Origin of the sequence: Pseudoalteromonas sp. McH1-42 (assembly GCF_022347845.1) — a bacterium.
GTDB lineage: Bacteria > Pseudomonadota > Gammaproteobacteria > Enterobacterales > Alteromonadaceae > Pseudoalteromonas > Pseudoalteromonas rubra_D.
Window position 1 is genome coordinate 115,344 of record NZ_JAKRFU010000012.1, and the last position, 56,399, is coordinate 171,742.

58 protein-coding genes, 3 tRNA genes and 1 pseudogene (2 of these 62 cut by a window edge) are annotated in these 56,399 nt (G+C 46.3%); 30 read left to right on the forward strand and 32 right to left on the reverse strand.

All coding sequences use genetic code 11. The features are described 5' to 3' along the window. Both MHN31_RS12140 and MHN31_RS12145 read right to left on the reverse strand, forming a co-directional pair. On the reverse strand, positions 1-848 hold the 5' portion of the coding sequence (locus MHN31_RS12140; RefSeq protein ID WP_239444369.1) for a HAMP domain-containing sensor histidine kinase. 535 nt of this gene lie to the left of the window's left edge; 848 of the gene's 1,383 nt are visible here — the first part of the coding sequence; it begins with the start codon at positions 846-848; its stop codon lies beyond the left edge, outside the window. Then, positions 841-1,524: a response regulator transcription factor gene (locus MHN31_RS12145; RefSeq protein WP_125561754.1), complete on the reverse strand. Its 684-nt coding sequence runs from the start codon at positions 1,522-1,524 to the stop codon at positions 841-843. The genes MHN31_RS12140 and MHN31_RS12145 overlap by 8 nt, the downstream gene beginning before the upstream one ends. Before the next feature lie 136 nt (positions 1,525-1,660). Here MHN31_RS12145 and MHN31_RS12150 point away from each other — a divergent pair, with 136 nt between their 5' ends. Continuing rightward, positions 1,661-1,855 carry a hypothetical protein gene (locus MHN31_RS12150; protein ID WP_239444370.1) on the forward strand — a complete coding sequence of 65 codons (195 nt, stop codon included), beginning with the start codon at positions 1,661-1,663 and terminating at the stop codon, positions 1,853-1,855. Positions 1,856-1,886: 31 nt separating this feature from the next. Here MHN31_RS12150 and MHN31_RS12155 read toward each other — a convergent pair whose 3' ends face one another. Further along, positions 1,887-2,393 carry a lactoylglutathione lyase family protein gene (locus tag MHN31_RS12155; protein ID WP_239444371.1) on the reverse strand — a complete coding sequence of 169 codons (507 nt, stop codon included), beginning with the start codon at positions 2,391-2,393 and terminating at the stop codon, positions 1,887-1,889. A 93-nt stretch (positions 2,394-2,486) separates the two neighbouring features. On the opposite strand from MHN31_RS12155, the gene MHN31_RS12160 reads away from it, so the two are divergent. The 3 genes from MHN31_RS12160 to MHN31_RS12170 all read left to right on the forward strand — a co-directional run bounded on the left by MHN31_RS12160 (position 2,487) and on the right by MHN31_RS12170 (position 4,519). Beyond that, positions 2,487-3,356 (forward strand): LysR family transcriptional regulator, encoded by an 870-nt coding sequence (locus MHN31_RS12160; protein WP_239444372.1) that lies wholly within the window; start codon positions 2,487-2,489, stop codon positions 3,354-3,356. 116 nt (positions 3,357-3,472) lie between these two features. Then, a complete protein-coding gene (locus MHN31_RS12165; protein WP_010381971.1) occupies positions 3,473-3,808 on the forward strand; it encodes a zinc ribbon domain-containing protein YjdM in 336 nt (111 codons plus the stop codon). Between the two features lie 198 nt (positions 3,809-4,006). Further along, complete coding sequence (locus MHN31_RS12170) at positions 4,007-4,519, forward strand: lipocalin family protein (protein WP_138537763.1); 513 nt, start codon at positions 4,007-4,009, stop codon at positions 4,517-4,519. An 11-nt stretch (positions 4,520-4,530) separates the two neighbouring features. Here MHN31_RS12170 and MHN31_RS12175 read toward each other — a convergent pair whose 3' ends face one another. The 5 genes from MHN31_RS12175 to MHN31_RS12195 are packed head-to-tail and all read right to left on the reverse strand — an operon-like array spanning position 4,531 to position 11,597. Beyond that, a complete protein-coding gene (locus MHN31_RS12175) occupies positions 4,531-5,820 on the reverse strand; it encodes an ATP-binding protein (protein WP_239444373.1) in 1,290 nt (429 codons plus the stop codon). A gap of 2 nt (positions 5,821-5,822) precedes the next feature. Then, on the reverse strand, positions 5,823-7,229 hold the full coding sequence (locus tag MHN31_RS12180) for a sigma-54 dependent transcriptional regulator (protein ID WP_239444374.1): 1,407 nt from the start codon (positions 7,227-7,229) through the stop codon (positions 5,823-5,825). An 18-nt stretch (positions 7,230-7,247) separates the two neighbouring features. Further along, positions 7,248-9,635, reverse strand: coding sequence for an FtsX-like permease family protein (locus MHN31_RS12185; protein WP_239444375.1), 2,388 nt, complete (start codon positions 9,633-9,635; stop codon positions 7,248-7,250). Then, positions 9,632-10,339 carry an ABC transporter ATP-binding protein gene (locus MHN31_RS12190; RefSeq protein WP_194868249.1) on the reverse strand — a complete coding sequence of 236 codons (708 nt, stop codon included), beginning with the start codon at positions 10,337-10,339 and terminating at the stop codon, positions 9,632-9,634. The genes MHN31_RS12185 and MHN31_RS12190 overlap by 4 nt, the downstream gene beginning before the upstream one ends. Positions 10,340-10,349: 10 nt before the next feature. Further along, the gene (locus MHN31_RS12195) at positions 10,350-11,597 is read right to left on the reverse strand and encodes an HlyD family efflux transporter periplasmic adaptor subunit (RefSeq protein WP_239444376.1); all 1,248 of its coding nucleotides are present in this window, start codon (positions 11,595-11,597) and stop codon (positions 10,350-10,352) included. Positions 11,598-11,979: 382 nt separating this feature from the next. Here MHN31_RS12195 and MHN31_RS12200 point away from each other — a divergent pair, with 382 nt between their 5' ends. From MHN31_RS12200 to MHN31_RS12220, 5 genes are all read left to right on the forward strand, one after another. After that, on the forward strand, positions 11,980-12,540 hold the full coding sequence (locus MHN31_RS12200; RefSeq protein ID WP_194868252.1) for a hypothetical protein: 561 nt from the start codon (positions 11,980-11,982) through the stop codon (positions 12,538-12,540). A gap of 103 nt (positions 12,541-12,643) precedes the next feature. Then, positions 12,644-13,132 carry a GNAT family N-acetyltransferase gene (locus MHN31_RS12205; protein ID WP_125561726.1) on the forward strand — a complete coding sequence of 163 codons (489 nt, stop codon included), beginning with the start codon at positions 12,644-12,646 and terminating at the stop codon, positions 13,130-13,132. A 78-nt stretch (positions 13,133-13,210) separates the two neighbouring features. Next, positions 13,211-13,621, forward strand: coding sequence for a hypothetical protein (locus MHN31_RS12210; RefSeq protein ID WP_239444377.1), 411 nt, complete (start codon positions 13,211-13,213; stop codon positions 13,619-13,621). A 443-nt stretch (positions 13,622-14,064) separates the two neighbouring features. Further along, positions 14,065-14,820 (forward strand): type 1 glutamine amidotransferase domain-containing protein, encoded by a 756-nt coding sequence (locus MHN31_RS12215; RefSeq protein ID WP_239444378.1) that lies wholly within the window; start codon positions 14,065-14,067, stop codon positions 14,818-14,820. Positions 14,821-14,909: 89 nt separating this feature from the next. Next, on the forward strand, positions 14,910-15,290 hold the full coding sequence (locus MHN31_RS12220) for a hypothetical protein (protein ID WP_239444379.1): 381 nt from the start codon (positions 14,910-14,912) through the stop codon (positions 15,288-15,290). Positions 15,291-15,565: 275 nt separating this feature from the next. On the opposite strand, the pseudogene MHN31_RS12225 reads toward MHN31_RS12220, so the two are convergent. Beyond that, positions 15,566-15,814, reverse strand: a pseudogene (locus MHN31_RS12225) (IS4 family transposase); the annotation flags it as partial. Between the two features lie 286 nt (positions 15,815-16,100). On the opposite strand from MHN31_RS12225, the gene MHN31_RS12230 reads away from it, so the two are divergent. The 10 genes from MHN31_RS12230 (at position 16,101) to MHN31_RS12275 (ending at position 23,017) form a co-directional block, all read left to right on the forward strand. Continuing rightward, positions 16,101-16,475, forward strand: coding sequence for a hypothetical protein (locus MHN31_RS12230; protein ID WP_138537775.1), 375 nt, complete (start codon positions 16,101-16,103; stop codon positions 16,473-16,475). Between the two features lie 112 nt (positions 16,476-16,587). Beyond that, on the forward strand, positions 16,588-17,118 hold the full coding sequence (locus tag MHN31_RS12235; RefSeq protein ID WP_138537776.1) for a hypothetical protein: 531 nt from the start codon (positions 16,588-16,590) through the stop codon (positions 17,116-17,118). Between the two features lie 186 nt (positions 17,119-17,304). Further along, on the forward strand, positions 17,305-17,760 hold the full coding sequence (locus tag MHN31_RS12240) for a GNAT family N-acetyltransferase (protein ID WP_125561720.1): 456 nt from the start codon (positions 17,305-17,307) through the stop codon (positions 17,758-17,760). Between the two features lie 263 nt (positions 17,761-18,023). Continuing rightward, positions 18,024-18,641 carry a LysE family translocator gene (locus MHN31_RS12245; RefSeq protein ID WP_239444380.1) on the forward strand — a complete coding sequence of 206 codons (618 nt, stop codon included), beginning with the start codon at positions 18,024-18,026 and terminating at the stop codon, positions 18,639-18,641. Between the two features lie 132 nt (positions 18,642-18,773). Continuing rightward, the gene (locus MHN31_RS12250; RefSeq protein WP_239444381.1) at positions 18,774-19,133 is read left to right on the forward strand and encodes a hypothetical protein; all 360 of its coding nucleotides are present in this window, start codon (positions 18,774-18,776) and stop codon (positions 19,131-19,133) included. Between the two features lie 219 nt (positions 19,134-19,352). Then, on the forward strand, positions 19,353-19,670 hold the full coding sequence (locus MHN31_RS12255; protein ID WP_125561714.1) for an antibiotic biosynthesis monooxygenase: 318 nt from the start codon (positions 19,353-19,355) through the stop codon (positions 19,668-19,670). A 770-nt stretch (positions 19,671-20,440) separates the two neighbouring features. After that, positions 20,441-20,935, forward strand: a complete 495-nt coding sequence (locus tag MHN31_RS12260) for an ATP-binding protein (protein ID WP_239444382.1) — start codon at positions 20,441-20,443, stop codon at positions 20,933-20,935. Between the two features lie 61 nt (positions 20,936-20,996). Then, complete coding sequence (locus MHN31_RS12265) at positions 20,997-21,506, forward strand: type II secretion system protein GspG (protein WP_239444383.1); 510 nt, start codon at positions 20,997-20,999, stop codon at positions 21,504-21,506. Positions 21,507-21,859: 353 nt separating this feature from the next. Next, positions 21,860-22,186, forward strand: coding sequence for a DUF5992 family protein (locus MHN31_RS12270; protein ID WP_125561706.1), 327 nt, complete (start codon positions 21,860-21,862; stop codon positions 22,184-22,186). 519 nt (positions 22,187-22,705) lie between these two features. Beyond that, positions 22,706-23,017 carry a hypothetical protein gene (locus MHN31_RS12275; RefSeq protein WP_125561704.1) on the forward strand — a complete coding sequence of 104 codons (312 nt, stop codon included), beginning with the start codon at positions 22,706-22,708 and terminating at the stop codon, positions 23,015-23,017. Positions 23,018-23,109: 92 nt separating this feature from the next. Here MHN31_RS12275 and MHN31_RS12280 read toward each other — a convergent pair whose 3' ends face one another. After that, the gene (locus tag MHN31_RS12280) at positions 23,110-25,512 is read right to left on the reverse strand and encodes a hypothetical protein (RefSeq protein WP_239444384.1); all 2,403 of its coding nucleotides are present in this window, start codon (positions 25,510-25,512) and stop codon (positions 23,110-23,112) included. Positions 25,513-25,578: 66 nt separating this feature from the next. On the opposite strand from MHN31_RS12280, the gene MHN31_RS12285 reads away from it, so the two are divergent. Together MHN31_RS12285 and MHN31_RS12290 are read left to right on the forward strand one after the other, a co-directional pair. Further along, a complete protein-coding gene (locus tag MHN31_RS12285; RefSeq protein WP_239444385.1) occupies positions 25,579-27,354 on the forward strand; it encodes an MFS transporter in 1,776 nt (591 codons plus the stop codon). Between the two features lie 118 nt (positions 27,355-27,472). Beyond that, entirely contained in the window at positions 27,473-28,750 is a 1,278-nt protein-coding gene (locus MHN31_RS12290) for an amidohydrolase family protein (protein WP_125561699.1), read from the forward strand. 67 nt (positions 28,751-28,817) lie between these two features. Here MHN31_RS12290 and MHN31_RS12295 read toward each other — a convergent pair whose 3' ends face one another. Continuing rightward, positions 28,818-30,614 carry a serine hydrolase domain-containing protein gene (locus tag MHN31_RS12295; protein ID WP_239444386.1) on the reverse strand — a complete coding sequence of 599 codons (1,797 nt, stop codon included), beginning with the start codon at positions 30,612-30,614 and terminating at the stop codon, positions 28,818-28,820. Between the two features lie 369 nt (positions 30,615-30,983). On the opposite strand from MHN31_RS12295, the gene MHN31_RS12300 reads away from it, so the two are divergent. Further along, the gene (locus MHN31_RS12300) at positions 30,984-32,120 is read left to right on the forward strand and encodes a helix-turn-helix transcriptional regulator (protein ID WP_239444387.1); all 1,137 of its coding nucleotides are present in this window, start codon (positions 30,984-30,986) and stop codon (positions 32,118-32,120) included. Positions 32,121-32,260: 140 nt separating this feature from the next. Continuing rightward, on the forward strand, positions 32,261-32,947 hold the full coding sequence (locus MHN31_RS12305) for a DUF4386 domain-containing protein (RefSeq protein ID WP_239444388.1): 687 nt from the start codon (positions 32,261-32,263) through the stop codon (positions 32,945-32,947). 168 nt (positions 32,948-33,115) lie between these two features. On the opposite strand, the gene MHN31_RS12310 is transcribed toward MHN31_RS12305, so the two are convergent. The 9 genes from MHN31_RS12310 to MHN31_RS12350 all read right to left on the reverse strand — a co-directional run bounded on the left by MHN31_RS12310 (position 33,116) and on the right by MHN31_RS12350 (position 39,216). Beyond that, the gene (locus MHN31_RS12310; RefSeq protein ID WP_239444389.1) at positions 33,116-33,829 is read right to left on the reverse strand and encodes a hypothetical protein; all 714 of its coding nucleotides are present in this window, start codon (positions 33,827-33,829) and stop codon (positions 33,116-33,118) included. A gap of 4 nt (positions 33,830-33,833) precedes the next feature. Beyond that, complete coding sequence (locus tag MHN31_RS12315; RefSeq protein ID WP_239444390.1) at positions 33,834-34,826, reverse strand: S66 peptidase family protein; 993 nt, start codon at positions 34,824-34,826, stop codon at positions 33,834-33,836. 9 nt (positions 34,827-34,835) lie between these two features. Next, on the reverse strand, positions 34,836-35,624 hold the full coding sequence (locus tag MHN31_RS12320; protein ID WP_239444391.1) for an alpha/beta hydrolase: 789 nt from the start codon (positions 35,622-35,624) through the stop codon (positions 34,836-34,838). Between the two features lie 55 nt (positions 35,625-35,679). After that, positions 35,680-35,976 carry an antibiotic biosynthesis monooxygenase gene (locus MHN31_RS12325; RefSeq protein WP_239444392.1) on the reverse strand — a complete coding sequence of 99 codons (297 nt, stop codon included), beginning with the start codon at positions 35,974-35,976 and terminating at the stop codon, positions 35,680-35,682. 182 nt (positions 35,977-36,158) lie between these two features. After that, positions 36,159-36,530 (reverse strand): VOC family protein, encoded by a 372-nt coding sequence (locus MHN31_RS12330; RefSeq protein ID WP_049866046.1) that lies wholly within the window; start codon positions 36,528-36,530, stop codon positions 36,159-36,161. Positions 36,531-36,851: 321 nt separating this feature from the next. After that, complete coding sequence (locus tag MHN31_RS12335) at positions 36,852-37,283, reverse strand: GNAT family N-acetyltransferase (protein ID WP_239444393.1); 432 nt, start codon at positions 37,281-37,283, stop codon at positions 36,852-36,854. Positions 37,284-37,320: 37 nt separating this feature from the next. Continuing rightward, positions 37,321-37,698, reverse strand: a complete 378-nt coding sequence (locus MHN31_RS12340) for a hypothetical protein (RefSeq protein WP_239444394.1) — start codon at positions 37,696-37,698, stop codon at positions 37,321-37,323. A gap of 115 nt (positions 37,699-37,813) precedes the next feature. Further along, the gene (locus MHN31_RS12345) at positions 37,814-38,440 is read right to left on the reverse strand and encodes a hypothetical protein (protein ID WP_239444395.1); all 627 of its coding nucleotides are present in this window, start codon (positions 38,438-38,440) and stop codon (positions 37,814-37,816) included. Between the two features lie 173 nt (positions 38,441-38,613). After that, complete coding sequence (locus tag MHN31_RS12350; protein ID WP_239444396.1) at positions 38,614-39,216, reverse strand: hypothetical protein; 603 nt, start codon at positions 39,214-39,216, stop codon at positions 38,614-38,616. A gap of 516 nt (positions 39,217-39,732) precedes the next feature. Between MHN31_RS12350 and MHN31_RS12355 the strand changes: the two genes are divergently transcribed. Then, complete coding sequence (locus MHN31_RS12355; protein WP_125561672.1) at positions 39,733-41,592, forward strand: S8 family serine peptidase; 1,860 nt, start codon at positions 39,733-39,735, stop codon at positions 41,590-41,592. A 66-nt stretch (positions 41,593-41,658) separates the two neighbouring features. On the opposite strand, the gene MHN31_RS12360 is transcribed toward MHN31_RS12355, so the two are convergent. Beyond that, complete coding sequence (locus MHN31_RS12360; RefSeq protein WP_239444397.1) at positions 41,659-42,849, reverse strand: class I SAM-dependent methyltransferase; 1,191 nt, start codon at positions 42,847-42,849, stop codon at positions 41,659-41,661. A gap of 83 nt (positions 42,850-42,932) precedes the next feature. Between MHN31_RS12360 and MHN31_RS12365 the strand changes: the two genes are divergently transcribed. Continuing rightward, complete coding sequence (locus MHN31_RS12365) at positions 42,933-43,580, forward strand: HD domain-containing protein (protein WP_125561668.1); 648 nt, start codon at positions 42,933-42,935, stop codon at positions 43,578-43,580. Here MHN31_RS12365 and MHN31_RS12370 read toward each other — a convergent pair. Continuing rightward, entirely contained in the window at positions 43,577-44,557 is a 981-nt protein-coding gene (locus tag MHN31_RS12370; protein WP_125561666.1) for an ion channel, read from the reverse strand. The two genes, MHN31_RS12365 and MHN31_RS12370, sit on opposite strands and share 4 nt — an antisense overlap. 72 nt (positions 44,558-44,629) lie before the next feature. On the opposite strand from MHN31_RS12370, the gene MHN31_RS12375 reads away from it, so the two are divergent. Further along, positions 44,630-45,310, forward strand: a complete 681-nt coding sequence (locus tag MHN31_RS12375) for a YgjP-like metallopeptidase domain-containing protein (RefSeq protein WP_239444398.1) — start codon at positions 44,630-44,632, stop codon at positions 45,308-45,310. 181 nt (positions 45,311-45,491) lie between these two features. Here the strand turns inward: MHN31_RS12375 and MHN31_RS12380 are convergent. The 3 genes from MHN31_RS12380 to MHN31_RS12390 all read right to left on the reverse strand — a co-directional run bounded on the left by MHN31_RS12380 (position 45,492) and on the right by MHN31_RS12390 (position 45,791). Further along, positions 45,492-45,576 (reverse strand) — tRNA-Tyr (locus tag MHN31_RS12380). Positions 45,577-45,599: 23 nt separating this feature from the next. Then, a tRNA-Tyr gene (locus MHN31_RS12385) sits at positions 45,600-45,684 on the reverse strand. 22 nt (positions 45,685-45,706) lie between these two features. After that, positions 45,707-45,791, reverse strand: a tRNA-Tyr gene (locus MHN31_RS12390). A gap of 112 nt (positions 45,792-45,903) precedes the next feature. Here MHN31_RS12390 and MHN31_RS12395 point away from each other — a divergent pair. Continuing rightward, a complete protein-coding gene (locus MHN31_RS12395) occupies positions 45,904-46,425 on the forward strand; it encodes a VC2046/SO_2500 family protein (RefSeq protein WP_239444399.1) in 522 nt (173 codons plus the stop codon). A gap of 338 nt (positions 46,426-46,763) precedes the next feature. Here MHN31_RS12395 and MHN31_RS12400 read toward each other — a convergent pair whose 3' ends face one another. The 3 genes from MHN31_RS12400 to MHN31_RS12410 all read right to left on the reverse strand — a co-directional run bounded on the left by MHN31_RS12400 (position 46,764) and on the right by MHN31_RS12410 (position 48,244). After that, entirely contained in the window at positions 46,764-47,219 is a 456-nt protein-coding gene (locus MHN31_RS12400) for a YchJ family protein (RefSeq protein WP_125561660.1), read from the reverse strand. Positions 47,220-47,235: 16 nt separating this feature from the next. After that, on the reverse strand, positions 47,236-47,661 hold the full coding sequence (locus tag MHN31_RS12405; protein WP_138539614.1) for a SulA-like leucine-rich domain-containing protein: 426 nt from the start codon (positions 47,659-47,661) through the stop codon (positions 47,236-47,238). 118 nt (positions 47,662-47,779) lie between these two features. After that, positions 47,780-48,244: an SEL1-like repeat protein gene (locus tag MHN31_RS12410; protein ID WP_125561656.1), complete on the reverse strand. Its 465-nt coding sequence runs from the start codon at positions 48,242-48,244 to the stop codon at positions 47,780-47,782. Positions 48,245-48,362: 118 nt separating this feature from the next. Between MHN31_RS12410 and MHN31_RS12415 the strand changes: the two genes are divergently transcribed. Continuing rightward, entirely contained in the window at positions 48,363-49,652 is a 1,290-nt protein-coding gene (locus MHN31_RS12415; protein WP_125561654.1) for an NCS2 family permease, read from the forward strand. Positions 49,653-49,658: 6 nt separating this feature from the next. Here MHN31_RS12415 and MHN31_RS12420 read toward each other — a convergent pair whose 3' ends face one another. Continuing rightward, positions 49,659-50,420, reverse strand: a complete 762-nt coding sequence (locus tag MHN31_RS12420) for a hypothetical protein (protein WP_125561652.1) — start codon at positions 50,418-50,420, stop codon at positions 49,659-49,661. 278 nt (positions 50,421-50,698) lie between these two features. Here MHN31_RS12420 and cysB point away from each other — a divergent pair, with 278 nt between their 5' ends. Continuing rightward, positions 50,699-51,676: an HTH-type transcriptional regulator CysB gene (gene cysB, locus MHN31_RS12425; RefSeq protein ID WP_049866017.1), complete on the forward strand. Its 978-nt coding sequence runs from the start codon at positions 50,699-50,701 to the stop codon at positions 51,674-51,676. Positions 51,677-51,763: 87 nt separating this feature from the next. On the opposite strand, the gene MHN31_RS12430 is transcribed toward cysB, so the two are convergent. The 3 genes from MHN31_RS12430 to pabB all read right to left on the reverse strand — a co-directional run bounded on the left by MHN31_RS12430 (position 51,764) and on the right by pabB (position 55,233). Continuing rightward, on the reverse strand, positions 51,764-53,140 hold the full coding sequence (locus MHN31_RS12430; RefSeq protein WP_239444401.1) for an L-serine ammonia-lyase: 1,377 nt from the start codon (positions 53,138-53,140) through the stop codon (positions 51,764-51,766). 195 nt (positions 53,141-53,335) lie between these two features. Beyond that, positions 53,336-53,893 carry a CoA pyrophosphatase gene (locus MHN31_RS12435; protein WP_125561648.1) on the reverse strand — a complete coding sequence of 186 codons (558 nt, stop codon included), beginning with the start codon at positions 53,891-53,893 and terminating at the stop codon, positions 53,336-53,338. Beyond that, complete coding sequence (gene pabB / locus MHN31_RS12440) at positions 53,890-55,233, reverse strand: aminodeoxychorismate synthase component I (protein WP_239444402.1); 1,344 nt, start codon at positions 55,231-55,233, stop codon at positions 53,890-53,892. Before pabB ends, MHN31_RS12435 begins: the two co-directional genes overlap by 4 nt. 225 nt (positions 55,234-55,458) lie before the next feature. Here pabB and MHN31_RS12445 point away from each other — a divergent pair, with 225 nt between their 5' ends. Beyond that, positions 55,459-56,399: the 5' portion of a fumarate hydratase gene (locus tag MHN31_RS12445; protein WP_125561644.1), read on the forward strand. The gene runs 586 nt beyond the window's last position; 941 of the gene's 1,527 nt are visible here — the first part of the coding sequence; it begins with the start codon at positions 55,459-55,461; its stop codon lies off the right edge, out of view.

Genomic DNA, 56,399 nt, shown 5'->3' on the forward strand with positions numbered 1-56,399 from the left:
AGTTCGTTGCTTGCTTTGTCTATGTGCCCTTCCAGTATTGCCGGGTCATCGAGATCCTGATACATACTCTGCAAGCGGTTAGAAATGCGGGACAAAGGGGTTTTCAGATCATGGGCGATGCCCACCGACATGGTTTTCAGATTGCCATGCAGGCGGGATATTTCATCAAGCATGCGGTTAATTGCAACGCTCAGGGTAATGATGTCTGAATTGGATGTCGTCACTTCGGTACGCTTGGAATCCGGAGAGTGTGCAACCTGGGCCAGTTGTTCTGATAATGCTTGCAGGGTGCGGCTATGCTTAACCTGAGAACAGGTGATTGCCGCCACCATCAAGGGCAGGCTTAGCAGGGCAAACCAGTACACCAGTTGTGCATAGAACTCGCTTTTATGGGCGTGCAGCTCGTCCCGTTTTTGCCAGTAATGAATACGCAAGCCATCAGGTAAGTTTACTGTCGCAGTCAAAAGTTCAGCATTGCCTTCCTCACCAAGCGATACGGTTTGCCACTGGGGAGTGGGCGACGTCATCAGATGAGTATCAGCGCCCAAAAGCAGTTTATCTTGCTCAAACACGGCAATCAGCCAGCCTTCATCAGCCAGGTGTGCGTGTGCCTCATGCTCTGGCCAGATAACCTCGTCTTCGAGCTCGAACTCCTGCAACACGTGCTCAAAGCCATGCTCTTCAAGCATACTTTCGATGTCGCCAAGAAACTCACTAAACTCGTGTTGCTGTATTTGTTTATCCTGCCACACCAATAGTTGTGCCAAGAGCCATAACAGCAATAGCATGGAGGCCCAGAGCGCGCCGCTTGAAAGCAAAGCTCGCTTCAAATGATAACGACTAACCATCAGTGGCGCCTGTTAGCAGGTAGCCACTGCCGCGAATGGTTTTGATCATGTCAAACGTAAAAGGCTTATCCAGTTTATTGCGCAATCTGCTGACATGGGTTTGCACTAAGCTGGTTTTGGGATCGAAACTAAAGCCCCAGACCTGCTCCAGTAACATGGTTTTGGTGATTAACTGCTCGGGGTTTTGCATCATATATTCCAGGATCTGATACTCCTTGGGCATCAGCTCAATTTCCTGTCCTGCTCTTAGCACTTGACGGGATGTGCGGTTGAGTCGCAGCTCGCCGATCACCAGCTCCAGCGTGTCAGCTCTGAGGGGCTGACGTCTGGCTAGGGCTTTTAAACGCGCATACAGCTCGGCAAAAGCAAAAGGCTTAACTAAGTAGTCGTCGGCACCGGCTTCAAGTCCGGCGACCCGATCGGCGGTATCACTCAGTGCGGTAAGCATAATAATTGGGGTGGTGACTTTACTGGCGCGTAAAATTCGCACCGCGTCGAGGCCATCCATATTGGGTAACAGGCGGTCGAAAATGATGACATCAAATGCGTGGGCAGAGGCGCTTAGCATGGCGCGCTCTGCGTTGTCACAATGCTGTACTTGCGCATTGTGTTGGGCAAGCCCGGCGCAGATAAATTCAGCCGTGTCCGGGTCGTCTTCAACTAATAAAATATGCATACAAACCTGAGGTTGTCGTCACTCAATTAAAGCATATCGTATTTTTGCAAGAGATAGGCATACAATTTTGTATTGTGCTTTGTCTGCGTCTGTGTATAAATTTAAGCCTATCTAGTATGAAGATAAGGAAATCCCCATGTCAGATAAGCAAGCACAAGGTGGGCCTAACCCGGGCCTGTATATTGGGATTGGTGCAGGTATTGGCACCGCGGTTGGCATAACTGCTGGGGTAGCATTTGATATTCTGGCTTTTTCTATTGCTCCATGTGCCGGAGCCGGCATAGCGCTGGGTGTTGCCCTGTGGGGGGCTAATAAGCAAGCTGGTAAATGAGCAGGGCCGATATGTTCAGCCCTGCCAGATATTACTCCTGATATGCACCGGCACTGTATATCAGTTCGTAACTGTGGCTGTAAATTTCCACGATATTACCGAACGGATCTTCCATATAAATCATGCGATAGGGCTTTTCTCCAGGGTAATAATAGCGTGGTTCTGCCATACGTCGTTTACCCCCTGCGGCCACTATTTTGTCTGCCAGGCCTTCAACATCTGGGTCTTGTACACAAAAATGGAAAATACCAGTTTTCCAGTATTCAAAGTTGTTTTCCGGGCTGGTTTGGTTATCAAACTGGAACAGCTCTACGCCAATACGGTCGCCAGTGGATAGATGTGCTATCCGAAAACGTTTCCAGCCAGGACCAAATACATCATTGCACATTTCACCAATGGCGCTGTCGTCTTCAACGATCTCGGTGGGGGCCATGATCACATACCACCCCATGACCTGAGTGTAAAATTCAACGGCTTTTTCAAGGTCGGGCACTGAGATACCGATATGTGAAAAGGTACGTGGGTAAACCTGGTTCATAAATACGCTCCTGTGTTTGAATAGTGAGCAGGTTACAAACGTCAGGTCATAATGTAAAATTATTAAAAATTATCAAAATAAGTATTTTTTGTAATGATTAATAACAGCTGGCTCCGCACATTTTGTACCCTGGCGGATATAGGGCACTTTACCCGCACGGCTGAGCACTTGCATATGACTCAGTCGGGTGTGAGCCAGCATGTACAAAAGCTAGAGTTGCACTTTGGTGTGGCCTTGTTGCTGCGTGATGGCAAACAGGTGGTACTGACAGAAGCGGGTAAACGGTTGCGTATTCAGGCATTAAAGATATTGCAAGATTTGTCGGAACTGGAATTCAGCATCGGGGAGGATCCGCCTTTTGAAGGAGAAGTTAAGGTGATGTCGCCGGGGAGCCTCGGGCTCAGGCTCTATCCGCAGTTGTTGACGTTGCAAAGCCGTCATCCCGGGCTGGTCATTGATCACAGATTTGCGCCAAATCAGGCCATTGAAAAGGCCATAGCCGATGGCAGTGCTGAGCTAGGCTTCACTACTGTAGCGGCCAGGTCAGCGGAGGTAATGAGCGAGGCGATAGCGACGGAACCCTTGTTGCTGGTTACGCCGGCTGAGGTGGCTGAACCGAGCTGGGAGAACTTGCAGTCACTGGGGTTTATTGACCACCCCGATGGCGCACACCATAGTGAATTGCTACTCAGCGCGAACTTTGCACAGTTTCGGCATTGCACACAGTTTGCCCGCAGAGGGTTTTCTAATCAGATAAGCCTGATCCTTGAACCAGTCAGTCGGGGCATTGGGTTTAGTGTTTTACCTGCCTTTGCGGTTGAGGCCTTTGCCCGGCAAAAACTAATACGGGTACATTCACTGAGCCAACCCGTGAGCGAGACAATTTATCTGTGCACAGCGCGACGTGCCGTCTTGCCTGCCAGAGTACGGACTGTGATTGAGCATGCAAAAAGCAGTTTATAGTACCGACCAGTATATTCTTGTCTGCACTAAATCAATAAATATTGGCTTAGCACTGGCACATCCGCGTGCGAGCCATTACTATGCAGGCCAAATGAATCAAAATGTAGTAAGTCAGCATGTCTTTACCTCCTTGCCCGAAATGTAATTCTGAATACGTCTATCAGGATCAAAGCAATCTAGTGTGCCCGGAGTGCGCCTATGAATGGAACCCAAATGAAGTCAACGAAGACGATGTAATCACAGTGAAAGATGCCAACGGGGCATTGCTTGCCGACGGTGACAAAGTGACTGTGATCAAAGATTTGAAAATCAAAGGCAGTTCTCAGGTGATCAAAATTGGCACTAAAGCTCTGGTTCGTCGTGTTCTGGATAAAAAAGACCACGAACTGGATTGCAAGGTCGATGGTGTAGGCGAAATGATGGTCACCGCGAAATTTGTGAAAAAGGCCTAAACGGGTAATTTACTCAAGCCACCCAGGGCACTCAGCTTGTTATCCCGTGTTCTAACACGGGATCTTCCAACCAAGACACCACCATCACTGCTAAACTCTGTCTCACTGGCACCTCATGTCGTGAAATGCCCGCAAACCTGTGAACCGACTTCTTTGTTATGTCGTACTACCCAAGATTAACTATACAAGGAGCAGACATTGAAAACAGTCTTAATTATCATGATGACGCTTGTCCTCAGTAGTTGTCTGGGCATGCCACAGGGCGTGCAGCCTGTGGGGAATTTTGAGCTCAATCGCTACCTGGGCAAGTGGTACGAGATTGCCCGCCTGGATCACTCTTTTGAGCGCGGCCTGACCCGGGTGACGGCGCAATATAGTATGCGCGAAGACGGCGGCGTGAAGGTCATTAATCGCGGCTTCAACGCAGCAGAAAATCAGTGGCGCGAAGCTGAAGGTAAAGCATTTTTTGTCAACCAGGACGATGAAGCCTACCTGAAAGTGTCGTTCTTTGGTCCGTTTTATGGGGCTTATGTTGTGTTTGAGCTCGACCACGATAACTATCAATATGCGTTTGTGTCTGGTCCGGACACGGAGTACTTATGGCTACTCTCTCGAACCCCACAAGTCGATCAGGCGATCATCGATAAGTTTGTCAGCATGGCGGCTGATCGAGGCTTTGATACCGACGCGCTGATCTTTGTTGAGCAGTGATCTGGTTTTGCTCATGCCAGCTCTAGCGGTAACTGAACTCTGGCTCTGGCACCTGTCTTATCTGTACGATTGACCAGGGTTAATTGGCCATTGTGCTGCTCTACAATGTTTTTACACAGCACCAGACCAATGCCTTTGCCATTTGGTTTGGTTGTGTAAAAGGGCACGAACAAGTTGTCTTGGTTAGTGAGTCCCTGACCTTCATCCAGAATATCTATAAACGCGTATTGTGCTGTGTTGCTAACGATAATATCAACCATCCCGGTTTCATCGCTGGCCTCCAGCGCGTTAGTGATCAGGTTAACCAATACCTGTTCCAGCAGGCTGACATCCACATGCAGTGCAAAGGTCTGCTCAATTGAACAGCGGACCCGGGTGTCATATAAAACCTGTATGGGGCTGAGCAGGGCGTCAATACTTACCGTTTCTGTATGCAGCTGGTGTTGCCGGGCAACGCTGGCGTAGCGATTGACGAATGACATCAGCCCGTCACTGCGCTGTACTATTACTGCCAGCGCCTGTTCAAAATCAGCTTGCGTATCGGCGCCGGCTTGTAACATTTGCAGTGTCTGTGCCAGTGATTTAATGGGAGATAGTGAGTTGTGGATCTCATGGCTCAGAATGCGGATCATTTTTTGCCAGGCGTCGCGCTGCGCCTGACTGACCACAGACTGGACATCGGTCAGGATCAATAAATGAGCGTGGCTGTCGTCAATGGGGATCTGGCTTTGCCGGATCTGCCATTGCTGAGCCAGCGACAGGTGACTGAATTGCCACTGCCCGTTAGTTTTTATCAGGCTGAAATGAGCGGCCTTGAGTCGTTTTTGCGTTTGCCAGGGTTTGCCGGTCCAGTTTGAAAAAGCGTCGTTGGCATGAACCAGCGTGTTGCTTTCATCAAACACCACAATGGGGCTGGGCAGCTGCTCAATGAGCCTGAACAATAAGATTGCCTGATGATCCCGTGCAGATTTATACGCTTGTAAATGATCACATAGTTGGCTGGTTTCGGTTTGCAGCTGGGCCAGAATGCCGCTTTTGTCGGTAGTGTAAAAGCGTTGACCATAGTCTTCCAGCCGCATGGCTTCAATGGTCGTCGTCAGATGGTAAAAAGGCTGAATAAGGCGCACTTTGATATGTTGTAGCAGCAGCGCAGCCGGGCACAATCCCAGGACCCAAAGTGTAATGACACCCAGCCAGCCACTGCCCAGACTGAGCAGTAACCCGGTACTGAGCGAGGCCAGTAGCAGCCACACTAACATGCAAAATAGGGCTGCGGATCGTTCGTAACTCAGCGCCATCATATTTACGAGTGCCGGGTCTTAATGTTGAATTTATCCATGCGCCGATACAACGCACTTTTACTGATCCCCAGCAGGAGTGAGGCGTCTTCAACGTTGTCCTGACATTGAGCCAGTGCCATTCGGATGAGTTTTTGCTCTGCCTGCTCCAGAGTTACCAACTCTGACACCGGATTGTTGAGCTCGGTTTTGACGGCTTTTATTTGCAACTGACGGGCAGTGATCTCGGACTCGTCGCACATCAATACGGCGCGCTCCATGATATGACTTAGCTCCCGTACATTTCCCGGCCAGTGATAGGCTTGCAAGGTGTTGCATGCACAATCAGACAAAATTAATTCAGGCAAGCCGTAGGTTTGCGCATGGTGCGAGATAAAGTGTTTTGCCAGCGGAATGATTTCATCACTGCGCTGGCGCAGAGGTGGCACAGTCAGCTCTATGGTGTTGAGCCTGAAATACAGATCCTGGCGAAATCTCTCTTGTGCTTGAAGCGCCTCTAAATCTGCATTGGTGGCGCTGATCAGGCGACAATCGGCGTGAAGGGTGTGATCTGCGCCCACAGGCTCGTATTCGCCATTTTCCAGTACCCGTAATAACTTAGCTTGTTGTGATTCGCTCAGCGTGGCAATTTCATCTAAAAACAGGGTGCCGCCAGTGGCCTGAGTAAAACGGCCTTCGCGGTCCTGCCTGGCATCGGTAAAGGCCCCTTTAACATGACCAAATAGTTCGCTTTCGAACAAGGGATCGGGGATAGCTGCCATATTTACGCTGATCAGTGTACCTGTCCGGGCGCTCTGCTGGTGGAGGTACTGAGCAATCTGGGATTTACCTGTGCCGTTCTCACCGCGCAATAAAATATTGGCGCCGGTTGGCGCAACCCGGTCAAGTTGCTTTTTGAGTGTTTGCATCTGCGGACTGAGCCACCGTAGTGTCTTGTCAGTGGTTTTTTGAGCGATAAGAGTTGCGCTTTGCCGAGCCTGGGCCATTTGTCTCAGCCCCAGATGTTTTTTGATCATCATCAGTACGGCGTGGTTGTCCCAGGGCTTGGCAAAAAAATCCACAGCGCCACGCTGCATGGCTTCGACAGCCAGGGTCACACTCGACCAGGCGGTCATAGCAATAAACGCTGGGCTGGATGGGGTTGCTTTGGCATGCTTAGATAAAAATTGCAGGCCCTCCCGACCCGACGTGGTATCCAGTTCATAGTTCATATCGAGCAACACCAGGTCGACAGATTGCTGTGCAAGCGTGTCTGCCGCAGCGCTCAGCGAGCTGCATTGGAGAGTGTTAAAGCCGCTGTTTTTCAGCAGCATGTGAAGACTCAGGCGAATATCTGCCTTGTCATCTACGATAAGTAGGGTGCCTTGCATGGTATAACTGGCAGGCGCTTTGAAGCGCCTGCATTTCCTCATTGACTGTTGTTCGATTTGTTATTCATTTCTCAATGCCCGGATAGGGTCCTGACGGATCACCTTTTGTACTGGCAGATAACTGGCAACTAGTGCGACCAGTAGCATCACCGGAATGCTGCTGATGATGGCCAGCCAGTTCACATCGACTGGTCCGTCGCCGATACGAGACCACACCAGATAACCCAGGCTTGCAAATAGCAGGCTGACTGCCAGGCCGGTAAAAATTGGCACAAAACTCTGTTTTATGATCATAGCGGCCAGTTTATGTGTGTGTGCCCCCAGAGACAAATGAATGCCCAACTCGTAACGACGCATTTGCACGCTATAGGTAAGTACACCGTAAATGCCTGCGCCAGCCAAGCTAAGCGTCAGTGCTAATAACGCCACGGTCAGCATGGCCTGAAGCCAGGTTTGTCTGAGTCGCTGACTGAGCATATCATCCACTTTCCTGAAAACCGAGAAGTTTAAGGTCGGATGAATATCTCTCAGTACCTCACCAAATTGCACTTTTGATAAAGGCCCGCTGGCTTTGATAATAAACGCACTGCTGCCTTCGGTGAGCGGTACATAGTAGCGCTCCAATTCATACCCTAGCGGGCCGGTGGGTACGTAAACGTCGCCTACGACACCGACAACTTGTCTTGGAGTTTCCTGGTCGATGTATAGCGTTTGCCCAAGCGGGTTATTTGTGTCATATAGGCGTTTGGCCAGTGACTCCGAGATGATAATTTCGTTGTTATCCTCTCCAGAGGCTGCAATAGGGGTAAAGCTGCGCCCTTGCCTGACAGGCAAAGATAAAGTAGCGAAAGCATCCTGATCTAAAAATGCCAAACTGGTTATGCCCAATAGCGCAATTTGTTCGTCATATAGGTAGTTTTTCCAGCTCATGGCTAATGGAGAGGCTGCACTGGCTGCCACAGAATCGACATTTGCTTGTGCACTCAGGGTACTTTTCACCTGTCGGGTTAGTTCAAATGGGTCAATCTCAGTGGCACTGCTATCAACACGCACATAGTAGAGGTGTTCAGTATTGAACCCGGTTGGGTGGGTCATTTTATGATAGGCGGGTAGGAGCTTATTGGCCGCCAGAAACAGCAATAAACTGGCAAACATCACTTGTAGTGCCACCAGGATATGACGAGTGCGGGTAGAGATTTGCGCACCTGTGCCTTTGCCGCTGGCATGCAGGGCGCCTGTCAGGGCATGGTAGTTAACTTGACTGCTGGTGATGGCGGCAATGAGCAGAGTGATAAGCAGCGCCAGGGTAATTGCAACTACAATAGTGGGCGCATCGAGCGACAATGCCTGCATACGAGTGAATAGATAGCTCAAGTCGTCGGCCAACAGGACATTCAGCCACTGCGCGCCCAGTAAGCCGAGCACGGTTGCGGCGCCAATCAATAAAGCACCTTCACAAAACATACTGATGAAAATATGGCGTGGCTTAGCTCCTAGTGCAGCCTGAATTGCAATAGTACGTTGCTTTTGTGCGCCTCGTGATAAAAACAGGTTGGTGACATTGGTCAGCGCAATCAAAACCAGCACTGCCGCGGAAAACAATAAACTCAATGCCAGGTTATCGCTCTCGGCGATGATTCTGGTGCGCAATGGGGTGAAGCGTGCCCCGATGGCGGTATCGGGGGCAACGTTCTCCTGAGATTGATACAGGGTATTGATCTGCTCACCCAGTGAGTGATTGGCTTGCGCTGTGTTCACACCCGGCTTAAAGCGAGCGATCCCATTAAACTGGCTGCTGATGCTGTTCCAGTTATTAGTGGTGCTAAGTGCTTCTGGGAAGCTGCTGAATCCAGTGATCTCAGAGCTGCGAAAAATCTCTGGTACTTCAAAGTTCTCGGCAACGACTCCCACAATTTGATAAGCCACCCGGTTCAGCTGGGTAAAGGTGCCAATTACGGCGGGATCTGCATTGAAGTCTTCCAGCCAGGCCTGATAACTGAGTACCAGCACTTTTTGTTCATCGCTGATCCCTTCATTGCTGTTCAATGCGCGGCCCAAATGCATGGGCACGCCGAGTAACGAGAAAAATTCAGGGGAAACACGCAGCACATCCACTGTGGGTCGTCCGTCGACATCCATCAGACGAGGTGAGGTGTGATGCAGCATGGCCATTTCATCAATAAACTGTTGATCCTGGTAGAGCAGCACTTGAGTTGGCAACATCTGAAAGCCGTATTGTGTCTCGCCGTTGATGGTTTCGCTCTGATCGGTAACCCATAAGGTATCGGCATTGGGGTAGGGTAAGGGCTTGGTCAGCAACCGGTGGTTGATGTTGATCACTACACACAGCGCCGCCAGGGTCAGCGCTAGTGTAAAAATCACGGTGAAGCTAAAGCCGGGCAGCTTTTTCAGGTTAGACGCTGCCAGTTTAAGTTCTTCTTTGATCATCCTGCCATCTCCAGCTTCACCTCATCTACCATAACGCCATCAAGTAGGAACAGTTTGCGACTGGCCATATCGGCATACCTCAGGTCGTGTGTGACCATGCACATGGTGGTGCCTTGTGCGTTTAAGTCGTGCAGCATCTGCATGACAGCATCACCGTTTTTGGAATCCAGGTTACCGGTGGGCTCATCAATCAGCAGAATATCTGGCTGATTGACCAACGCCCGTGCGATGGCAATGCGCTGCTGCTGACCACCCGACAGTTGATTGGGCTGATGGTTTATCCTATGTGTCATTTGCACCAGCTCCAGACAATGCATCACTCGCTCTTTGAGCTGAGTGCCATTCAGAGGATGCGCACTGTACTTAACTGGCAGCGCCAGGTTGTCGAATACATTCAGTTCATCTATCAGATTGAACGACTGAAAGACGAAGCCAATGTGCTTGTTTCTTAATGTTGCGCGTTGATTGACACTGAGTTGGCTGGCGTCGTTTCCGGCGATCTGATAACTGCCGCCAGTAGGCGTGTCTAACAGGCCCAGAATATTGAGTAGGGTAGATTTGCCGCAACCGGATGGGCCAGAGATAGAAACATATTCACCCTCGTTGATACTCAGGTTCACGCCACGTAAGGCTTGTGTTTCCATACCACTGAGCAGGAAGTGTTTTGTGATATCTGTGAGTTTAATAACGCATTTGTTGTTCATTGTTGTTTCCTTATTTACTCAGGTACACGACCGGCTCATCCTGATAGGATGCCATATCCGACAGAATAAAGCGCTGCTCTGGTTGTGCGCCGGATAGCAGCTGAATATGCTGTGCGGTTTGGGCGCCATAGTGTACCTTAATGGCGTGTGCTTGATGGGTATTCGCGTCGATACGGTATAACCTGGCGTGGCTAAAGGCTTTGGCACCGACAGGCTTGTCGATAAACAGCGCGTCGTTGAGTGTGTTGATATGTATAGTGCCTTCAATATTGAGTTCGGGCCGGGCGCTGTCGGGTAAAGTTTTGGGCAGTGCTACTTCAACCTCAATATTGCCATTTTGCACCACAGGGTTTATACGCGAGACAGTGCCTGTGATTAGATCTGAGCGGGTGTTCACCTGAACCGATTGCGTCAGTGCTACTTGCTCCGCATATGCCTGTGGAATTTGCAATCGGGCATATAAATCGCGGGTGCTGCCAACCAACGCCAGTTGCGCGCCCATGGGCACACTTTGCCCCAGTTCGACATATACCTGCTGCACCACACCTGTGATCCCCGCCCGCACAGTGAGGCGGTCAACTCTGTGCTGGATCAGCTGATAAGCCTCTTCGGCGGCTTCGATATCTGAGTTGGCCAGCTGTAAGTTAGCTGTATGCAAGGTTGCAAGTTGACTGATACGACGTTGTTCAATGTCAATCCTGCGGGTTAACTGGCGATGTTCCAGAACTGTACGCTGATAATCCAGTTTGGATACTGCACCATCCTCAACCAGACCTGCCTGAGCAGACACCTCTAACTCAGCACGTTCTAAGTCAGATTTTAAGATCTCCAGGTCTGCCTGATGCGACAGCATTTCACGCTGCTGATTAATGTTTGATTGCAAATATTGATCTTTTGCCTGTTGCAGCGTGCGTTTTGCATCTTTTAGTGCCTGAGTCAGGTTGGCATCCTTAAGTCGCATGATCACACTGTCGGGCGTAACCTCAATACCCGGGCGCAGTACGATTTCCTCTATCGTGGCTTCACTGGCTGCACTGATCAAACGCGGCGTGCGCGATTTAAGCTGACCAAACCCGGCCACTGAAATGACTAAATCTCCCTGTCTGACCTCACCAATCCAGGCATCCTCTGTCGGCAAGGATGCCTGCGCGCTGGGCTGGGCGAGCAGCCAGCCCGCCACGACAACGAACAAGGTAATCCCGCCTAGCCACAGCCAATTCACTTGGGTGTTCTTTTTTTGTTCGACTTGTATGTCCATACTCAATCCTCTAAGGGTACTTGATAGTAGACATTACAAGTCACATGCCATTTTTTAAGTGTTTGTATTTGTTGGTTTTGGCTGTTTTTTGAGTATGTGTACTCGGCTTTATTTGTGGAAGTGAAATTGTGATTTTTGGAAATGGGAGGACGATCTAAGTTGAGTTTGTCAGGTTCCTGTAGCTCGCGCTAAGGTGAATGAATTGCTAAGAGTACGTCCCTCGTCAGGCTTGCAGGCTGATGCTCTGGGTGGTAGGTTGTACCCATTATGGTTAAGTTTTTTTAATGAAGAGCTAGAAGGCCATTAGGAACAGGCTTAAGCTGGCATTCTCGCTATATTTTATATTAAAGTTCGGTGCATATAAGGAAGTGGTACACAGGCAATGAGGTACTTTAAAACCCCAGAATTTCTTTTCGAAGTATTTGGTGAAAAACAATCACTTTTAGAGGTTTGTTGTACGATTGTATTTGCCTTGTTCGGAAGTTGGATTGTTTATTCAGTTGCAGATACAAGCTTAGATAATTGGAAATCAATCATAGCTTTTCTATTAATCTTTGATGTATTGGCGGGCTGCATTGCTAATTTTAGCTATGGCACGAATGAATTTTATTCTCGGCGGCCCAAAAGTCGCCTTATTTTTATCGCCATTCACGTTCATATTTTAGCTATTGCATGGTTGCTTTCTGAACCCATGGGTAGTGCAATCATGATTTGGGGCTACACTATCGTGTCAGCATTGATAGTCAATGCGCTAAAGGGGAAGTCAATTCAGTCTTTTGTTGCCGCTAATTTTATGTGCTATGGCATCTTTTTATTGATTTACTTGTCACTGCCACTTTGGTTTTTGATGGTGAGTATTTTTTTCATGGTAAAGGTACTGTTTAGCTTTGCTGTTGACCACTTTGGAAAGCACGCGAATTGCTCAGTACAAAGAGAAATATAACCAGCGCATTAAGTAGTGGGGCTGCTAACGCTTGGCTTAGTTCCACTTCATTGCACAAGTATAGCCAAGTAGTATCATCCTTTGACGCTGTCATACAAAACACATGAAAATTAAAAAAATCGAAGAAAAAAACTGGGTAGGCATCTTAGAAATTCAAGATAGTGCCTATCATGAAGTTGGCCTAGAAGAATTAGAGGTACTCAAATCTAAGCAATTCGCATCACCGGACACTTGCTTTGTCTGCGTGTCAGATCGAGATGATGTTTTAGGCTATTTGTTGGCACATCCTTGGATCGGCAATGAGCCTCCCAAGCTGTTTGAGCCTTTGCCAGACCTTGTAAATAGCGACTCCTTATTTCTCCATGATATGGCAGTTGGTCCACACTTCAAGGGCCAAGGAATAGGCCGTTCAATGATGGAATTGCTAATAAAAGTGTGTGTAAGTAAAGGGGTTAAGCGAATCACTCTTGTTGCTGTTCAAGGCGCTGGTCGCTTTTGGTCATTACTGGGCTTCGAAGAAATCTCAGGAGCAAATCTATATCCAGGTTATGGAAAAAATGCAGTCTTAATGGAGAAGGTTTTAGCAGCATAGTAAGGTGCTGCATCTAATCGACTACACCCTGGCGGCGGCCGAGCAAGGCGTCAGGTTTATTTAAAAAGGGAGCTTATTTTGAAATATACAATAGTAGCGTTTCTGTTATCTGTGTCTGTTGATGTTACTGCTCAACCAATTTCAGATTTTGAACTTTCGAAAAAACTGGTTGGGTCATGGTCAATTTCAAAAACAGATAAGTATTATGGGCAAGAAGGTCATATCAGTACTTATAGAAGTGATGGCACTATAGAGCATATTCAATACACTTCCGGTAAATGCAATTCGATAGACTCAATTACTCTCGGCAGTTGGTTGATTAAAGATGGACAACTCACGATCACGGTAACAGAAAGCCAAGGTCAAAACCCTTTGCCTACAGGCATAATAGTTACAGACAAAATAGTCACTATCGATGATAAATCATTTGTGTTTATTTCAAGTGCAGGGCGAAAAGTACGCAGAATTCGCAGTAATACGTGTTTATGAACAGTAATCTAATCAGATTATAAACGCGGGCAGGAAACCATTGTTTTGTTCGCGCTTATATTTTAAGCCAGCTACAGCAACGCGTGGAGTTTCTTAAATAATTGAGTTCGCTCAAGCTGGTGTATCAAACGCACGTATTCGTGTATAGCACCGTGTAATCGTTTCCCTGGCATAAAATAATCATTTCGTCGTCCGACCTCTTTGCCGAATCTGACTGTGGGCAGTCATCTAATATGTCAGAATTCATGATCCCAGACAAGAGATAGCAGGATAGCATTAAGCGTGCGAGAACCTGTGCAAAGAACACTTGAGGGGGAGGTAAGTGTTGTGCAAAAGTTTCTATTATCGGGAATTTATTGCTGGGTATTCATGGTGAAATGTAATAAGATATAAAAATCAACAAGTTATGTGTCTTTGTGGCACAGGTTTAATTAAGGGAAATTATGAAGCTTTTTAGTTTATTTTTTAGTGCACTTTGTCTGTTGCTATCAAGTGTTTTGTACGCTGAGCCAGCTAAAAAAGTATTGATTATTGTATCAAATATGGAAAACATGGGAGATCCAGAAAAACATGATGCAAGAAACAACCTATGGGAAGTGGCACCGCCATATCATGTGTTTGTTAGTCATGGCTTTGACGTGGACTTTGTATCACCTCAAGGTGGGAAAGTTCCTTTTATGATGGACCCTCTCGGAATCAGCAGTTATACAATAAAATACGAGAACTTTTTAGGTAAAGCTAACAGTTCACTTAAACCAGAAGACGTTAATCCTGATGACTACTGGGGCGTATATATAGGTGGAGGGTACGGCCCTGTTTTTGATGTGGCGAGCAATAAAGAAATACAGTCAATCATTGCCAGAATCTATGAGTCGGGCGGTGTTGTAGGCACGGGTGGTCATGGGGCAGCAGGTATTGCTAACGTGAAATTGGCTTCCGGGCAATTTCTCGTTAAGGGTAAAAAAGTCGCAGGTTTCCCTAACTCCACAGAAAAATCGAAAAAGTGGGCGAAACAAGGGACGCTATTACCCTTTTTGATTGAAAGCCAGCTTAATAAGAACGGGGCATTTGCGCAAAATAAGGAAACATTAAAAAATAAACATGATGTTGTCATTGACCAACGTGTGGTTACAACTATGTTTTTACCATCTGCTGCTCTGGTTGCAAAGGAAATGATTATTACTAATAGTGGTACTTAACAAACGTTATGGCGTCAATAGCTAAATGTCAGTATTTGGCGCCTTCTGAAGATTCCTCAGAGTATGGTTTTTGGTGAGCAGGAGAATTGATGCCAGCATTTATAAAGTTTCTTTGGTTAATAGGCTTGAGCAGTTTAGTATATGGATTCTCTGTATTTGAGTATGCTGACAGTATTGGGGAGCTTACTGAATTTGAAAAACTTCAGGGAGAAATACGTTCTGTAGAATGTAAAGAGGGCTCACGTTCGTTTATGCAGAAAAAGCTAACATTTTTTACAGATAAATCAGGGCTTGAGATGAAATTTAGTAAAGAAGGAGAGTGTTCACAGCTTGTGGCATTTTATGAAAATGCACGCTCTTTTGAGGCAGTACAGAGAAATACCTTGTTAAAGCTTCACGTCTTTTCTCTGAAAGTTGATGGCATCGAACAATATGATTTTGCTGAGCAAAAAAGTGACTACAATTTATAATATATTTTCACTGTTCATTACTCCGTTGATTGTTGCTATTTGCGCGACTGTTAATTGGAGCCGAGGCCGAAGGCGTCAATAGTTTACCTAACAAAATTGTAAACGCGGACAAAAAGTAGTTGCCTTTGTTTGTGCCCATAAATTACTTATCAGCTATTTTTAGCTAGATACTGCGGCGCTTGTGGACCCCTCATAAAAGAGGGCTCTCAAGCTGCGATGTGAAGCAAACCTCTTCACTTATAGTCTTGCGTGACTGTTTCCACGCCATTTCGTCAAATAACCTTTTTGCCAAGTCTGACAGTCGACAAAACGGCACAATCTCTGATTGTATTTGCCAGGAACTTTCGTTGCCTATTTGAGTGCGAGCATACAGGCCAAACCACCAGAGGATAATTGTCGCAAGTAAATAGAGCAATAACAGTGTATCGAGCCGGTAGGGTACATCGGCTTTTACTATGTCTGAGGCACATACCGTATTGAGGGCTTTTCAGATCTCGAAAGTTTTCTTCGATTTACATACGCTCGCGAACAGTGATTTTGCTACGCATCCGTCTGAGCCATGACCAACCTTTTTATCAACCTGTCGAAACCCGGCATTTCGGTTGCCAGCATTAATACCAAGATGCCGGGCATGAATTTGGGGCAGTTTTTTCTAAGCATATCGTATAGGATGGAGAGAATACACAGGGTGTTGTTATCTCGTTAGCTTTAGCGAAATAAGTTAAATCAAACAATACCTTGTGTCTCCATCGCATTGATTTTAAATATGAATATCTGGGGATTCCTCAGATACGGGCGTTAGGAATACCTTTGAATCGGAAAAATAACTTTATAAGACAACTACTTTTGATGGTTTTAATACTTCCTTCAGCAGTCGGCTGGGGCGTGTTATCTTTGATTAGTTTGTCTGTCAGTGCATTCATGATGTTTGAAAGTTTATTTTATTTTGGTCTGTTCACTTTTTCTTTACTGGGGTTGACGTGTATTTTTTTTGGTGTGAAATCGATATATGACTTTCCAAATGTGACAAGATTAACTTGCTTGTTTTTAGCTTTAAGCCTGATAATTTTAACGGCCTTTGGTGTTACCGGAACTTCGCAACCGCTGTTCTGTTTATCATTTATTTCAATTGTGTTTGCTGGGGTGTTATTGCTCTGGCAACGAAGAATCATTACACAGGCCTAAATAACGTTTCAGCCAAGGACGAAAAACAGCAGGCTTGCACTCCTTATTTCGCTAATTTTAGTCTGTTATTTTGCGACGCTTTAGCGAAGTGTCATATGCTCAAGGGGAACCAATGAAATATTGCCACGTAAAATTTAATGCACAGGGTGATGAGTCACTGGCACGGCTTACAAGTTTCTTTGAGTTACTGAAAAAAGAGAAAGATTCTTCGAAAGGGCCAGACGAAATGAAACTGAGCGAGTTTCTTTCGGAAAGTGAAAAGCGCCATTTCTGGGACCCATCGAACGAAGAGCTGAAAGAATGGCAAAACTTTTGGGCAGAGACCGCCGTTGAGGTTCGCCTATCTCCTGAAATGCCATTGCCACCATGGGATTTAGAGTCAATGTATGAAGCTTTCTGGAATGGAGATTACGATCTTATTTCCATCACGAAAGAGAATGGGTGCCACCATCTGAACTTTCATCCTCATGACTACCCTTATGGTGGTACTGAATCAATGGTTGTACTAGTTAGTTGTTTTGGCCATTCAGTTTTGGGCATAGAGGATGGCACTGGTTTTTCTGAATACGTAGATAAGAAAATAAAATGGGCCCCAGGGATGAAATATCCATATGTACCACCAAATGAAGAAAACAAAAAATAAGTGCCTGTTAAAAAGTACCTCGTGCATAACTAAGAGCATGTGGAACAAGCCATAAAACTGTATTGGTGTAGTAGAACAAATATCAAACGCATTAATCAAGGATGTAAATCAGCGGGATTGAGCTTCTTTGTCGCTAAATTTATCCTAGCATTCATGTATTCAGACGTGAGCCGTAAGGAGTAAAATTTGACCATAAGGATGTATTCAGAGGTCGACTTTCAGTCAATAGAAAAAATATATAACCTCTCTAAATTAGACGAATTGTCGCAGGAAGATACACTGTTTACTTTACTTCCATTGTCAGAAGACAAGGAACGAAGCAAACTGTTATTTGAATCCCAAATATTCGTTTACGAACTTGAGTCTATAGTCGCTTTTTGCGCAATCTTTGAGTCAGAAATAAGGGCGTTATTTGTACACCCTAACTATCGAGGGCACGGAATTGGCAAAGATCTACTAGAGCATTTACTGTCTCTTACCTCGCGAAGTGCGAGTTTGTATGTTGCGGCTTCGAATTCTTTCGCAAAGGAAATGTATAAAAAGTCTGGTTTTGTGATCACAGAAACATTTGAAACCACTTACAATTCTGTAAAAGTAACGGTAAATAAAATGGTCAAAAATGAAGGTGAGCAAGGCGCTTAACAGGTTCCTCGTGGCCACTGAGGTAAGATTTTAGAGGTTGAGATAAAAGGCGTGCTCTAGCATCAATTAAAGGTGTAAAGAACTATATGGGTTGGCGTATTGGTGCTGGGAATGAAAGAGCGAGAAAGCGCTACTATGAATACATAAAAAGATAATTATAAAGCCTTAAAGTTAGAGTTATAGTAATTGACTCTGCTTTACTTCAAAGCCTGACCAATTATGGCTCACCGCTCTAAAGAACGTTATATTTATGGGGATAATTTATGGAGTTTTGGAGTTTACTATTCTTTGCGTTGGCGTGTTTTGCGCTCAATATGACCCCAGGTCCAAATAACCTATTGTCTATGAACAATGCGCGTTGTTACGGTTTTAAATCCGCTTTTATTGCTGGTCTGGGTCGAATTGTGGCATTCACAGTCATGATTGCTTTGGCTGCTTCAGGTTTAGCGGTTGTGCTCTTTGCATCTGAGACGCTGTTTTTGACCATTAAAGTTGCCGGTGCTGCATACTTGTTGTGGATTGCCTTTAATCTCTGGCGCTCGGAAGCAAGTCCAGTCTCCGAACCAGAAAGTACTCGCAACCGACTTGGTTTAGCGAAGCAGGAGTTTTTATTAGCTGCAGGAAATCCAAAGGCGATCTTAATTTTTACTGCCTTTCTACCTCAGTTCGTTGATGTTACAGCCAATGTAAATGAACAGTTCTTCGTTTTGGGGGCCTCTTTCCTCATTTTAGAATTAGTGGCAATATCAATTTATGCCCTATTCGGAGTATATCTAAGGCAGTGGTTCACGAAGCCGAAAATAGCAAAGCGCTTTAATAGAGGCTGCGCAACCTTTTTAGCTATATCTGGAGCAAATTTATTGCTAAGTCGTCAGCAATAAAACTAGCAATCTGATTTAGGGGAAGGCGCAACGCGTGGCATAAGCTTGTAACCCCTCATAAACTGCAGCAGCTATTGAGTATCATATCTAGCATGGAAATGGTGTGGATTTTTATAAAAGGACAGAGAGTAAATGTTTAAAACAATAATCAGCATAGTGCTCGCGGTAATTTTATTGGGCTGTGACTTTGAAGTCCCCGGTGCCGACGAGAAGTTTGGTAAGCAGAACTTTGTATCAGCTGTATCAATCATAGAATTACATAAACTCAGAAATGGTCACTATCCCGGTAGCCTTAGTGAGTTGGAGTTTTTGGGGGACTGGGATGGTATATGGTTGTCTGCCGTACGGTACGAAAGAAATGGCGAAGGGTATAATTTATACCTGGAGCGAGGTTGGGCAGGAAAACCAACATTAGCGTTTCCTGTAAAGTTTAAGGCTGGTTTAGGTATCAAAGAAACAAACGTACAATGGCTTCATCAAGACGGCAAATAGAAATGCATATGTTCTCAGACATAAAAGCTGGCTCGTGTATTGCTGTTACCAGGTTGGTTTTGCATAAGGGAAATTGGTTCAAAAAAGACGTGTTTGTTCACCATGCCGATTTTAAATAGAAAATTCCAGGCGTTTTCGTACGCAGGACTCACAATAACTAGCTTGCTTGTCGCAACATGTGTGTAGAAAAGCGAAATAACATATACCTAAGGAATTCAGATGTCACTGTTAGCTAATACTCCGGAGCCACCCTACTATGCTGTTATTTTTACCTCGAGTCGAACAGAAGAGGATAATGGTTATAGTGAAATTGCAAGTAGAATGGTCGAGTTAGCTGAACAGCAACCCGGATATTTAGGCATTGAATCAGCTAGAGAGGAGCTAGGTATTACAGTGTCCTATTGGACAGATTTGGAGTCCATCAAACTCTGGAAAGCGAATGCAGAGCACATGGAAGCGCAAAAATCAGGCCGTAAGCTTTGGTACAAGTCATTTAAGGTGCGTATTGCAAAAGTAGAGCGGGATTACGGTATATAACAGAGCAACCAGGCTCAGATCCGTTTTGCCACATAAGGTTAACCTTGGGGCATCAGGCACCTTATCGTGTTGTAAATTCCTTATTAATCAAACGAGGGGGCAATGAGTAAATTAGTGTTTATTTTATGACTACTATTTTTTGCTGCTTATCACCGTTTTACGCGGAAGGGAGGGAACTGTGACATATGGCGGTGCTGGGGTCATCTACCCTCTGATGGTACTACTCTTTTTGGTTTTACCCGTAATATTTATCTGGATGTATCGTGGCACGGGTAACCGTAGTTCGAGGTTATGGATAGGCTATAGTCAATTAGCAGCGTTGCTTATTGCTTTTACTTTTCTTTTTTCTGACACAGGCTTGCTACAAAATATTGGGTTTATCATAGCACTTTGCATGCTGGCCAGTTTACTAATTACGCCTTTGCTGTTTAAAAATAAGGCGTGAAGTGACATTTGTTATATTCTAAAAATAGCTGAGTTACCTGTTGTTTGAGCTGTGTTTAGCCAGCTATTTAATATCTTTACTGTTTATCTTTTGGCTATAAATACAAAGTAGTGATGAGTCACCAAGTGTATTATTGAACTTAGATGTGGGCTATATCACTATTGAACTTGGTGCCCTTAGTCAGGGCTTTGGTTTGTAAGGCCATGAGTGGTTTAATATGTAGAGCTCAAGACGTTGTACTGGCAAAATTAGACTAGATACGTCTGCACCACAATATGGTCAGTATGATGTGCCGTTCACAGGAAATAACAATAGGAATTTAAAAATGGCACGGTTAATTTTGGTTTGCGGGCCTATCGGGGCAGGTAAAACGACTTATTCAATATCTTTATGTAAGGAACTGGGCGCGGTAAAATTCTCGATTGATCCCTGGATGCAGACATTATTTGCGAAAGATATGCAGTCGCTTGATTTTTCCTGGATGATGGAGCGTGTGGGTCGTTGTCACGAGCAAATATGGGAAGTTTGCGAGCAAATTCTATCGTTAGACGGTAGCGTTGTACTTGATTTGGGTTTTACGACTAAAGCTCAGCGTGATCTTTTTGTCGGCAAAGCGAGTGAGTTAGGTATTAGAGCCGAGATCCATTATCTTGACGCACAAAAGGAGACTCGCAGAAAGCGAGTCGCTAAACGGAATATAGAAAAGGACTCGAAGGTGTATTCGTTTGAAGTAACGGACATGATGTTTGACTTCATGGAGCCTAAGTTTGAAGCGCCGGCCGACAGTGAGCTCGAGCATGGCTGCAAGGTGAGCGCGTAAGAAAATGGCAAGGAATATTACGCCGCTTCCGTGACAGAGCGTTTAGTACGTAAGGAACCTTATGAAGTTAAGTCGAACGATTGTTTTGCTTGTACTCTTGCTCTTGGGGGTTGGCACAGCCTGGCCGTGGCTTTGGCAAAGTCAGGGATGTAAGAAAGACTTTGTTCAGCTCAATTTTCGGCATATTGCCGATGCCTTAGAAATGCATAAGTTAAAAACAGGTCGATATCCTAGTAATGAGGAGGGACTTGAACACTTAGCCTCTGCAAAAATAGCTGGATCTGAGCGTGGCTATATTAGGGCAGTGCCAGAAAGCAGGTGGGGTAATGACTATTACTATCTTAATCTTGAAGAGAAGGTGATATTGCTTTGGGAGCTCGGTTCTGACGCCTTGTCAGGCGGTACGGGAAATAGCCAGGATGTATGCTATGTGGTTAAGTTTGCCCCAGGCAACTCGGATTTTGCCTCCAATGTGAAAGACGTTGTTGCAAAGTTACCTAAGAAGATTACCCCGCAATGTGCTGTTATTTACTCTGGTTTTTCGTCAGAATATAGCAAGCAGGGCTTGTAGACACGTGGTTGGTGCAGCCAGTTCCGCCAGAAGCTTTTATCGGTTTGAATATCTTATCTGTCAGTACCTGAACCGTGTTTTGTTTGGGGGTATTCTGAACACTCTTATGTGCTTTTAAGCGCATCATGAAAAAGAGTGATTCCGTGTCGTCAGGCAACCTTGTCAGGGGTAATGAACATGCTTTGTTTAGAGTTGTCGTGTATAATTTGAGCAAGGCTCTGACGGCGGTTTCATTGGGGATTGTTCGACAGCTGAACTTATACCAATTTCACTTTATTAAGCGAATTGGTAGTAAGGTATTTCATACCTTTCGTTTTATTGTGCTAAATTGAAAATTGATCTTGAGATTAAATATGAAAAGTTTATCAATATCTACACTATTGCTCGTTTTTTCGTACAATTTATCTGCCGCAACTGACCTCGTTAAAGACGCAACTATTACTGGTATCTCAAACACAAATGGGAACGAGAATACATTTACGATTTGGCTAGAGGGCGGTACTGGCTTATGTGCTAATAAATCTATTTCTTTTCCTCTGACTGCGGCTGGGTCAAAAGAGAGTCATGATCGAGCCTACTCAGCAGCAATGACGGCATTTGCTACTGGAGATAAAGTAATGGCACATAATTATTACAATACAGATTGCCACAATGCTGCATATATAAAGGTGAGTAAGTAATTTTAACGCGCTTGTGTGCGAGCCTGTCTGGCTTGTACAAAGTGGCAAGTTAAAATTTTGCAGTGCTTTTATTAGCTGATGGGTCAACAGCCTCTTATTTATCAGATCTAATCCAAACCATCTATTCTTAAATTTGCCTGGCTAAAAGCGTATGCTATCGCTTGAAAGTGACTACTGTTTGCTTGGCTTGGCTTGGCTTGGCTTGGTGGGTACAAGGCGTTTACGGGTACTCATTGTATTTTATGAGTTGAGCACTTTACCTATTCCATATAAACCATCCTGAAATGGAAATAGTCGTGTCCAGACCTTTTTCTTTTTCCCTTTTTTAGGTATATTCTCCGTTGTATTTAGAGCCGCTTTGCCGTGATTTTAAGCGTGTCTCCAAGTGCTAATACTATATTAGTTACTTCTTATTTAGTTGCTGTTATTACCGACTATAATGGCGACTTTTTAATTCCACATTTTTCTAATTTTTAACCAATTATTTTGTAGCAATATTATTATTGATAAGGAAATATTATGAAAAGAATTCTGCCACTGTTCTTTCTTGCCCCTTCGCTGTGTTTTGCCGGGAGTTCATTTGAACGTAAAATAGAAGAGATACAAGTTGTCGATGAGGTGGTGAGGCTGAAGATAGGCGTTACCTATGGTGCGTGCGGCGCTATAGATAGCTGGTGGGGCTGGAGTATTAACGATCCCAGTCACAGCGCATGGTATGCGATGGCTTTGTCGGCGCAGGCACGGGATAGACCCGTAACTGTTTATGATAAGCAAAGTGCGTGCGGTGGCCTGCCAACAGCAATTGAGCTTGAAGGGCTTTACCTGAAATAGCGCGTTATTGAAATACATGCAGCTATGCCAATATAACGATATTTGGCTTAATAGCAGCGGGGCCAACTCATTCGGTCGGCCCAGCTTGTTTCTTAAAGCTTAAAGCGCTCCACTAATCTGATGGGTTCACCATCTACATCTAGTATAGCAATTACTTTTAGGACGCCATTTTCAAGTTTGCCTGCTTCATTCAAGCGTGGCTGCCAGCGCTTTTTCTCGTACGGCGCAATGGTGACGTCCTGCTCCCAGAGCGTTGGTTGAGCCTCGGGAGTCTGATAGGGCAGAAACTGAACTGACAATTTGCCATGGGTGTCTCCTGAATATGGACCGGTCAGGGTGATCTCTATATCTGATTTATCCTGAGGTAACTGTGCATTTAAATACACACCGTCAAAGTGTTGATTTGCAAGCGTGATCTGACCCGGCTGGAGTAAGCCTTGCCAGCTCACAGAATAGTCAACTGTGCTGTGATTGGCTGACAGAGGCAGGTTATGTGTACCAGGCAACAGGGAGTAGGATGTCCCGTTTTGCAATGTAATTTCTGCCACTTGTTCGCTCGGATTATGGGCAAAGATAAACGGGGTTTGACCGTCAAACCTTAGTTTTAATTCAATACCACTGAGCGTAAAAAGGGCTGTGTCAGAGAGCTTACCTTGCCAGTCCTGCATCAGAGAGTTTAGGTTTCTACTAATAGTGGGGTGCTTCGTAACGCTCGCTTGTTGAGCTAATTGGTCGCGCAATGTTGCCATGCAGCCCGGCAGTTGAGTCGAAAACTCGACACACGTATTAAAAGCCCGATGCGCCAGATCTGCATTAGCGAAGTACCAGGGATTGGCGGTGTCTTTGCTTAGGTCCGGCACCTTATATGTGTGGCCGAACAGGTAAGGGGTGATCGTGTGGTTCATGTTGCGACCAAGTAAGGCGACCTGTTGAAAATCGATTACACTTAACGTGTCGCCCGCCATTTTAAACAGCACGTTCTGCTGGCTGCTGCCGGATTTAATCTCAATGGCGAGACCTGCAGAGGTGCGCTGTAGATTCAGGCCGAGCTGTGACGTTTGCTTTAAACTTTGCAAAATTGTGGGTGTCAGCGCAATTTCCAGAGAAGTCCCCTTTGAGGTGTTATCGACCGACAGCCGGGTGCCATCTTTAAGTAACACTTTTATCATTTGATCTTGTTCAAACTCTGCTTTGTCAGTTAGTCCGGCGCGTTTGGCTAGGCTGTCTGCCGTGAGCTTGGTAAGTAAGCCGATCCCTATTTCACCCCGTGTGTGTTGTTCGGGTTGCAGAGTCAGCAAAGCTGAAAAAGACTCTTTACTAATTGGGTTTATGGCAGGGTGAGGAGCGGGCGCCGGGTAATCTAACACAGGATGTGTGGCATTGTGTTTTGGGGTGATATCTAAACGTTGCAGCTGTTTTTGGTCATTGCTGCGCAGCCAATAGCCTGCGCCATTTTGCTCCCAGGGCCCCCGTACTATATAAAAGCTGGGGTGTGCTGAGTGGACGAACCTGGCAAAATCCCGCTCCAGTTTTGGCCAGTCTGCAAACGTTTCTTTAAGTAAGGCATTGGCCGTTGGCAATGTGGCCTCTGAGTCCGGGTTCAGAGCCATTAATGAACGCAGGTAGCGCTTAAAGTATTGATAACGGATGGGGTCGCTGAGCAAAAAGTGCACGATAAAGAAGTTAAGGCCCCGCCGCAACTGCGGGTCGTCGTTGATTTGCTCAAAACTAGGCTGTGAATTTTGATGATATTGCGCAAGCCCCAGTGACTGGTAGTTCATCGGTGCGCGGTCAAACACCATGACTCTGAGCTGTTTTTTGTTGCTGTCATAGGTATGGCTGGCGATGGCATCAGCCATGCCTTCCGTGATCCAATTCGGTGCCCAGGTCGAATGGCCGTTCAGTGCCATGTGAAAGGCGTGCATGGTTTCGTGGATGACAATATAGCGCTGGTGGTGCTGGCGGTGGCTGGGGAAACTATATCCGGCACGGTTATAATACATGGTTTCACCGCCCGCCGTTTTGTGTACACCACGTAAAAAGCCGTCATCCAGCATGGCTTCACGCACGCGCTCCCGAGAGCTGCCGTACACCACGGCAATACGCTGATGCTCTATGTTAGCAGGCGCCATACCAAACAGCTCAACATAATGAGGGTAAGACATCTCCAGTAACTCAAGATATAAGCGCACTTTTTCTTCGCTCAAGTCACTTTTCAGCGCAAAGTGTTTGCTGACCCACCAGTTGTAACCTCGACTATTGGTGATCTTGCCATCGCTATAGGTGCGCGGGATTTGTTTGCCGACATACGTGATGTCTATGTGATTTAATGTGCTGGTTCTGCCAGCAACGTCAATATCAACGCGCATCTGGGCCGGGCTCGGTATGGCCTGAGCACGCTGTTGTGATAATTGTGCTCTGGAATCTTGATGGGGTTTTTCTATCGACTGACAGCCACTCAGTAGTGCCAGCGCTATTAAACTCAAACGTAACATTTTGACTTTCTCTTATTAGTGTTTTATGTATATTGTATACAATAATAATCAATAGGATCCAAGTCAATGTCGATAAATACACCCTCCAGTCAGCCAGGGCCTGAGTTTCAAACTGGAAATATTCAGCATCGTGGGTTTAGCCGCGCTTTCTATGTGGCTAATCTGATGGAAATTTTTGAGCGGTTAGCCTGGTATGGCTTTTTTGCTGTGTCGTCTGTGTATATGACCACGCCCAGTGCACAAGGGGGCGTGGGTTTTACTGATCTTGAGCGTGGTGCTGTACAGGGGATAATTCCATTTTTTCTTTATCTTTTACCTGTGCTGACCGGCGCACTGGGCGATCAGCTCGGTTATCGAAAAATGTTTTTACTGTCGTTTGCCATCATGGCACCCGGCTATTATTTGCTGGGTCAGGCGCAAAGTTTCTGGCCGTTTTTTGCTGCGTTAAGTTTGGTTGCACTGGGGGCTGCGTGTTTTAAACCTGTGGTTGTGGGTACCATTTCTCATAGTACCAATGACAGCAATCGCGGCCTGGGGTTTGGTATTTTTTATACCATGGTGAATATTGGTGGCTTTCTGGGTCCTTTGCTGGCCGGCGCATTGCGCGCTATCAGCTGGGATGCGGTGTTTATGATGTCGGCATGCTGGATCCTGGTTAACTTTATTCCCGTGTTGTGGTTCTATCGTGATCCGCCCAGTCTCAAACGTGAAAAAGCCTCCCTTAGCAATGTGCTCAGAGAGGCCCAGTCGGTATTGGGCAATGGTCGTTTTGCATTGACTTTGCTGGTTGCTGTCCTGCTGCTGATGTGTTCAGGTGTCGAGGTGCTCAGCTATGCGCAAGCATTCTCTTGCATTGGATTGTGGCTGGTGATTAATCTGATCTGGGATCGCATTGCATCGAAAGTAGGGCCGTCGAATGTCAGCTGGTGGGCTCAGCCAATGCGGGTGAGCAATGTGCGTTTTGCTTTGTATCTGGCCATTATTGCCGGGTTCTGGACGGTGTATAATCAGTTGTTTTATACCTTGCCCTTGTTTATTCGCGATTATGTAGATACGCGCGACTTGTTGAACTTTATCGCCTGGTTTGGTGAAGATGCTGTCTCGTTCTTTGCCTATGTCGACAGTGCGCAGCTGCAAAAAGCAGTGCAGGCATTGCATACCCAGTTGCAGTCAGGTACTCAGCCGACTGCTGAAGCGCTGCGCCTGGAGTGGGTGCATTTGAAGGTAAATGTGCCAGCCTCAGAGCTTTCAGCCCTGATGGCACACTTACAATCACTGGAAGTGTTGACAACGATTCAGTTGCAGCAGTTTACCAGCGCGTTGTTAGCATATCGCCAGATTAACCCAGAGTACTTGATTAACCTCGACTTTGCGGCCATTGTGTTGCTACAGATCCTGGTGAGTTATTTATGTCAGCGGATCCGTCCTTTTTACGTGCTTACGGCCGGACTGGTGGTGATGTGTTGCGCGTTTGCTCTGATGGCAGTAGAGCTGACAGCCACGGGAGGCGCGGTAATAGTAACTGTGATCCTGCTGATTGCATTGGGCGAAATGCTCACCTCTCCGAAGAGCCAGGAGTATGTGGCCAGCATTGCACCGCCTTCTCAGGCAGCCTTATATATGGGGTACTACTTCGTCTCCATGGCACTGGGTTTCTTGTTCGCCGGGTTCTTATCTGGCTGGAGCTATGCAACTCTGGTGCAACAGGATGGCCGCCCGGATTTAATGTGGGCGCTATTTGGTGGTCTTGCCTTGCTGACAGCGATCGCTTTGTATTTGTTTAATCGATATGTAATCGAGGGCTCAACGCACGAGATTTCATCTGCACCACAGACAAGCTAGTTAGTGTATTTGCAGCCTGGATACGTGACGTTGATTGCTTTTAGTCGCAGTTAGTTTGCCTTTGTCTGCGTGCTGTGACTAGACTGACCCGACTAATTACTACAAAAAAGAAGCGAATATGTTGAAAACAACTCTGATCAGTGCTGCTGTGCTTATGGCCTGTGGCAACGCATTTGCTGACACCTTGATTCTTAATGCGGATGCTGCACTGGATGTGAAGACGGGTAAGTTGATCCGCCCGGCCACTGTGGTGGTTGAAGATAACACCATAGTGTCTGTGGCACGCAGTAATCGCAGGGCTTACCCTGAAGACGCGACAGTGATTGACCTCAAGGGCCACACATTATTGCCCGGATTATTTGATATGCACGTGCATCTGACCGGAGATTCTCAGGTTCACGGTTATAAACGTTTACGTCGTACAGCACCGCGTTCGGCAATTACAGGGGTGCGCAATGCCAAACGCACATTGGCTGCGGGTTTTACTTCCGTTCGTAACCTGGGCGCACCAGGTTATGCCGACCTGGCATTACGAGATGCCATCTATGATGGTGATGTGCCAGGGCCACGGATATTTGCATCGGGCCCTGCGCTTGGGATCACCGGTGGCCATTGTGATAATAACCTCTTTACCCATGAGCATAAGGTGGTTGCAGCTGGTGTAGCGGATGGTCCGTGGGCCGTCAGGCAAAAAGTACGTGAGAACATCAAGTATGGCGTCGATGTGATCAAGTTCTGTGCAACAGGTGGTGTATTGTCAAAGGGCACTAAAGTCGGCGCACAGCAATATTCTTTTGAGGAAATGCAGGCATTGGTAGCTGAAGTCCATTTGCGAGGATTGACGGTTGCAGCGCATGCGCATGGCACCGACGGTATTAAATCTGCTATTCGCGCCGGGGTCGATTCAGTTGAGCATGTGAGCTTTTTGGACGATGAAGCCATTGTGCTTGCCAAAAAGCACGGCACTTACTTTTCAATGGATATTTACAACACAGAATATATCCTGAGCGAAGGGGAAAAGGCCGGTATTTTACCTGAAAGCCTGGATAAAGAGCGTAAAGTGGGTGGCACCCAGCGGGCGAGTTTTACCAAAGCCGTTAAAGCTGGCGTCAACATGGTATTTGGCTCCGATGGTGGGGTTTACCCCCATGGCCAAAATGGTAAGCAGTTCAGTCGTATGGTTAAATTTGGCATGAATGAGCTACAGGCGCTTCAGGCTGCAACCATCAACTCGGCATCACTACTAAAAATGCAGGACAAACTGGGCTCTTTAGAGGCTGGAAAATTGGCCGACATTATTGCTGTACCAGGTAATCCGCTGGAGGACATTCAGGTTATGGAAACCGTTACTCTGGTGATCAAAGACGGCAAAGTAGAAGTGGATCAACGCCAGTAACAGGAATTAGCGTTTTAAACATACCGGCGACAGGCCGGTATGTTTGATTTTATTCGCAGGCTTTTGCTCATCGCCAGAATAGTACAGGTAAGTGACCCCATGCTGTCAGGACTGCGCACAACTGTAGGGCCATTATAAGCACTATACCATCTCTCATACTGCCTTTTGTTGTTATACCTTGCTGGTAACACTGCCACAATGAACAGATCAAACTGAATGGCAACAAAGCGGTCAGAATGGCAAGTGAAACACTCGCCAGAGTGACATCGCCAAAAGCCAGAAAAGACTGATTTAAATACAGGATGATTGGCACAGTAAAGGCCAGTAAATTCACTAACCCCCACCGCAGGCGCCGGAATCCAGTAAAACGTTTGGTTACCAATCGGAACAGCGCAAAGATCAGAATGTATAAAAAGCCACACAACCCGAGTAGCAGGCTGGCCCAATATAGCGAGATTTCAACAGTATTGGCTTTTTTAAAGGTTTTCAGGCCGTTGCTCAATATTAGTTCACCGGCCTGGTTGGTAAAAAACACATGAGATGCCTGAGTTCGTTCGGAGTCCCGGTAAAGATCACCTTCGATGTGGTGCAGTATTCGAGGGGCACTTTGCAACGAGTGTAGAGTGATCTGCTCACCAGATGCCGCGACCCAAACGAGACCGAATAATTTATCAAGGAACTCAAATTCAGCCATATTATTGGGCGACAGTTCATACAAACCAAGCCAGGCAGACATGTCCTTTGTCGATGTGCCGGGCTGAGCAACATCGGTTTCGCTTAACTCAAGTAATTCGACAAACAAGGCTTTGAACGCTTCATAGTCGGCGCTTTCACTGTCCGTGTTGATAGCGTAAAAATACCCTTTCTTTTGCTCCGGGAACACGCAGATATTGGCGCGAAAACCAAAAGTTGTGCCTGGGTGGCAATGGCCGATAACACCATATCTGTCGCGGTTTGCAAATGCCAGACCCCGGCCAATTTCCAGACCCGCTTTGTCTGCGTTGGTCATGTGGTAATCAAAAAGTTTGTCCATTAATTTAGGGTCAACAATGGCTTCTCCATTAAGTACGCCATCGCTCAATACAAACTGGATGAACTTGATCATGTCTGACGCAGTTGTGGTGAATTGACCAGCAGGTCGGGTATAAACAGGCACGGCGTTCTGAGCAACCTGGTTTTCATGGTATCCCATGGCCAGCGTGGTGTTGGTACCTTGACTGGTAAATTCGAAGGTGCTGTCATGCATACCCAACGGAATGAGCAAGTGTTGATCCAGGTAAGCTTCATAGCGTTGACCGGTGACAGCTTCTATTACCATACCAAGCAACGTATAGCCCATATTGGAGTATGAATATTGAGTACCGGGCTCAGTTCTTATTTTGAGTAGCGCTTTATTCTCTGTCGGAAAAGCCTCAGCAAGTGGCGTAACTGGTGTGGGCGTGGTACTCAGAAATTGCCACATACGAATGTTGTCCAGCCCGGCTGTATGAGTGAGCAGATGCTTAACACGTACAGGTGCACGGGGTTCCCAGGGGTTATTAAAATGCAAGTGAGGCAGCAACGGCTGAACCGGGGTTTCGAGTGTCAGCTGCCCCTGAGAAATTAACCGCAAAACCCCCAGTGACAGTACGGTTTTGGTGACTGAGCCAACATGTATTTTTTGATTGGGTAGCATCTTCTGCGAGTGTTCAATATTGGCATATCCTGCGCTGCCCGTCGTGATCTGTGCCCGAGTCACTATGCTCCAGGTGATCCCCGACAGTGCCTGCGCGTCTAGCAATGTTTGTATTTTGGTATGCCTGGTCTCTGCATAGGTCAAATTTGACAGCAACAAAGTGGCCAATATGATAAGACTTCTGAGCATTGACTTCTCCTTACCTGGCTCTGGTCGTGTGCCCGTACCGCGATTTCCGAACATTTGTTGATGTAAAAAAGCTGAGGGCTGATAAATTTCGCCTAAATTTAACAAGTTACTGTGTGAAAAAGTAGTGAAGGTAGGGCAATAAAATCCGTAGTGAGATAGAAGACACGATGAGAATTCGTGTGGCTAGTGCTCGTTCAGTCTTTTATATGTGTCAGGGTAAAACCCTAACATATTGTAAATATTGATCTTCTATTGGATAATTGAAAGACTAAAATAATAATAAAAATAAAGCCGAATGGCAGCATGAGCGATAGTGGTTAAGCAAGATGGCTCATTGTTTCGTAAGGCGCTTTTTTCGGGGAGCAATAAATGAATGTATTGGGCACGCTAATTTACGCCTGTATGTTTGGTATACTGGCGCTGGCTTTGTTGCAGGCGGTTAATAAACCCAGGCAAATGCAGACAACTTACCTGATAGCTTTGTTGGTTTTACTGATCATCCATGTTTGCGGTGAGCTAGTCGTATATACGGGCGCTTATCAGTACGTCCCCTGGCTGGTGGGGGCTCAATATCCCTTACGTGTACTGCTTGGGCCTGCTTTGTATTTATATGCCTGTGCCACTATGTCTCCCAACCCTGAGTTTTCAAAACGCACCTACCTGTGGGCGCTGTCGGGCCCGGTTCTGGTGATTGCGGTGATGTTACCGTTCACCATCAGCCTGAGCTCTGCTGAAAAGCTGGCACTGGCAGATCCGGCCACCCGTAACCCTGAGCACTATAAGCTGGCGTTATTTTCCTGTTTTGCAGCAACGCAAATCTTTGTTGTGTATACGGCTGTTTATTTCTTCCGTGCATTGAAACTGCATCGTCGTCATCGTCAGCAATTGATGGAGCGGTTTTCCGAAATAGAATCACGCTCTCTGAGCTGGTTTGGGGTCATTTTACTGTTCTGGGGATTAGTGTGGTTGTGCTACGCCACCGGTTACATTTCCGTTTTTTATGGCTGGCGTTGGTTCGGGCAAGGCGTGATTTTGCCTATCTTTGAAACTTGCGTCTTACTGGCATTTGCGTATCTTGCGTTGAAACAACCCATATTGGTTAAGGCCGATAAAGGAGAGCCCAGATCTGAGCAGCCGCGCACGTCGACGGTCAGTTTGGATAGAATGCAACGCATTGCGGTTAAGCTGCAAAGCGCGATGAAAGAGGAGCAGTTGTTTATGGAAGAAGACTTATCTTTGAATAAACTCTCCAAAGCAATTGGTATCAGCGAAAACCATATTTCAGAGACTCTATCGCAATTGCTAAAAACCAATTTCTTCCAGTTTGTGAATGGCTATCGGATCTCACATGCCGAAAAACTGCTCAAAGAAACGGATATGCAGATCCTGACTATTCAGTTTGAAGTTGGCTTTAACTCAAAATCGACTTTCAATACGGCATTTAAAAAAGCCACAGGGCTCACACCATCTCTGTACCGTAAGCAAGAAAAGGCTGTAACAGCCTAAAAAGTATATGAATAAAAAGTTCGAACGGGCCCAATCGAACGACAATTCTGAGGCACTCCCTGACAATGGCGTTACCAAACACGCACAGGCCACAACCGAATAGAGGTTGCCTGATATTATCATTGTAGGGAGTTTTAACTATGTCTCACCAACTAGCGGCGCGTATTGCCGGTTTTTTATTTCTGATCTCGACCAGCTCTTATATGTATGCTGACACCATATTGTCGCCGCTACTCAGGCTGCCCGACTTTCTTAATCAGGCAGCACAGAATCAGTCAACACTGGCGCTGGCTTCGTTACTTGAGTTTATTAACTGTGCAGCGGTTGTTGGGATTGCCATTGTGATTTATCCCATTATTAAGCGATATAGCGAACGGGTTGCGATTGGTTATATTGCCGGCCGTGTGATAGAAGCAGCTATGCTGACATCTGGTGCGGTGATGTTGATGACATTCGGGGCAATGGGAGAGAAGCTGGCAGTCAGCTCGGTGATGCACAGTGAGCAGCTTTATATTATGGGCAGTGCGCTGAAAACGGAGCGCTATTTTAGTTTCCTGATGGGGATGATAGCACTGGCTATTTTCGGATTCCTGCTGAACATCACTTTGTTTAAGTATCGCCTGGTACCGCGTGTATTAGCAGGTCTTGGGTTGCTCGGTTATGTTATGCTGTTATTGAAAGTGCTGTTTGATTTCTTTGATGTGAGTATGGGTGGTGCCTGGATGTATATTCCTGGTGGCTTGTTTGAGCTCCTATTACCACTTTGGCTCATTTTCAGAGGGTTTGATTTGAGCGTAGAGCCGCAGGTAGGCACATCAGGCAAATAAGCAGGATGGTCGGGCAATGGATGTGTCCCGTTGGATTTTGCGTTAGCGGTATCTGTATTCTATTGGCTCTGCCAGCGCTTTATCAATTCGTCTTTACTTTTATTTCCTTTTGGCATGTGTTCTTCCGAAGCTTAAAAGGGGGCATTAATACCAATACTAAGACCAATATTAAAAGCCATAGCCAACACCATAACTGAAAATAACAGCAGCGATAAATAGCACTAAGCATGCTTTGGTACTTTTAAAGTGCCAGCGTTGTGCACGCCCTATTGAGTAGATGAATAGCCCTGTGAGCACAACCGTGGGTTCGTAGAAAAACCGCACTGGTGCATCAAACGGAAAGAAGAACAGGCCATGGATCAGGCGACCCAGCCCGGGTGGTAATAGCATCATAGCTGCAAGGAGTATCCAGTGGGCGTGTGCATGCGGTGAGTCAGTGCGCAAAATAGCTTTATACATGAATAAAATAAAGGCAGGAAAAAGTACCAGATCCAGACTCAATACGAGCCGAAAGATAGTGGAGGTATTAAACTGAGTCTGAATTATATTGGCGTATAGCGATAAGGTAGAAAGGACAAACGCTAGTAAGACACAGGTTGATAAGTACCCAAGAATGCGATGATGGGTGTAGCGCTGATAGTGAATGAGTGTTACCTGAACCAGCATGCCAGCGATCCATAAAAAAGACACCGAGGCGTGCGAGTGATGCGCTTCAGTTAAGGATGAAAATTGCAGCACATAACTTGGAATAAACCCCAGTAATATCAGCAGGCCAATTGCCCAAAGCCACTTAACATAGAAGGACATGGGCAAGGCTGAGTTGGCGTGCTGTACAGTGTGTGAGGCGTGTTTATCATCCGTGGTGATTAAGCTCTGTGACATGCTTTTATTCTGTTGAGCCTGAAATGTATGGTGATACTTTTATCGAGACGGTCTCTTTATGTGCATTGATCTGACATCGCCCGCCAATTGGTACAGTAAAGATGGGTGTAGTGTGGCCAAAGTCGAGATTGCACACAACCGGGCAGTGTTCAAGTTGCTCAAAGCTGCGCAGAATCTCAACCAGGTCGTTGAGTTCGACTTTACTGTCTTTTTGAAACCGGCCAATCATCAGGCCCTGAATGTGTTCTGCTCCCCGGTGAGACAATAAGGACTGTAAATTGCGTTCGAACTCCGTCAGAGTCAGCTCTCCAAGGAGATTGTCTTCTTCTAAAAACAAGAGGGCACCTGTCAGGTCTGGCATATACTGGGTTCCCTGTAACAGGTTGAATGAACACAGGTTGCCGCCTAAAATAGTGCCTTCACAACTTCCCGGGTTGACGATAACCGGGCCTGCATTTTTGATAAATTGCCGCCTGGTCTGATCGATAAACCAAAGATCATCTGACCAGGTTTCTGATACATCCAGTACATAGTCAGTACCGCGTAGTAATGCGTGTTCAAAGTGCTTTAAAGTGTACGCAAAGCCCTGTTGCATACCAAATGATGAAAAGTGTGGCCCCAGAAAAGTTATCTCACCTGTTTTGGCATAGATGGCATTGAGCAGCACGGTGATGTCTGAATAGCCGCACAGGGGCTTAGGTTGAGCACGGATCGTTTCCCAGTCAAGGTGTTCGAGTATTCTGTTGGCATTATGACCACCTATAGTGCTTAGGATCAGTGCGACGTTAGGATCTGCATAGGCTTCATTGAGATCTTGTGCTTTGTCTTTTATCAGTTGCGCCGTGGTATCCGATTGGTGGATGTAGTGCTTTGCAAAATTACATTGAATATTAAGCCCCGCCAGTGTTTCAGTGGCAATGGCCACGGTCTCATCGGATAAGATATTTGCTGACCTGCTGGGTGAGACAATACGTGCGATTTTCTTTTGCGTGCTCATAAACTTCCTCTAATTCGTTGATGCAGTAGTGGTGTCTGCCGTAACAAAAAACTGCTGGATGATAGGACAAACCAGCTCAGGTAATTCCTGGTGGGCGGCATGCGCGGTGAATGGAATATTTGCAAAGCTTGCGTCAGTCAGCTTTGCTTTGAGCGCAACGGCTTCTGACAGAGAAAATAAAAAGTCATCATCGCCTCGCATGATGAGGGTAGGGCATGTGATCTGGCTTACCAAATCGCAAGGATATCCCGACTCACTGGTATCGAGCCAGAGCGTCTTCACCGCACTAACCAGAGCAGGGAAGTCTGGGGTGGGATTTGAGGCGTTATAATATGCGACTCCTTCAGGAAATAATTCTGTCCAGAGTTCGACCGTCAGGCCTTGCAGAGTGTCAATGGTCGGATCATTTTCTTCCAGCCGCCAGGTCGACCCCAGGGTAACCAGGCGAACAACCTGCTGAGGGTTCTGCGCTGCCAGGCGATAGGCAACGATACCGCCATCACTGAAGCCAAACAGGGCATATTGCCTGATACCCAGCGCACTAAGCAGGGCTTGTATGTCTTCCTGATACTGAGCATAGGTCAATGGTGCATCGCCCAGGTGCGACTTTCCCTGCCCGCGTAAATCGATGGATATCAAACGGAAGTGCTCAATCAAATACTCACTAAGTACATCCAGGTCCCGGGTTGAACCCAGGCCACCATGGAGCATGACCAGAGGCAAACTATTTGGATTACCACTGAGTTCATAGTGGAGCAGGGTGCCGTTGATGTCTGCATATGCTGACTGCTTATTCATGATCATATCCTTTAACTGCGTTGTTATTATTCGACATTGTACTTTGGGAGCCGCGTTATCGTGTTCTGTCCTCTACCTCGTCAAAAGTTTCTACCGAAATACGTTTTGCAAGTTCACGCATCCGCTGCATTTTTTCCGGGTTGCTGTTATCCCAGAAGTGCAGCCAGTCTTCGCGAGAACGCCATTTGGCTATGGTCAGTACTTTGTCTGGCTGGTCGGTGCTTTGTAACATAAAACTGCCAAGTGCACCGTCAACAGAACGGTGTATTTCATCGGTTGTTATTTGCCATGTGGCATGAAACTCAGTCATATTTTCAGTGGGTACCTGCCACTGATAAATCACTCTGAACATAGTTAATTATCCTTAATGTCATTCTATGACCTGCCATATGGCGCAACGACAGCAAAAGTGTGGCTGAGCTCTTAGGTGGAGAGGCTATCATGGGTTGTATTGAGCTGCACGCGGACCCTGTGTGCTGAGCGATGTCTCCTGACACAGGCTGTCAAAGAGATACTCAGCCAATCAAAAAGTGGTTACTCAGTATGCAGGGCAATGCAGTTGCCTTCTGAATCTTCAAATTCCGCAACCCAGCCGAATCCGCAAATAGAGGTTTTGGGGTAGAGGGTTTTTCCACCCAAAGACAAAACCTTGGCCAGCGTGGCATCTATGTCTTCTGTATGGAAATACAGCCGTGCCCCCGCTTTAGAAGGAATATAACTGTCTCCTTTGACGAGTGCGCCGGTGATCCCGGCTACCTGATCGTTTGATGGGAATAGAGCCATGTCGTGACCATCGATGAGGGCACGTTCGAACTCAAAGCCAAAAACGGCTTGATAAAAGGCCGTGGCGCGATCTAAGTCGGTCACCGGAATTTCAAAATATCTCACTGGGTTATTCAGAAGCATCTTTTCCGCCTTTTTGAGGTGTTTTGTTTAGTATGGCACGTCTTGGCCATACTCTGATTTTAGGAGCTAGTTGCTCTGTGTCCAGAACTGGTTTTGAGCCACCTGCTCTCTGTGATACATGCTTCATGGTGTCTCAGTCATATTACGTTTGTGTGCTCATCGTATGATATGTGGGCTGAAAAATGTCCTATCCGCTAACCCCATTAAAACGGGAATTGGCGAAGTTTACAAGTGGTTTTGTATTGGGAACAAACTAGCATTTTCTACAGTCAGAAAGGAACAATCAGGCGCCTATGCTCACTCCTTTAAGCGTGTTCAATTTCATTTGTTATCAGAGACGGCCCTGAAGACGTGTTGCACCTTGCTGTGCTTGAACCCAATGGATCCATAGAACGCATGTGCATCCGTTCTGACTTCATTACAGCGAACTCGGTATTGACCTGGCTGGTGCGCTAGCACGTGTTTTACCAGCATGCGACCTACGCCCTGGCCACGGGTATCAGGGAGTACAACCAGCCCACCAATTTCATAAAAGCTGTTGGAGGCTAGCCGCCGGGCGAAGAAAACATGTATCCAGCCAACAATACGACCACCTAGCTGAGCGACGAATACCTTATCGTCCGGAGAGTCCAGCAGTGCAACGAGGTTGGCATGAGATTCCGCCGGTGACAGACTTGTGTATCCGAGGTGCTCAGAGACCTGAGCAATTTCCTGTGAATCAGACGCTAACGCAGCTCTGATGATAATAGCCATATGATTGTCCTTAAAGGGGTATGACGGGTAAAGCACTCTATAAAGTTGGTGGTGTTAAATTCAGTTGTAAGCGCATTTTTTCCTTGAATTTAATTGGGAACACCAGGTCAACATCGTGGGATGTTGCTTTAGCTGCTGAGTAAAGTCGCCTGGCAGAATTTAGTGCCCTGATGACAGGCTCTCTAGGTAAGGTCGCCGGAAAAGTTTTTAAGTTTTCCAGCTTTACAACGTGCCCTTGAGCGTCAAAAAACAGGGTGGCTGTGATTCTGCCTTCGCTGTGTTGAATATTTGCTTTGTCAGAAAAAAGAGGGTCCGGAACTTCAATCTGGATTTCACCAAGCTCTATTGCGATTGGTGGCAAGCAGCTCAGTGCCTGGAAACTGATTGCAAATAGGATGGTCAGTATGTAATTCACATTCTCTCCGGAGCGTACTTAACATCAAAAGCGGGTTTAGTGCGCCACTCAGAGTTTATCAATCTTGCTGGATCATTCACTTCTGACTGGCGGTTTGTTACTCAGCGTTTGTGATCTAGAGCTTCTTAATTAGCAGCTGAATGCCTTCATGCTCTGTAATTGAGATAAACGGTCTGTGCCCGTTTACTTCAAACTCACTGTATTTGATTGTGGCTTTTTTATCAAAGCCTAATTTGTTGGCAAAGATATGCTGAGAAATATTGCCGGTGGCTTCGGCCTGTGCGTATTGAAACCCCTGAGCTTTGGCCGCTTGTAAACATGCTGAAATGAGTGCAACCACCATACCTTTTACTTTGACATTGGCATCTGTGGCAACAAATTTGATATTCAGATAGGTGTTTTCTGTCAATTCACCTTTGTTGAAGTAGGTATTATTTAGCGAATCAATCAACGCCGCTATCGGGTTCTCATTTCCTTCAGGTGATGCATTCACTGAGTCTGACAAATCTGAAGCCAGTAGCACGCCGATAACTCGACCCGAGTTAACCTCCTTAGCGATGAACCCCATGCCCTGAACGGCACATTGATTTGAAAGGTAGTGGATATAATCTGAAAATTCCTGCGGATCTGCAGTATTTAAGTGCGCCAGTGGCTCTCGTTCATGGAACTCTTTGACTAGCAGTCTGGCGGCTTCTTCAGCACTGTGGGTGTCTATTTTTTGAATGGTGTAATCAATTGGCATGTGATAAATCCCGGTGACATAGTGACCCTTATTTTACAGTACTCACAAGGTGGAGTCAGAACATTTTGGCCAAGGTCAATGAGGTCACCGGGGGGGCGCCTTCAGCAGGTGCGGTGTTGAGACTTCTTTGGTGAGCACTGTGGTGGGAGTGCGTAGCTGAGTGTCTCAAAGCATCACCCTTTATTAGGTTTGAACTGAGATATTAAAGCTTCAAATTCTGTCTGTGAAGTTGGCACATGGGTATCTAGTGTTCTGATAATGCTTAGAATATTTTCTTTTGTACTGGCAATATCGTCCTCGCTTTCGATCATTGAGACAATGTAAAAGACGCACAGGTCACTGAGCGTTGATAAAGAGACCAAATGGCTTTCTTCGGTGTCATTATGGCGCTTCAGATGCCAGTATAGAAGCTCTGTTCCATCGAGCCACGCCTGCTGATGCACTGTGACAGAGTGATCTTTGGAGGCGTGTTTTAGATAATTAAATTCATGTTCCAGATGGCTTTCTAATATGCTTTTTATACCTACTTTTTTTGCATCCTTGTCAGTAAATGAAGCAATGGGGATAGCCACAATCTGATAAGGGGTCGCCTGATATTCAAAGTGCGTAGCGCTCTTTGGGGCGACTTTTTCTGCAAACTTAAGGCTAAAGTAGCTTTGACATTCAGGATATCCATTCAGCCACTTTGTGGCGCCATTATTTTCCCACGCCCACATACCTGCATGGCCATTCAGGCTGAGTGCCATTAAGATAAAGCTAATATACTTAAATTTCATGGTTTTTCCTTAAACGTGAAGACTTACAAGAAGGGCATGATTGAGTTTACAGCCAGTGAAACAACCCACTCTCGGTATTCTAAAACTCGCATCTGCCTGCCTTTTGCAATTACTTTACACCAACACGTCTGAAAAAACTTCCGATAATGTCACCATATAAGTTTTGAACGGTTTGACCTCAAGGAAGCTGTTGTTTGAGCACTAAAGCTCAGGCTGGTTTGTGAGCGGAGGGGAGTAAAGTGGCGCTTTTGTAACACCTGTTACTTTCAGGTTACGTGAAAAGAATTGACGTTAGGCAAACCTGTTATGGGTAATAAAGGCTGGGTTAAGCGAAATTAAATTACAAAAATCAATAGGCTAATGAAATATTCACTAAATTGAAAAAAACTAATGTAAATTTAAATTTACAAACTTTGTAAACATAGTTAAATAAATGTTCTATTTTGTTGTTTATTTTTTCTTCATATGCGCTACATTTTGATTGGAAATTAACCAAACAACAAAAAAGGAACAAGTATGCGTAAACTAAACACACTGGCTTTTGCCGTTCTGGCAGGCCTATCTGGACAGTCCATGGCTCAGGCCGAGTTATTGACAGCAGATCAGGGTAAAGCCATTCCAGACAATTATATTGTCGTGTTTAAAACGCCAACCGTGCTTAATACACAAAGCGCTATGGCTATCTCTGATTATGCGACTACCCAGGCACAGGCACTTAGCAATGCTTATAATGTAAGCGTTGCTAAACGCTTTAACGGCGTGCTAAACGGTGTGGTAGTCAATGCATCTGAAGGCGATGTTAAAGCAATGCTTAAAGACCCTAACATTGCTTACATTGAGCAAGATCAGATTGTCACTGTTACACCTCAGGCTTCTGGTGATCAGAATAATGCGATCTGGGGCCTTGACCGTGTCGATCAGCGTGCATTACCTTTGAATTCAAACTATCACTATGACTTTGACGGCACAGGTGTGACCGCGTACGTCATCGATACTGGTGTGCGTATTTCGCACAGTGAGTTCGGTAATCGTGCAAGCCATGGTTATGACTTTGTTGACAACGATGCAGACTCGTCTGACTGTAACGGTCACGGTACACACGTTGCTGGTACTATCGGTGGGTCAGAGTACGGTGTTGCGAAAAATGTCAATGTTGTAGGCGTCCGCGTATTAGGGTGTAACGGTTCCGGTTCGTATTCTGGTGTGATTTCAGGGATTGACTGGGTTAAAAATAATGCGTCAGGCCCGTCTGTTGCCAACATGAGTCTGGGTGGTGGTGTATCTCAGGCTGTTGATGATGCGGTTAATGCTGCCGTTGCCTCGGGTGTTACTTTCGTTGTGGCTGCGGGTAATGATAACAGCGATGCCTGTAACTATTCACCTGCTCGTGCGGCTGATGCGATAACCGTTGGTTCTACAACAAGCAGTGACGGTCGTTCTAGTTTCTCTAACTACGGCTCTTGTCTGGATATCTATGCGCCTGGTTCAAGCATCAAGTCTGCATGGTATAACTCAGACAGTGCGACCAATACAATCAGTGGTACTTCAATGGCAGCACCTCATGTTGCCGGTGCGGTGGCTTTATATCTTGACCAGGATCCAACGCTTACACCAGCTCAGATTGACTCACTACTGAGCAGCAGAAGTACTAAAGGCGCGGTATCTGATGCAAAAGCAAGTTCGCCTAATGAGCTACTTTATACGCTGGAAGGTGATGCGCCACCACCACCGCCTCCTCCAGGTCCAACTGAGCTTGTTTCAGGTGTAGGTGTGTCTGCGTCAGGTGGGTCTGGTTCTGAGACCTTCTATAAACTTGCTGTTCCAGCGGGTGCAGCGTCGGTTTCGTTCACACTGGCTGGTGGCTCGGGTGATGCGGATCTGTATGTTCAACAAGGTTCTCAACCATCTCAAAGCAGCTATGCGTGTCGTCCATATAAAAATGGCAACAACGAATCATGTGAGTTCTCTAACCCTGCAGCGGGTGACTGGTACGTAATGCTACATGGCTATAGCCAGTATTCAGGCGCTACACTGACAGGTACTTTTGGTGATGCTTCAGGCTGTGGTGCAAACTGCCTTCAAAACGGCGTGCCAGTCACTGGTCTGTCTGGCGGTACCAACACAGATACCCGTTATACAATCGAAGTACCGGCCAATGTAACCTTGAATGTGAGCATTTCAGGTGGCTCAGGTGATGCGGACTTGTATGTTCGTAAAGGCACTCAACCGACCACTAATAACTATGATTGTCGTCCATATCTGTCTGGCAACACAGAAAGCTGTAGCCTGAGTTCAGGTGCGGATGGCGGGACTTACCACATCATGGTGCGTGGATACAGCAGCTACTCAGGCCTGACTCTGCAAGGCAGTTTCTAAACAGTACTGAGTAAGTAATATAGAAAAGGCCGCTCTGGAGCGGCCTTTTTACTTTGCTGATAGCAATTAGTAGACTTTGCAGATCAGACCCTTCAGGTAGAATCCTTCCGGATAGTAACCCGCAATAGGGTGGTCAGCAGCCTGGTTAAGACGCTCCATGATTAATAGGTCTTTACCGGCATCCAGTGCAGCGTCAGCCACGACTTTCTGAAATAGATTTTGTTCCATCAGGCCTGAGCAAGAGAAGGTCAATAAAGTCCCACCTGGCTTGAGCAATTGCATTGCCAGCATGTTGATGTCTTTGTAACCGCGACATGCACCATTGAGTTGTGCTTTACTCTCTGCAAATTTAGGTGGGTCCATGACGATAGTGTCAAACTGACGGCCTTCTTCCCGATATTGTCTGAGAAGCTTAAACACGTCTTGTTTAACAAACTGAGCGCGGGATACATCCAGCTCATTGTGCTCGACATTGCGTTTCGCCGTATCTAAAGCGGGCTGAGACACATCGACATTAATAACCTCATCACAGTCGCCGCGCAGAGCGTATAGGCCAAATGTGCCTGTGTAGCAGAAACAATTCAGTACAGACTTACCTTTTGAAAAGCGCTCCAATGCAGCCCGGCTGTCTCTTTGGTCCAGATAAAAACCTGTTTTATGTCCGGACTTGATATCGACTTCTATTTTTAAGCCGTTTTCCATGATCACAACGGGTGCCGTTGGCTCGTCTCCCCACAGTACGCCTGTGGTTTTCTCAAGTCCTTCTTTTTTACGCACATCGACGTCAGAACGTTCGTAAATGTGACACTCAGGGAACAGCGTTCTGAGCGCTTGTACAATTTCGCCTTTATGACGCTCAGCACCGGCGCTGAGTAACTGACAAACCAGATAGTTATCAAATTTGTCTATGGTTATGCCGGGTAAACCATCTGACTCCGCGGCACACAATCTGAAACCGGTTAACTGTCCTTCCTCAATGACTTGTTCGCGGGCTGCAAGTGCGCGTGCGAGTCGACGTTCGAAAAAGGCCTGATCGATGACTTCTGTTTGATCAAAGCTCCAGATCCGGGCTCGGATCTGTGAATCGGGGCTGTATGCGGCTGTTGCGAGGTACTGTCCGTCGTGACTATAAATGGTCACTGTATCGCCAAGCGCAGGCTTGCCTTTGACTTTTTTGATTGCCTTGGAAAAGATCCAGGGATGTTTTCTTTTTAAAGATTTTTCACGGCCAGGTTGTAAATACAGCGCGCAAGACATATAAATTCCTTACTATGGATAATGGTGACATTTTAGTGAAGCCAATAAAAACATACAATCAGAACCATAAGGTTAAGGGATAAATGACAGTAAATATGACGGAATTAGAGACGGCATGCAGAGATTTTATGCTCACAACCGAGTTTGCCGATACCGCCCATGATTTATCACACATCCTGCGTGTGGTTAAAACCGCCAAGCAACTCTGTGCTGCGGAGGGGGCTGATCTTGAAGTTGTGTTGCCCGCGGCCTGGTTACACGACTGTGTGGCTGTGGCAAAGAATCACCCGGACAGGCCCATAGCGTCGAAATTGGCCGGGGACAGGGCGGTTGCCTTTCTATCAACCCTGGATTATCCAGAGCACAAACTCTCAGCGGTACATCATGCGATAGTTGCACATAGCTTCAGTGCCAACGTGCCACCCGATACGCTGGAAGCTAAAGTTGTTCAGGACGCAGACCGAATGGATGCGCTTGGGGCGATTGGGGTGAGTCGATGCATGAAAGTGGGCGGTGCCATTGCCAGACATTTGTATCACATTGATGACCCATTTTGTCAGCAACGAGAAGCGGATGATAAAAAGTACACGTTAGATCACTTCTACATCAAGCTGCTGAATATTGCGGAGCAAATGCACACGCAGTCGGCAAAACAAGAAGCGCAGCGCCGAACTGAGTTTATGCGTGGATTCTTGCTCGAATTGGGCAGAGAGATAGGTGTCCCCGACTAGCGGGTCATGCGTTTTACGAATACAACGACAAACAACGCCAGCGAAAAGCTCCCGGTAAACGCTTCAACCGTGGCGATTAACCGGGTAATGCCGGTCGGCGTTATGTCGCCATAACCCAGTGTAGTAAAGGTGACCACACTGAAATAAATGCAGTTGAGTAATGTACTGAGGTTGTCTGACCATGAGGCCTGACTGGAAAACTGGATCAGCCCGTCGTTATAATTGATTCCGAATATAAAGTAGCAAATCGCACAGGCGACTATCATGCCCAGACTGAAGCGGATCACATTTTCGGGCTTTTCGCCGTAGCCACATAACATATCAACGAAAGAGGATACCAACCGGCGTTTGGATAATTTAGGGTATTGCGCGTGACGCATGCGAAGTTCGCTGTAGGTATATTTGCCAGCCATTTCAAACAGACCTTGCTGCTCTGCACCTTTTCTCAGTAAGCGATAGATTTCTTCTGATTGTAAAAACAAGTCGTTGGCTTCATCTAAATCTTGCTCTTTCAGTGCGTCGCTGGCTTGTTTTTCTTGTAACAGTTTATCGCCAAGGTAGAGGTTATCGATACGAGTTTTATCGAGTTTCATGCCGAGCAGATTGGTGTTTTCGAGCTTGCAGCAATGTAGATTGGCATCTCGCAAGTCCGCTTTCATTAAGGAAGCATTTTTGATGGTACTGTTGAACAGGTGAGCACCTTGCAAGTTGGCACGATAGAAGTTGCTGTATGACAGGTCATAGCCTTCGTGGTTACCAAATTTAACCAGGTTAAGACCTTCCAGGTTGGCACGTTTTAACTCCAACCCCTGTAAAAGGCCGCCTCGTTTTGCATACCGCTCCAGCTTTTGAGTTAACTCCAGACCGCTTTTGTCAAATTTGCTATCATGCCAGAAGCAATAGCCTGAACCCATGTCTATTTCCTGGCATTTATGGCCGTCGGGAGATTCATATTGGCAAAGTGGTTTGTTATTCATATTACGCCAGTTTAATCCTTCCTATTAGTAAGGGTAGCAGCATTTTTTCAGGGTAAATAAAAAATTGTATCTATGTCATTCGATTATCAGTTAAGTATCAGTAAGCGCAGACAGAGTGTTGCGATAAAAGTCACAGCGAATGGCGTGAAAGTGTTTGCGCCGCATGGCATTGACCGACAATGGCTGGAAACCTGGCTGAAGAGCAAGTCGAGCTGGGTTGAGGATAAGAAGCTAGCAGTGTCTGCTCAGCAACAACAGATCCAATCACCTTTCTGTCACAAAGAAATTCAGATATTTGGTGAACGATATCAGCTGGTGCTGTCGCCGTGTCGTTCTTATATTGATCATGACGCCAAATGTATTGGTTTAAAAACCCGGGCACAACCGGGAACAGAGGGCGCGCGCAAAGCCTTATTTAAGCTCTTAAACCAGATACTGCTCAGCTATGTAACGCCGGTACTGGCTGAGTATTCGGTCCTGATGAACAGTCAGTATCAGGAATTGAAAATAAGGGAATATAAACGCCGCTGGGGAAGTTTGTCTTCAAATGGCACGCTGGCGCTTAATAGCCTGTTGGTTGGTGCGCCTAAGTGGGTTATAGATTATGTTGTTGTGCATGAGCTGGCACACTGTCATGTGATGGCACACAATCAGGCCTTTTGGCAGATAGTGGCACGTCATTATCCCAGATATCAGGAAGCGCAGGTATACCTGAGGCAATATGGAGTAGGGTTACAGATTGAAAAGCCATAGCGCGGGGCTGGATCTACACAGTGACACTGATGGAGTGATGGTTTTGAGATAGGCAGCCTGGAGCTTGCTTTCATGCATCACTTCAATAAAAAGCACCGGTCCGCAATTCAGTCGGATGTGGTTGTCTGGACAAGCATGCTTGCATGAATAAATATTGGGTTGAAATATTGCGTTAGGAAAGTGGTGGAGGGGGCTGGATTCGAACCAGCGAAGGCAGTGCCGTCAGATTTACAGTCTGATCCCTTTGGCCGCTCGGGAACCCCTCCTAAGAGAAAAACAAATTGTAAAGTGGTGGAGGGGGCTGGATTCGAACCAGCGAAGGCAGTGCCGTCAGATTTACAGTCTGATCCCTTTGGCCGCTCGGGAACCCCTCCTAAGAGAATACAAATTGTGATGTGGTGGAGGGGGCTGGATTCGAACCAGCGAAGGCAGTGCCGTCAGATTTACAGTCTGATCCCTTTGGCCGCTCGGGAACCCCTCCTCAACATGGGCGCTGATAATATCAAAGTTTTTAGTGAAGTAAAGAAATGTCCTAAAGAAAATTGAAAAAATGCCGATAAATTTTCATATTTGATAAATTGTGGCGATTTTACATGCAGATAGATGGCATTTTGTGCAAAGAGGCTCAGCTGGGCAGTGCACTCAATCACAGCGTTCATGAAGCAAGACGCGGCGACTTTGGCTTGCTGCTGTCTTTATTGTCTCAGGATGCATTAGATTTTAGCCAGTTTGACCTGCCGCATTCGTCTTCACAGGAAGCTGATAAATCAGAAGAGGCGCTTAAAAAGGCGTTACAGCTTGGTCCGCAAAAGCCGCTTGCCCCAGAACAGTTCGATATGCTGATTGGCCAGAACAATGGGTTTATGGCTCAGGGGGGTGATCTGACAAGTCTTCGCCTTAAAGAATGTTTGCAGCCAGAGCCCTTTGCGGTACGTAACGACAAAAAGCACATTCCGCTGCATATCGTTGATAATTTGGAGCCTGCCGTAAGACAGAAGCTCGAAAATACCAGAAATCCGCAAATGCTTGTTGATAAACACGATATAGATGCTGCAGGTTTCTATGATCAGATAGCCAGTGGTGAAATGCAATCTATGTTGCAGGTTGCGGTGTAATACCAATTTCACTTAATACCGGGTCTATTTGAAGGAGCAAATAGGACGCTAACGGCGTTAAAAATTTCTTATTTAGAACAACTAAATAGCAAAATTTTTGCCTTGTTATCGACCCTATTTTGCGAAAATGTTGGGCGAGTAATTTGATGCGCTCGAACACCACAAGCTTATTGGAATGATGTTGTCAATTTGTCTTTGATACTGTCAGGTTGCGTCCAAGACTCTGAAATGGTTTCGTAGCCATAATGGCAGAGCATGGAATTGGCAGCGTCGGGTGGTTGTCTACCTAACACTGGATTATTGAAGGTTCAATAACCCAGAGCATTTAGCCTGCCTATCTAGCCGTGGCATTTTTTGAATTTCTTCCCACTTTGGCAGGGACAAGGATCATTCCTGCTAATTTTTTTCTCAGGGCAGGCAAACAGCTCACCATCAAGATAACGCCATTGGCCGTCTTCACGTAAAAAGCGAGACCGTTCGTGCATAGTGATACACGTACTGCCATCCAAGTATGTAGCCTTAAACTCCACAAAGTGATGTTCTGGAGACTCATTGCTTTGGATGACCTCCAAGCCAATAAAGGTTGCGTGCTCAGCAAATGCACTGATACTGGCCTCACTATTTTCTGCACGTTTGCACTGTGCATAAGTACGATGTATGTACCCTGTGTCTTTGAGGCAATAAGCACTGTATCTGGAGCGCATCAACTGCTCCGCACTGTCAGGTAGTTTTTGGCCTGCTATGAAAGGCAGACAGCATGCTTGTGCTTCTCTTTCAGAACCGCAATAACACATATTTTCTCATTTGAACTTAATGCGCAACGACAGATACCTCATGTCCAGAGGTGCGGGTAAAACAAAAGACCTCAGTGTCACTGTCTATCAGTTTAAACTGAGACAGCTGTTGTTCCGACACAATGTCTGTCCAGGTGATCACCGCTGCAAAGTTACCTTTGCATAAAGCGCTGTTAATAACATACTCTAAGTTTATCAAATGTCTTTGACGTAGCACCAGTAGCTTGCTGCTATCGATTGAACTGTTATCCAGCAGGGCTTTGCTTGGAATGTTGTCTGGTGCAATAAGCAAGGTCCATCTGTGAAGTGAATTGCATCGATACAGGATTTTAAGCAGTTCTAAACTGCTTACTATGTCATCTTCCGCATATACTAACTGATAGCGTTTATTGGCTGTTTTAGCCTGAGACACTGATATATTTTGCACTTGAGTATGTAACATGAGCAGACCACTGATTTTCTATACAGTGGTTATACAGTATTTCATACAGTGCTATTTGGCAAGTAAAATATCGCGTGTTTTTTGTGCTTTTTTTATAGTGCTTTGATTACATTTACTTTTATTTTGGGTTCGCGTCCGGGCTAAAGTGCATCATTTGATGGATTTGCTCATACAGGGTAGCGGCATAGCACTGGGCATCTATGAATCGCTTAGCTGTCAGATGGGTACGCACTTGCTCAAGTGTGCCGGCTGCTGCCTGATTTCCCTGACTTTGAGAGAGCGACAGCCAGGCAATACCATGAAAAACGCTTTTTGGTACACCCTGACCTTTTACAAAAAGCATCCCGAGATAAAACTGGGCTTTATTATCACCTGACATCGCAGCAAGCCGAAGCCATTTCGCAGCGAGCGGATATTGTTTATTTTTCAGATAATAAAGGCCTTTTTTATAGACAGCTTTGTTATCGGTATCGTTGGGCCAGCGGTTTTCAGAGTCCGGTGTTGCGGTCACAAATTCCAGCACATTGAGCAGCTGTTGCTCTAAATCACTGCCGTTTGCAACTGCTAATTGGTTCTTTTTCATACTGATTTCACTTAATACGACTTAGATCAGAGTGTAGCTGATTTTTAACTATTTTGTCCGATTACACCAGAGATTTGTGATAAAATCCGGCTTTCGTTTCTATATAAAATACAAAGACATGCTGGAAAAATTATTTTCGCTCCGTGCACAGCAGAGCACAGTCAAAACCGAGTTTATCGCCGGTCTGACGACATTTGTCACTATGGTTTACATTGTTTTTGTGAACCCTGCCATGCTAGCTGAGGCGGGCATCGATCATGGCGCTGCGTTTGTTGCCACTTGTTTAGCCGCAGCTATAGGTTGTTTTATCATGGGCTTGTGGGCCAATTATCCGCTGGCTTTGGCGCCAGGCATGGGCTTAAATGCCTTTTTTACTTATGGCGTAGTGTTGGGTATGGGTCATTCCTGGCAAAGCGCGTTGGGCGCAGTTTTTTTATCTGGGTGTCTATTTTTATTACTCAGTATATTTAAGGTCAGAGAGTGGGTGATACAGGCAATCCCGCTTGTACTCAAGCAAGCCATTGCTACAGGTATTGGTGCTTTCCTGGCTCTGATAGCGCTTAAAAATGCGCAGATCATCGTTGCCAGTCCGGCAACCTTTGTGCAATTGGGTGACATCACCAGCCCTGGCCCTTTGCTTGCCATTCTGAGCTTTTTTGTTATTGCTGCCTTAATGTATCGTGATATGAAAAGTGGCGTGCTGCTGAGTATTTTGTTGGTTACTGTGCTTGCCTGGGGCCTTGGCTTAGTCGAGTATGCCGGTATTGTCTCTATGCCACCGAGTATTACACCAACTCTGGCGCAACTTGATATTGCCAGTGCGTTGGAAATCTCGATGCTGAGCGTGGTGTTCGCATTTTTATTTGTTGATTTGTTTGATACCAGTGGCACTTTGGTTGCGGTGACACAAAAAGCTGGTATTGCAGATAAAGAAGGGCGGATGCCACGCCTTGGCAGAGCGCTTTCGGCTGACAGCTCAGCAACGATAGCAGGATCTTTTCTTGGTACCTCGACAACCACTTCGTACATTGAATCTGTGTCAGGTGTGTCTGTGGGTGGGCGTACAGGATTAACCGCAGTGGTGGTTGGTTTGTGTTTCCTGCTTATGATGTTTTTTGCACCTTTGGCGCAAATGGTCCCTGCGTATGCCACTGCCGGAGCGATTTTGTACGTCGCTGTATTGATGCTGCAAAATTTGAAGCTGGTGAACTGGGATGATATGAGTGATGCCATTCCGGTCAGTGTGGTGTTACTTATGACACCACTGACGTTCTCAATTGCGCATGGCATAGCGCTTGGCTTTATTTCTTATACTGCGGTGAAGCTGGCGTGTAATAAACGCGAGGAGATCTCTGTCAGTGTCTGGGTATTGACCGTGCTGTTTATTGTCAAGTTTGCGATCAGCTGAGGCTGATCACCACTTTTTCTTGGGAGCGAAAAGGACATCGAGGTCGTCCTTTTCTTTCTCTGCTTTCTTTTTCACCGCAGAGGCATTGGAGGCTTTAAGCTCAGTGCTTATCTCACTCAGGTATCCTTCGAGCTGAGTTTTCTTTTCTTTGGTGTACTCATCGGCGTGGGTGACACCGCAGATGATCGCATAGGCTTTTTCAAAATACTGACGTGCCGATCCCACCATGTTAGCGCTCTTAGCTGACATTCCCCGCTTGATTTGGCTTTCTACATTTATTCTTAGTTGCAACCGCTCCATTTTACGGTCTTCCTGAACAAACACTTGTGTGTCTACTTTGCCTTTGCTGTGCTCTGAACGTAGTAAGTGGCGCAATTTTTTAATGCCCTGAACCAGCGCGATGAGCTGCTTATCGTTGTCGGGTAATGTGACTTTATCAGATTCGTTTGCATTTTGAGGTTCGTTGTTTAAACGCTCCTGAGATTCATGCATGCGACTTTTTAATTCTCGAGAGGTGGGTGAAAGCTCGACCATAGATACCAGTGCATCATGCACACGGCGCTGAATGACTTTGATCATGGCACCGGACATAGGAATGTTGCTGCTATTAAGGATTACATCTTCGGCTTCTTCAATGATCCGCTTTTGTTTTGCCAGCTCTTTACGGCGTTCCGCTTCTTGTTTTTCTTTGTGTTGTTGAATAGCACTGACCCACACTGCAATGACAATGAGTGCTACAATCAACAAAATTATTACGGTAATAAACATACCCGGATCTCTTCGTAAATCATACAGCTGACAGTTTTTTTATATTACATCAAATAATTGGGGATTGAACAGTGTTAATAACAAGAGACTTGAAAATCCACCAAATTCCATCATTTTTTAGTATAGCTTAATGCTTGGAAGCTGGCTCTAATACACTGGGGAAAGTATTGTCCTATCGGATATACTATAATTATGCTAGGCTGAGTCATTATTTGCCTGTATCTAACGATAATTGGCCTAGTCGTACACCAGATAACAATTAAAACAAACGCTTAGTTATGAAATTACAACAACTGAAATACATAGTTGAAGTTCTGAATCACAATCTCAATGTGTCAGCAACCGCAGAAAGCTTGTATACCTCCCAGCCGGGAATTTCCAAGCAGGTGCGTATGCTGGAGGACGAGCTTGGTGTACAGATCTTTGGCCGCAGTGGCAAACATCTCACACATGTTACCAGTGCAGGCAATGAAATTATAAATATTGCCCGAGAGATATTGTCTAAGGTAGAAGGCATTAAAGCCGTTGCCAATGAACACACTTTACCCGATCAAGGTAAGCTTAATATTGCGACTACACATACTCAGGCGCGTTATGCATTACCGAATGTGATCCAGGGGTTCATGCAAAAGTATCCGGCCGTGTCATTACATATGCACCAGGGTACACCGCAACAGATCTCGGATGCTGCTGCGCGAGGTGATGCAGACTTCGCCATCGCAACGGAGGCGCTTCATCTTTACGGCGATCTGATCATGCTGCCTTGCTATCACTGGAATCGCAGTATTGTGGTGACGAAAGATCATCCATTGGCAAAGAAAGGCAGTAATATTACGGTTCAGGATGTCGCTAAGTTTCCTTTGATCACTTACGTGTTTGGTTTTACCGGACGCTCTGAACTGGATAAAGCTTTTAATGCGCATGGGCTGTCTCCGCATATTGTGTTCACCGCCACGGATGCCGATGTGATTAAAACCTATGTCCGATTAGGGTTGGGCGTGGGTGTGCTGGCAACAATGGCAGTTGATGAAATCACAGACAATGACCTGGTATGCATTGATGCCAGTCATCTATTTGAGGCAAGTACAACCAAGATTGGATTCAGAAAGGGTAGTTTCTTGCGTGGTTACATGTACGACTTTATCGAACGTTTTGCACCACATCTGACTAAAGATTTGGTTGAACGCGCCAGCCTGATGCGCAATCAGGACGATGTGGATGCGCTGTTTGAAAACACTGAGTTACCAGTCAAATAAATGAGCACACCAGGTTGCTGAATGCGACCTGATATCAGACATTAAAAAAGCCGCAAAAGCGGCTTTTTTAATGTCTGACGGTACGGATTAACATTCAATGATATTAACCGCGAGTCCACCACGTGCCGTTTCTTTGTACTTGGTTTTCATATCATTACCAGTATCCAGCATGGTTTTGATAACCTTATCCAAAGAAACTTTTTGCTCGCCGCTGCCACGCATGGCAAGACGTGATGCGTTAATGGCTTTTACGGCGCCCATGGCGTTTCGCTCAATACATGGTACCTGCACCAATCCACCGACCGGGTCGCAAGTTAACCCCAGGTTATGTTCCATTCCTATTTCAGCGGCATTTTCCACGTGTACCACATTACCACCCATGATTTCTGTGAGTGCGCCAGCTGCCATAGAGCAGGCCACACCTACTTCACCCTGGCAGCCAACTTCAGCACCAGAAATAGAGGCATTTTTCTTATACAGAATACCAATTGCTGCGGCAGTGAGCAGGTAGCGCGTTGCTATCTCGGCATCCACTTCTTTGATAAACGTATGATAATACATGAGTACCGCAGGTAGGATCCCGGCAGCACCATTTGTGGGTGCCGTTACTACGCGGCCGCCAGCAGCATTTTCTTCATTAACGGCCAGCGCAAACAGATCAACCCAGTCCATTGCCCGAAGTGGATCGTTGCTGTTTTCAACATTTAGTTTTAAATACAAACTTGGCGCGCGGCGCTTTACTTTTAGCCCTCCAGGTAAAATGCCTTCAGTGCGCATACCGCGTTCAATGCACGCTTTCATCACTTTCCAGATATGAAACAACTCTGTTTTGATTTCTTGTTCACTGCGGAGCGTTTTTTCATTGTGCATCATGAGCGAAGAGACACTCAGGCCTGTTTCTTTACACATCTCGAGCAGTTGTTGCGCATTCTCAAAAGGGTAAGGCGCTGGATTTTGCTCACGTACATCTAGCGCTGCTTGTTTCTCAGTATCAAACTGCTCTTCAGTGACAATAAAACCACCGCCGATAGAATAATAAATCTGGCTATGTACGAGCTCTGCACCCGAATAAGCTTGAAGCTCCATGGCATTGGAGTGCTTAGGCAGCGTTTTACGGCGATGAAAGACAATTGCGCCTTGTTTAGGAAAATCGGCTTTATGGGTTTTATCCAGGTAAATCACCTGCTCACGCTCAATGGTATCCAGTATCTCAGGGACTTTGTCCGCATCTACCGACTCAGGATCATATCCAGCCAGCCCTAAGATCACCGCTTTACCAGAACCATGCCCAATACCAGTCTGACCTAATGAGCCGAATAACTCTACTTTTACTGATGTGACTTTATCAATAATGCGGCTACTTTGCAGGTCTTTCACAAACAAGCGCGAAGCACGCATAGGTCCAACAGTATGGGAAGATGACGGTCCAATACCAACACTGAACATGTCAAATGCACTAATCATAAATTCTACTCAACATTGCCTCTGAACGGGCGCACATCATAACGTTAATTATTGCATAAGTAACCCACTTCACAGCAAAATTGTATACAGTTTTAGCTGGACATGCAGGTATTGTAACCAAGGGTGAGTAAAATATATTGAAATGTAATCAAAATCACTTAGTTAGTGGGGTGGCAGATACGCGTGTTTGGCTGGTCAGGCTACTCTGTTCAGCAACTGTTGAACAATCTTCGCTGTGGCTCCCCAAAGTAACCCATGCTCTGTCATGAGGGCGTTGAAGGTCACCGTTTTTCCTTGTAATCGTGTCTGCACAGGTTGCCAGACACCTTGTTGTGCGAGCAAAGACAATGGCAGGGTGAACACTTGCTCCACCTCATCACTGTGGGTTTGCCAGGTCGCACTGTGTGCTAAGGTTGCCAGCACAGGCGTAATACGAAAGCCGGTCAGTGTCGTATGCAAAGGTAAAATACCAACCGGGTTAACTTGCAGTGGATCAAGGGCAATTTCTTCCTGACTCTCTCGTAATGCCGTAGTGATCACTGATTTGTCTTGTAGTTCGACTTTACCACCCGGAAAACAGAGCTGACTTGGATGGCTGCGCAGTTGCGCACTGCGCTTGCAAAGCAGCAGGGATGCTTCCCCATCCACCTCGAGTAAGGGGACTAATACCGCGCTTTCTTGTCCTTGTCCTGATGCTGGCGCGTGATCTGAAGCACTTAAACTAAAGCGGCTAATGACATGTTGTAGATTCATAGTACAGGGAGTATTTTGTTCACCTTGTGATAAGTCTCCTGATACTCTAACTCACAGTCTGAGTCTGCGACAATCCCCCCTCCGGCCCAGCAGTGAATTTTTTGCTGATGGCAAACTAAGGTACGGATAGTTATCGAGGTGTCCATTGCTCCACAAGCACTCAGATAGCCAATTGAGCCGCAGTAAGCGCTGCGTCGGTGAGGCTCAAGTTCTTCGATGATTTCCATTGCCCGGATCTTCGGTGCACCTGTGATTGAGCCTCCCGGGAATGCGGCTTTGAGTTGATCAACGGCTGTTTTGCCTGTTGCCAATTGCGCCGTGACTGTACTAACCAGATGGTGAACAGCCGGAAAGCTTTCAATTTCGAATAGCTTGGGCACTTGCACACTACCAGGCGTTGCCACTTTGCCAAGGTCATTGCGTAGCAAGTCTACAATCATCACATTCTCTGCGCGATCTTTGCGGCTCTGTTGTAACCGGGTGGCTTGCTGCGCATCTGCTTGTTTGTCGTCGTGTATTCTGGGCAAAGTGCCCTTGATTGGTTTGGTCTCAACATGGCCATCGCGTACTGAGATAAAGCGCTCTGGTGACACAGACACGATAGCATCCTCACCAAGATTAATAAAAGCAGAAAAAGGTGCCTGGTTATTTGCGCGCAGCGTTTTATAGGCCTGCCAGGGCGAGCCGTGATAATCGGCACTGAATCTTTGCGCCAGATTTATCTGATAACAGTCGCCGCTTTTCAGATAGTCGTGGATACTGGCGAATTTGTGCGCATATTCTGACTGGGTCATATTGGCCTGCCAGCGACTGGTTAGCGTGAAAGTATCATCATCACGGCCACCTTGTTCAATCAGTGACAGGTAAGTACTCAGCCGGTTGTATCCTGGTTGCGTAACAAAGTACCATTGGTTGCTCAGGTTATCGCGTATCAGAGCATCGGGGTAAAGACCGGCTATCATGTCTGGCAGTGCAATATCCTGCATCGCGATTTTGGGCATGGCCTCTATGTATCGGCCGAGATCGTAGCCAAAGTAACCGAGCCAGCCACCCGTGAAGGGAATATCTGAATGAGGCCTTGAATCGAGCCCTGTAAGCTTGTCTTGCATTATCGTGAAGCCATCTTGCTCAACCTGCTCACCGTCGAGGTAAAACTGACCGTCTCTGGCTTCGAGTATACACAGTGGGTTGATACTCATGATATCGAAGCGGCTATTTTCGTGATTGGCGTCACTGGAATCGAGCAAGATTGCCAGTTGCTGGGAGGCGAGGGTGCCAAACACCTCGATGGTTGACAAAGAAATGTCTAGTTCAATGGAGTTACTACTTGGATTTGTCATTTACTGAACCCGAATGCTAGCCCGAAACGGGCGAGGAGGGTATCATAATTGTCATTGAATCCCTAGAGCGTTACCTTATATTCCATCGAACGATTTTAGATAAGTGTCGGACTTTGGTCGCTAGTCTATTATTGCGATACTCACTCATCGCAAGATGGTATATAATCGCGCCTCTCAATAAACACCGGTTTGCCTCGTCACAGGCCGGAGAATAAAGGAACCGTCATGAGTACTATTCGTCAGCAAGACTTCATTGACAGCATCGAAGATGCATTGCAATACATTTCTTACTATCATCCGTTGGATTTTGTGCAAGCTTTAGAAAAGGCGTACGACAAAGAGCAAAGTAAAGCGGCCAAAGATGCCATCGCGCAGATCTTAATTAACTCGCGTATGTCAGCAGAGGGCAAACGTCCTTTGTGTCAGGATACCGGGATCGTGACTTGCTTTGTAAAGGTCGGTATGGATGTTAAATGGGATAAAACAGACTTGACTGTTCAACAAATGGTAGATGAAGGCACACGCCGCGCCTATACCAACCCGGATAACCCATTGCGTGCTTCAATCGTTGCGGACCCTGCTGGTGCTCGTAAAAATACCAAAGACAATACACCTTCTGTTGTTCACATTGATATGGTCCCGGGCGCAGAAGTTGAGGTGATGATCGCTGCCAAAGGTGGTGGCTCTGAAAACAAGACCAAAATGGTCATGCTTAATCCATCAGACGATGTGGCTGCATGGGTAGAGAAAACATTGCCAACAATGGGCGCTGGCTGGTGTCCGCCTGGCATGCTGGGTATTGGTATCGGTGGTACCGCAGAAAAAGCCGCGGTTCTGGCAAAAGAATCATTGATGGATCCAGTTGATATCCATGAGCTACTTGAGCGTGGCGCGGAAACAGCAGAAGAGAAACTGCGTCTAGAAATCTTCGAGCGCGCAAACAAGCTCGGTATTGGTGCACAGGGTTTGGGTGGCTTAACTACCGTGGTTGACGTGAAAATCAAGTCTGCGCCTACCCACGCTGCCTCTAAGCCAGTAGTGATGATCCCAAATTGTGCTGCGACACGTCACGTACATTTCACTCTGGACGGCTCAGGCCCTGCTGATCTTAAAGCGCCTAAACTGGAAGACTGGCCAGAAGTGACCTGGGAAGTCGGGGAAGATAC

Coding starts and splice junctions, on each gene's coding strand:
- MHN31_RS12145 (WP_125561754.1), bottom strand. CDS start 1,524: ATGCATATTTTATTAGTTGAAGACGACCCGGACACGGCTGAATTTATC.
- MHN31_RS12150 (WP_239444370.1), top strand. CDS start 1,661: ATGTCAGATAAGCAAGCACAAGGTGGGCCTAACCCGGGCCTGTATATT.
- MHN31_RS12155 (WP_239444371.1), bottom strand. CDS start 2,393: ATGAACCAGGTTTACCCACGTACCTTTTCACATATCGGTATCTCAGTG.
- MHN31_RS12160 (WP_239444372.1), top strand. CDS start 2,487: ATGATTAATAACAGCTGGCTCCGCACATTTTGTACCCTGGCGGATATA.
- MHN31_RS12165 (WP_010381971.1), top strand. CDS start 3,473: ATGTCTTTACCTCCTTGCCCGAAATGTAATTCTGAATACGTCTATCAG.
- MHN31_RS12175 (WP_239444373.1), bottom strand. CDS start 5,820: ATGATGGCGCTGAGTTACGAACGATCCGCAGCCCTATTTTGCATGTTA.
- MHN31_RS12180 (WP_239444374.1), bottom strand. CDS start 7,229: ATGAGGAAATGCAGGCGCTTCAAAGCGCCTGCCAGTTATACCATGCAA.
- MHN31_RS12185 (WP_239444375.1), bottom strand. CDS start 9,635: ATGATCAAAGAAGAACTTAAACTGGCAGCGTCTAACCTGAAAAAGCTG.
- MHN31_RS12190 (WP_194868249.1), bottom strand. CDS start 10,339: ATGAACAACAAATGCGTTATTAAACTCACAGATATCACAAAACACTTC.
- MHN31_RS12195 (WP_239444376.1), bottom strand. CDS start 11,597: ATGGACATACAAGTCGAACAAAAAAAGAACACCCAAGTGAATTGGCTG.
- MHN31_RS12200 (WP_194868252.1), top strand. CDS start 11,980: ATGAGGTACTTTAAAACCCCAGAATTTCTTTTCGAAGTATTTGGTGAA.
- MHN31_RS12205 (WP_125561726.1), top strand. CDS start 12,644: ATGAAAATTAAAAAAATCGAAGAAAAAAACTGGGTAGGCATCTTAGAA.
- MHN31_RS12215 (WP_239444378.1), top strand. CDS start 14,065: ATGAAGCTTTTTAGTTTATTTTTTAGTGCACTTTGTCTGTTGCTATCA.
- MHN31_RS12220 (WP_239444379.1), top strand. CDS start 14,910: ATGCCAGCATTTATAAAGTTTCTTTGGTTAATAGGCTTGAGCAGTTTA.
- MHN31_RS12235 (WP_138537776.1), top strand. CDS start 16,588: ATGAAATATTGCCACGTAAAATTTAATGCACAGGGTGATGAGTCACTG.
- MHN31_RS12245 (WP_239444380.1), top strand. CDS start 18,024: ATGGAGTTTTGGAGTTTACTATTCTTTGCGTTGGCGTGTTTTGCGCTC.
- MHN31_RS12250 (WP_239444381.1), top strand. CDS start 18,774: ATGTTTAAAACAATAATCAGCATAGTGCTCGCGGTAATTTTATTGGGC.
- MHN31_RS12255 (WP_125561714.1), top strand. CDS start 19,353: ATGTCACTGTTAGCTAATACTCCGGAGCCACCCTACTATGCTGTTATT.
- MHN31_RS12260 (WP_239444382.1), top strand. CDS start 20,441: ATGGCACGGTTAATTTTGGTTTGCGGGCCTATCGGGGCAGGTAAAACG.
- MHN31_RS12265 (WP_239444383.1), top strand. CDS start 20,997: ATGAAGTTAAGTCGAACGATTGTTTTGCTTGTACTCTTGCTCTTGGGG.
- MHN31_RS12270 (WP_125561706.1), top strand. CDS start 21,860: ATGAAAAGTTTATCAATATCTACACTATTGCTCGTTTTTTCGTACAAT.
- MHN31_RS12275 (WP_125561704.1), top strand. CDS start 22,706: ATGAAAAGAATTCTGCCACTGTTCTTTCTTGCCCCTTCGCTGTGTTTT.
- MHN31_RS12280 (WP_239444384.1), bottom strand. CDS start 25,512: ATGTTACGTTTGAGTTTAATAGCGCTGGCACTACTGAGTGGCTGTCAG.
- MHN31_RS12285 (WP_239444385.1), top strand. CDS start 25,579: ATGTCGATAAATACACCCTCCAGTCAGCCAGGGCCTGAGTTTCAAACT.
- MHN31_RS12290 (WP_125561699.1), top strand. CDS start 27,473: ATGTTGAAAACAACTCTGATCAGTGCTGCTGTGCTTATGGCCTGTGGC.
- MHN31_RS12295 (WP_239444386.1), bottom strand. CDS start 30,614: ATGCTCAGAAGTCTTATCATATTGGCCACTTTGTTGCTGTCAAATTTG.
- MHN31_RS12300 (WP_239444387.1), top strand. CDS start 30,984: ATGAATGTATTGGGCACGCTAATTTACGCCTGTATGTTTGGTATACTG.
- MHN31_RS12305 (WP_239444388.1), top strand. CDS start 32,261: ATGTCTCACCAACTAGCGGCGCGTATTGCCGGTTTTTTATTTCTGATC.
- MHN31_RS12310 (WP_239444389.1), bottom strand. CDS start 33,829: ATGTCACAGAGCTTAATCACCACGGATGATAAACACGCCTCACACACT.
- MHN31_RS12315 (WP_239444390.1), bottom strand. CDS start 34,826: ATGAGCACGCAAAAGAAAATCGCACGTATTGTCTCACCCAGCAGGTCA.
- MHN31_RS12320 (WP_239444391.1), bottom strand. CDS start 35,624: ATGAATAAGCAGTCAGCATATGCAGACATCAACGGCACCCTGCTCCAC.
- MHN31_RS12325 (WP_239444392.1), bottom strand. CDS start 35,976: ATGTTCAGAGTGATTTATCAGTGGCAGGTACCCACTGAAAATATGACT.
- MHN31_RS12330 (WP_049866046.1), bottom strand. CDS start 36,530: ATGCTTCTGAATAACCCAGTGAGATATTTTGAAATTCCGGTGACCGAC.
- MHN31_RS12335 (WP_239444393.1), bottom strand. CDS start 37,283: ATGGCTATTATCATCAGAGCTGCGTTAGCGTCTGATTCACAGGAAATT.
- MHN31_RS12345 (WP_239444395.1), bottom strand. CDS start 38,440: ATGCCAATTGATTACACCATTCAAAAAATAGACACCCACAGTGCTGAA.
- MHN31_RS12350 (WP_239444396.1), bottom strand. CDS start 39,216: ATGAAATTTAAGTATATTAGCTTTATCTTAATGGCACTCAGCCTGAAT.
- MHN31_RS12355 (WP_125561672.1), top strand. CDS start 39,733: ATGCGTAAACTAAACACACTGGCTTTTGCCGTTCTGGCAGGCCTATCT.
- MHN31_RS12360 (WP_239444397.1), bottom strand. CDS start 42,849: ATGTCTTGCGCGCTGTATTTACAACCTGGCCGTGAAAAATCTTTAAAA.
- MHN31_RS12365 (WP_125561668.1), top strand. CDS start 42,933: ATGACAGTAAATATGACGGAATTAGAGACGGCATGCAGAGATTTTATG.
- MHN31_RS12370 (WP_125561666.1), bottom strand. CDS start 44,557: ATGAATAACAAACCACTTTGCCAATATGAATCTCCCGACGGCCATAAA.
- MHN31_RS12375 (WP_239444398.1), top strand. CDS start 44,630: ATGTCATTCGATTATCAGTTAAGTATCAGTAAGCGCAGACAGAGTGTT.
- MHN31_RS12395 (WP_239444399.1), top strand. CDS start 45,904: ATGCAGATAGATGGCATTTTGTGCAAAGAGGCTCAGCTGGGCAGTGCA.
- MHN31_RS12400 (WP_125561660.1), bottom strand. CDS start 47,219: ATGTGTTATTGCGGTTCTGAAAGAGAAGCACAAGCATGCTGTCTGCCT.
- MHN31_RS12405 (WP_138539614.1), bottom strand. CDS start 47,661: ATGTTACATACTCAAGTGCAAAATATATCAGTGTCTCAGGCTAAAACA.
- MHN31_RS12410 (WP_125561656.1), bottom strand. CDS start 48,244: ATGAAAAAGAACCAATTAGCAGTTGCAAACGGCAGTGATTTAGAGCAA.
- MHN31_RS12415 (WP_125561654.1), top strand. CDS start 48,363: ATGCTGGAAAAATTATTTTCGCTCCGTGCACAGCAGAGCACAGTCAAA.
- MHN31_RS12420 (WP_125561652.1), bottom strand. CDS start 50,420: ATGTTTATTACCGTAATAATTTTGTTGATTGTAGCACTCATTGTCATT.
- cysB (WP_049866017.1), top strand. CDS start 50,699: ATGAAATTACAACAACTGAAATACATAGTTGAAGTTCTGAATCACAAT.
- MHN31_RS12430 (WP_239444401.1), bottom strand. CDS start 53,140: ATGATTAGTGCATTTGACATGTTCAGTGTTGGTATTGGACCGTCATCT.
- MHN31_RS12435 (WP_125561648.1), bottom strand. CDS start 53,893: ATGAATCTACAACATGTCATTAGCCGCTTTAGTTTAAGTGCTTCAGAT.
- pabB (WP_239444402.1), bottom strand. CDS start 55,233: ATGACAAATCCAAGTAGTAACTCCATTGAACTAGACATTTCTTTGTCA.